Consider the following 57671-nt stretch of genomic DNA (forward strand, 5'->3'; position numbering starts at 1 on the left):
TCGATGGCGCTGGCGCGCGTGGTTGACGCGATCCGGAAAATGGGTCATGCGCCCGCGACAATCTGACGAGAAGGACCGGGGCTCATGCTCTACTGGCTGACTGGACTGAGTGACGGCGGCGATGTCTTCAACCTCTTCCGCTACATCACTTTCCGGGCGGGGGGCGCGTTCCTGACGGCGCTGATCTTCGGCTTCCTCTTCGGGCGCCCGCTGATCGACGTGCTGCGCAAGCGGCAGGGCAAGGGCCAGCCGATCCGCGCGGACGGGCCCGAGGGGCATTTCGTCAAGGCCGGCACGCCGACCATGGGCGGGCTGCTGATCGTCGGCGCGCTGCTGACCTCGACCCTGCTCTGGGCGCGGCTCGACAACGGCTTCGTCTGGATGGTGCTCTTCGTGACCATGGGCTACGCGGCGATCGGCTTTGCCGACGACTACGCCAAGGTGAAGAAGCAGAACACCGACGGCGTCTCGGGCAAGGTGCGGCTGCTGATCGGCTTCGCCATCGCCGGGCTTGCCGCCGGCTGGGCGGCCTGGCTGCACCCCGCCGACCTGACCGGGCAGCTGGCCTTCCCGGTGTTCAAGAACCTGCTGCTCGACCTCGGCTGGTTCTTCGTGCCCTTCGCGATGATCGTCATCGTCGGCGCGGCGAACGCGGTCAACCTGACCGACGGGCTCGACGGGCTTGCCATCATGCCGGTGATGATCGCCGGCGGTACGCTCGGGATCATCGCCTATGCCGTGGGCCGCACCGACTTCACCGAGTATCTCGACGTCCACTACGTGCCCGGCACCGGCGAGATCCTGATCTTCACCGCCGCGCTGATCGGCGGCGGGCTCGGCTTCCTGTGGTACAACGCGCCGCCCGCGGCGGTGTTCATGGGCGACACCGGCTCGCTGGCGCTCGGCGGCGCGCTCGGGGCGATCGCGGTCGCCACCAAGCACGAGATCGTGCTGGCCATCGTCGGCGGTCTTTTCGTGGTCGAGGCGCTCTCGGTGATCATCCAGGTGCTCTACTTCAAGCGCACCGGCAAGCGGGTGTTCCTGATGGCGCCGATCCACCACCACTACGAGAAGAAGGGCTGGGCCGAGCCGCAGATCGTCATCCGCTTCTGGATCATCTCGCTGATCCTCGCGCTGATCGGGCTTGCCACGCTGAAGCTGCGCTGAGGCGCTGGGGCAGGGGCAGCGTCCTTCGAAGGACGTTGCAACTCTCTTCGAAGAGAGTTCCCGCGGCCCTGATGCCGCGGCGACGGACGCGGGGGCGCTGCCCCCGCACCCCCGGGATATTTGTGACATATGGAAGAGGCGGGGCGCCCGCACTGGTGCAGGCACCGCCGATGCGCTAGCCGTGGGGCGAGGCGATTTGCAGGCATGGGGGCTTTGCCATGATTCCGGTTTCGGGCTTTGAGGAGCGCACCGTCGCGGTGCTGGGACTTGGCCGTTCGGGCCTTTCGGCGGCGCGGGCGCTGCGCGAGGGCGGCGCCTCGGTGCTGGTCTGGGACGACAACGCGGCGGCGCGCGAGGCGGCCGAGGCCGAGGGTTTCGAGAGCCGCGAGCTCGCGAAGCCGGGCGGTTTCGACGGGGTCGACTGGCTGGTCGTCTCGCCCGGCATCCCGCATCTCTACCCCGAGCCCAACCCGGTGATCGCCGCGGCCTGGATCGCGGGCGTGCCGGTCGACAACGACATCGGGCTGTTCTTCCGCTCGCTCGCCGGGGCGGGCTCGGGCTGGGACATGTTCGACGTGCCGCCGCGGGTGGTCGCGGTGACCGGCTCGAACGGCAAGTCCACCACCTCGGCGCTGATCCACCACATCCTGAAATCCTCGGGGCGCGAGAGCCAGCTGGCCGGCAATATCGGTCGCGGCGTGCTCGACATCGACCCTCCGGGCGATGGCGGCGTGGTGGTGCTGGAACTCTCGAGCTACCAGACCGACCTTGCCCGCGCGCTGACGCCGGATGTCGCGGTGTTCACCAACCTTTCGCCCGACCACCTCGACCGGCACGGCGGCATGGGCGGCTATTTCGCCGCCAAGCGCCGGCTCTTCGCCGAGGGCGGGCCGGACCGCTGCGTCATCGGCGTCGACGAGAAGGAGGGGCTCTACCTTGCCAACCAGCTCTCCGAGGGCGCGGCCGACGACCGGGTGATCCGCATCTCCTCGGGCACGAAGCTCGGCGGGCCGGGCTGGCTGGTCTACGCCCGCAAGGGGTTCCTGACCGAGTGGCGCAAGGGGCGGCAGGTCGCCTCGATCGACCTGCGCACCGTGCGCGGCCTGCCGGGGGCGCACAACCACCAGAACGCCTGCGCCGCCTATGCCGCCTGCCGCTCGCTCGGTGTCGCGCCGCGGCAGATCGAGGCGGCCTTCCACAGCTTCGAGGGGCTGCCGCACCGCAGCCAGATCGTCGCCGAGGCGGGGGGCGTGACCTACGTCAACGACAGCAAGGCGACCAACGTCGACGCCGCGGTCAAGGCGCTGCTGGCGTTCAGGAACATCCGCTGGATCTGCGGCGGGCTGATGAAGGAGGGCGGGCTTGCCGGGCTCGCGCCGGGTCTGCCCAACGTCACCAAGGCCTACGTGATCGGCCGCGAGGCCGCGACCTTCGCGCTGGGTCTGCCGGGGGTCGATGCCGAGATCTGCACCGACATGGCGACCGCCGTGGCCCGGGCCCGGGCCGAGGCGCAGCCGGGTGACGTGGTGCTGCTGGCCCCGGCGGCGGCCAGCTTCGACCAGTACAACAGCTTCGAGAAGCGCGGCGAGGACTTCGCCGAGAAGGTGCGCGCGGGGCTCTGAGCGCCCCGCGTCCCGCGCGCCGGGGCTCAGCCGCGCAGACTGCCCAGCAGGCCGCGGTAGAGCGCCTCGGGGTGCACCACGCCCAGCTGGGCGGGGATCTTCGGCAGGTTGAGGATGCGGGCGATGGCGAAGCGGTGCGCGCCGCCGCCGGCACGCATCAGCGCCCCGTCCCGCCCGACATGCAGCAGGATGCCGCCATGCTCGCGGCGGAAATACTCGGGCAGCTCGGCGCGGGTCAGCAGTCGGCCGCGCCGCCGGGTTTCCTCGAACACCGCGTCGAGCCGCTGGTAGCGCGCGACGAGATCCTCCTCGGTGGCGCACTCGTCGGGGATCTTGCCCTCGGCGATCTCGCCGAGCAGTTTCTGGAACAGCGGCGTGTCGCGCCAGGGCGTGCCGCCCTCGAAATGCATGCGGCAGCTCAGCAGCTTGCGGGTTTCCTCGACCGGACGGCATTCCAGGTCCCAGTCGCCGCCGAGCACCATGCCGCTCTGTTGCCGGCGCAGCGGCAGCTTGCCGACATAGGTGTGGTTCACCTCGCCCGCGTCGACCCGGATCAACTCGTCCGAGAGCGGCGCGCCCGGGCCGTAGCGCAGGCGGTTCCAGAGGTCGCGCACGGCCTTGCGCGGCACCTGCGCATGCAGGTCCCGGAGCCAGTTGCTGGGATGGAGAGTCGGGTGATCCGTAAAGGCCATGAGGCTGCCTGATGTGACAATCGCATGACAAAATGTAACGGAAGGGTGACAATTTCAAGGGGCGGGATCAGCCCGCGGCAAGGCTCCGCCCCGCCGCCGCGCCCGAGGCCCAGGCCCATTGGAAGTTGTAGCCGCCGAGCCAGCCGGTCACGTCCACCGCCTCGCCGATGACATGCAGCCCGGGCACGGTCTTCGACGCCATGGTGCGGCTGTCGAGCCCGTCGGTGTCGATGCCTCCCAGCGTGACCTCGGCGGTGCGCCAGCCCTCGGAGCCCGAGGGGCGCAGCACCCAGTTCCGCAGCGCCTCCGAGATCGCCTCGGCGCGCTTGTCCGAAAGATCGGCAAGGTTGCCCGAGAGGTCGAGCTGCTTTGCCAGATGCGCCACCAGCCGGGCGGGCAGGATCTGCGCCATCTCGGTGGTGAGGGCGCGCTTGCCCGCGCCCTTGCGCGCGGCGCGCAGGTGCGCGGCGGGGTCGAGGGCGGGCGAGAGGTTGACGCAGATCTCCTCGCCCTCGTGCCAGTAGCTCGAGGCCTGCAGGATCGACGGGCCCGAGAGGCCGCGGTGGGTGAAGAGCAGCGCCTCGTCGAAGCCGGTGCCATTCGCCGTCACCCGCGCCGGCAGCGAGACCCCGGCGAGATCGGCGAACCGCCCCTCGGGGAAGGTCAGCGGCACGAGGCCGGGGCGCGGTGCGATGACCGCGTGGCCGAACTGCTTGGCGATGTCGTAGGCGAGGCCGGTCGCACCCATCTTGGGGATCGAGCGGCCGCCGGTGGCGACGACGAGGTTCTGCGCGCGGATCACCGACTCGCGCCCCTCGCGCTCGACCCGCGCGGTGTAGAGGCCGTCCGCGTGGGTCACCTCGCGCAGCGAGGTGCTCAGCCACAGCTCGGCCCCCGCCGCCTCGATCTCGCGCAGCAGCATGGCGACGATCTGCGTCGCCTTGCCGTCGCAGAAGAGCTGGCCGAGGGTCTTTTCGTGCCAGGCGATGTTATGGCGCGAGACCAGCTCGATGAAATCCCACTGGCTGTAGCGCGCCAGCGCGGATTTGCAGAAATGCGGGTTCTGCGACAGGAAGCGCGCGGGCTCGGTGCCGAGGTTGGTGAAGTTGCAGCGCCCGCCGCCCGAGATGCGGATCTTCTCGCCCGGCGCGCGGGCATGGTCGATGACCAGCGTGCCCGCGCCCGCGTGGGCGGCGCACATGAGGCCGGCCGCGCCGGCGCCGAGGATGAGCGTCTTGATCTGCATCCGGCCCTGAAACACCGGATCGCGCCGCGCCGCAAGAGCGGGCGTAAGGCGACGGCGGCTCCCGGCGCGGGACCGGCGCTCTTCCCAAAGGGAACCGCAGGTGCTAGCCTTCGCCACAAGATCCGGGAAAACCCGGGCGATCAGGCAAATTGAGCGGTATTCCCATGACGGAAATGGTCTACGGCGCGGTCTCCGTGCGCGATGGCGAACCAGTCCTGCCCAAGTGGTGGCGGACGGTGGACAGATGGTCGCTGTCCTGCATCCTCATGCTCTTCGGGGTCGGCATCCTGCTCGGCCTCGCGGCCTCGCCGCCGCTGGCCGAGCGCAACGGCTTCGCGCCGTTCCACTACGTGCAGCGGCAGGCCTTCTTCGGCGGGCTGGCGCTGACGGCGATGTTCCTCACCTCGATGATGACCCCGGTGATGGTCCGCCGCGCCTCGGTGATCGGCTTTGCCTTCGCCTTCGCCTCGCTGCTGGCGCTGCCCTTCCTCGGCACGGATTTCGGCAAGGGCGCGGTGCGCTGGTACTCGCTCGGCTTCGCCTCGTTCCAGCCCTCGGAATTCCTCAAGCCGGTCTTCGCCGTGGTCGCCGCCTGGCTGATGGCCGCAAGCCAGGAGATCGGCGGCCCGCCGGGCAAGACCTGGTCCTTCGGGCTGACCTGCGCGATCGTCATCACCCTGGCATTGCAGCCGGATTTCGGCCAGGCCTGCCTCGTGCTCTTCGGCTGGGGCGTGATGTGGTTCGTCGGCGGCGCGCCGATGTTCCTGCTGCTGGGCCTCGCCGGGCTCGTGGTTCTGGGCGGGACCTTCGCCTATAACAACTCCGAGCACTTCGCCCGCCGCATCGACGGCTTCCTGACGCCGGACGTCGATCCCACCACCCAGCTCGGCTATGCCACCAACGCCATCCGCGAGGGCGGGTTCTTCGGCGTCGGCGTGGGCGAGGGGCAGGTGAAGTGGTCGCTCCCCGACGCGCATACCGACTTCATCATCGCCGTCGCGGCCGAGGAATACGGGCTGGTGCTGGTGCTGGTCATCCTCGCGCTCTACGCCACGGTCGTGGTGCGCTCGATGCTGCGGCTGATGCGCGAGCGCGATCCCTTCATCCGGCTTGCTGGCACCGGGCTTGCCGCCATGTTCGGCGTGCAGGCGATGATCAACATGGGCGTCGCCGTGCGCCTGCTGCCGGCCAAGGGCATGACGCTGCCCTTCGTCAGCTACGGCGGCTCGTCGCTGATCGCGGGCGGCGTGGCCGTGGGCATGCTCCTCGCCTTCACCCGCAGCCGGCCACAGGGCGAGATCGGCGAGATCCTGCGCGCCCGCATGCGCTGATGCAGGGTCCGGGACGCGGCGCTTTCGCGCCCCGTCCCGCTGCGATAGACGGGCGCGAAGGCAAGCCGCCGCGCCCGAGTCCGGTTGCGAGTCATGCGCGGTGGTGATTTGAGGCAGCGGGGCGTCAGACCCCGCGCAGGAACGAGGTCGAGCACATGGCGGTACAAGGCAGGGCGGAACAGGACGGACGCCCCCTCCTGGTCATCGCGGCCGGCGGCACGGGCGGGCACATGTTCCCGGCCCAGGCACTGGCCGAGATCATGCTGCGGCGCGGCTGGCGGGTGAAACTCTCCACCGATGCGCGCGGCGCGCGCTACACCGGCGGCTTCCCCCACACGGTCGAGATCGAGGAGGTCTCCTCGGCGACCTTCGCGCGCGGCGGCGTCTTCTCCAAGGCGCTGGTGCCGCTGCGGGTGGTGAAGGGCATCCTGTCGATGGCGCGTCGCTTCCGCCGCGACCGGCCGAACGTCGTCGTGGGCTTCGGCGGCTACCCGTCGATCCCGGCGCTCGGCGCGGCGCGGCTGCTGAAGCTGCCCTCGATGATCCACGAGCAGAACGGCGTGCTGGGCAAGGTGAACGAGAAGTTCGCCCGCAAGGTGAACGCCGTTGCCTGCGGCACCTGGCCGACGCGCCTGCCCGAGGGGGTCGAGGGCATCCCCGTCGGCAACCCGGTGCGCAACGCCGTGCGCGAGCGGGCAGGGGCGGGCTACATCCCGCCGGGCGACTACCCGATGTCGCTGCTGGTCATCGGCGGCTCGCAGGGCGCGCGCATCCTGTCGGACGTGGTGCCGCCCGCGATCGAGCGTCTGCCGATGGAAATCCTGCGCAACCTGCGCATCAGCCACCAGGCCCGCGACGAGGACGGCGAGCGGGTGGCCAAGTTCTACTACGAGCACGGCATCGACGCCGAGGTGCAGCCCTTCTTCAACGACGTGCCCGCGCGCATGTCCGAGGCGCAGCTGGTGATCTCGCGCTCCGGCGCCTCTTCGGTGGCCGACATCTCGGTGATCGGGCGGCCCTCGATCCTGATCCCCTACGCCGTGGCGGCGGGCGATCACCAGACGGTCAACGCGCAGGGGCTGGTCGACGCCGGCGCCGCGATCCGCATCCCGGAAAGCAAGCTTTCGGTCGAGGCGATGACCGAGGCGATCCTCGCGGTGCTCTGCAACCCACAGGGCGCGCTGCAGATGTCGCGCGCGGCGCTGTCGGTCTCGCATCCTGACGCAGCGCTCGGGCTGGCGCAGATGGTCGAGGAACTGGCAGGGTTCGCATCCGAGGATACATACGAAGAAGACCCGGTGGACTATTACCCGGGCGAAGAAGAACAGGCGTATGAGCAGGAGACGGGGCAGAGATGAAAGATGAGAAGTTCACGCAGGATACCGCGCGCATGAGCCCGGCGACCAAGCTTCCGGGCGATGTCGGCCCGATCCATTTCGTCGGCATCGGCGGCATCGGCATGTCCGGCATCGCCGAGGTGCTGCTGAACCACGGCTACGCCGTGCAGGGCTCGGATCTCAAGTGCTCGAAGATCACCGAGCGGCTGGTCTCGCTGGGCGCGCATGTCTTCGAGGGCCAGCGCGCCGAGAACCTCGAGAACGCGCAGGTGGTGGTGATCTCCTCTGCGATCAAGCCGGGCAACCCCGAGCTCGACGAGGCGCGGCGGCGTGGCCTGCCGGTGGTACGCCGGGCCGAGATGCTGGCCGAGCTGATGCGCCTCAAGTCCAACGTCGCCATCGCCGGCACCCATGGCAAGACGACGACGACCACGATGGTCGCAACGCTGCTCGACGCGGGCGGGATCGACCCCACCGTGGTCAACGGCGGCATCATCCACGCCTATGGCTCGAACGCGCGCGTGGGTCTCGGCGAGTGGATGGTGGTCGAGGCCGACGAGAGCGACGGCACCTTCAACCGCCTGCCGGCGACCATCGCCATCGTCACCAACATCGACCCCGAGCACATGGAGCACTGGGGCTCGATCGAGCGGCTGCGGGACGGCTTCTACCAGTTCGTGTCGAACATCCCCTTCTACGGCCTCGCCGTCTGCTGCACCGACCACCCCGAGGTGCAGGCGCCTGTGGGCCGGGTGACCGACCGCCGCGTCACCACCTACGGCTTCAACGCCCAGGCCGACGTGCGCGCGGTGAACCTGCGCTACGAGAAGGGCATCGCCCATTTCGACGTGCTGCTGCAGGCCGAGGGCGGCAAGATCGAGGGCTGCACCCTGCCGATGCCGGGGGACCACAACGTCTCGAACGCGCTGTCGGCCGTGGCCGTGGCGCGGCACCTCGGCATGACCGGCGACGAGATCCGCACTGCGCTGGCGAACTTCGGCGGGGTCAACCGCCGCTTCACCCGCGTCGGCGAGGTGAACGGGGTCACGATCATCGACGATTACGGCCACCACCCGGTCGAGATCGCCGCCGTGCTCAAGGCCGCGCGCCAGGCCTCGGAGGGCCGGGTCATCGCCGTGCACCAGCCGCACCGCTACTCGCGCCTGCACTCGCTCTTCGACGATTTCTGCACCTGCTTCAACGAGGCCGACGTGGTCGCCATCGCCGAGGTCTATGCGGCCGGCGAGGACCCGATCCCCGGTGCCTCGCGCGATGACCTCGTGGCCGGGCTGATCCGCCACGGCCACCGCCACGCCCGCGCGATCCTCTCCGAGGACGATCTCGAGCGGCTGGTGCGCGAGCAGGCGCGTCCGGGCGACATGGTGGTCTGCCTCGGCGCGGGCACGATCTCGGCCTGGGCCAACAACCTGCCCGCGCGGCTGGAAACGTGAGAAGGAGACGCCCGTGACCATGCTCTGGGCCATCGCGGGCGTCATCGTCCTTCTGTCGGCGGTGGCGGTGCTGGGGATCCTGCGCCGCCTCGTCTTCTTCTTCGTGCTGGCCTTCGGTGCGCTGCTGGCGCTGCAGATCCACCACGACCCGACCGGCAGCGCCGCGCTGCTGGCGAGCACCGGGGGCGGCCTGCTGGTGGCCTGGCCGGTGCGGCGCTTCCTGACCGGCCTGCTGATCTGAGCCCGGGCGGGCGCGGCGTCACCGCGCCGCTTGCAGCCTTGCCGCCCCTGCGTCACTCTGGCCCCGGTTGCCGGAGATGCCGCATGACCCTTTCGCTCTTTCTCGTCTGCGCCTGGCTGGTGATCGCCAACGTGCTCGGCATGCTGCCGTCGCGCGACGATCACTGGACGCGGGCCTACGTGCTGATCGCGTTCGGCCTGCCGCTGCTCGGCTGGGTCTGGTGGCAGAACGGCCCCTGGCTGGCGCTGCTGGTGCTGGCGGCCGGGGCGAGCGTGCTGCGCTGGCCGGTGATCCACCTCTTCCGCTGGCTGCGCGCCCGCGCGGGATGAGCCGCGCGCAGGGCCTTTACCCGCGTCGCGGAACGCGGCAGAACGCTGCGCATGACTGATCCGCTTCCCCCCGTCCTTCCGCCCGTGCGGGGCCGCCTGACCGAAGGCCGCCCGCTGTCCGAACTCACCTGGCTGCGCGTCGGCGGCCCGGCCGAACTGCTGTTCCAGCCGGCCGACCTGCAGGACCTGCAGGACTTCCTCGCGGCGCTGCCCGCCGGGGTGCCGGTCTTCCCGATGGGGGTCGGCTCGAACCTCATCGTGCGCGATGGCGGGATGCGCGGCGTGGTGATCCGGCTCGGGCGCGGCTTCAACGGCATCGAGGTCGAAGGAACGCGCGTCACGGCGGGGGCGGCGGCGCTCGATGCGCATGTGGCGAAGCGCGCGGCGCAGGCCGGGGTGGATCTGACCTTCCTGCGCACCATCCCGGGCTCGATCGGCGGGGCGGTGCGGATGAACGCGGGCTGCTACGGCACCTATGTCGCCGACCACCTCGTCGAGATTCGCGCGGTCACCCGCGACGGCGCGCTGGTGACGCTGCCCGCCGCGGCGCTGAACCTGCAATACCGCCAGTCCGAGCTTCCCGAGGGCGCGGTGGTGATCGAGGCGGTGTTCGAGGGACCGCAAGGCGAGCCGGAGGCGCTCGAGGCGCGGATGGAGGCGCAGCTGAAGAAGCGCGACGAGACCCAGCCCACCAAGGACCGCACCGCGGGCTCGACTTTCCGCAACCCGGCGGGGTTCAGCTCGACCGGGCGCGAGGACGACACGCATGAGCTGAAGGCTTGGAAGGTGATCGACGAGGCCGGGATGCGCGGCGCGACGCGGGGCGGGGCGCAGATGAGCCCCATGCATTCCAACTTCCTTGTGAACACCGGCGAGGCAACCGCGGCGGATCTCGAGGGTCTCGGCGAGGAAGTTCGAAAAAGGGTTTTCCAACACAGTGGTTTGCAGCTACAGTGGGAAATCATGCGGGTCGGCGATCCGCTTGAAAACTGAGGACGTTACGCGTCCCAATCATAAAAACGTACCCAAGGGCAGGGTACGGTGAACGAGGCGGCAGTTTTCCCCGAAGCGACTCAGGGTCTCATGCCGTGTGAATTGTTCCGCGCGCCGAATTGAGCGGCCCGCGGAAGGCTGACCGGGGTCAACCCCGGCGGCGGACATGACGGGGCAAAGCCCCGCACAACGAGGCGGTTTTGGGGATGTCGAGCAGGGCAGCTCCCAAAGTGGCGGTATTGATGGGCGGACCCTCGGCAGAGCGCGAGGTGTCGCTGAGTTCCGGTCGGGAATGTGCCGCCGCTTTGCGGAATGAGGGATTTGAGGTGATCGAACTGGACGCGGGGCCCGATCTGGCCGCGCGGCTTGCGGACCTGTCTCCCGACGTCGTTTTCAACGCACTTCACGGCCGCTGGGGCGAGGATGGCTGCGTGCAGGGCCTGCTCGAGTGGTCGCGCATTCCCTACACCCATTCCGGCGTGCTGGCCTCGGCGCTGGCCATGGACAAGGAACGCTCCAAGCAGGTCTACCGCGACGCGGGCCTGCCGGTGGTGGACAGCGTGCTCGCCTCCAAGGCCGAGGTTTCCTCGCGCCACGTGCTGCCGCCGCCCTACGTGGTGAAGCCCTACAACGAGGGCAGCTCGGTCGGCGTCTATCTCGTGATGGACGGGGCCAACACGCCGCCGCAGCTCTCCGAGGCGATGCCCGAGACGGTGATGGTCGAGACCTACGCCCCGGGCCGCGAGATGACCACGACGGTGCTCGGCGACCGCGCGCTGACGGTGACCGACATCCTCACCGACGGCTGGTACGACTACGACGCCAAGTACAAGGCCGGCGGCTCGCGCCACGTGGTGCCTGCCGAGATCCCGCAGGAGATCTTCGACGCCTGCCTCGACTACGCGCTGCGCGCCCACAAGGCGCTCGGCTGCCGCGGGCTCAGCCGCACCGATTTCCGCTGGGACGAGAGCCGCGGCCTCGAGGGGCTGGTGCTGCTCGAGACCAACACCCAGCCGGGCATGACGCCCACCTCGCTTGCCCCCGAGCAGGCGCAGGCCTGCGGCATGTCCTTCGGCGCGCTCTGCCGCTGGATGGTGGAGGATGCCTCATGCGACAGGTAGGAGCCGCGCCCGCCCGCGTGCAGCAGCGTCCGGCAGGCCGCGCGCAGGCCTATCGCTCCGACCCCGCGCCGTCGCGGCTGAAATACCGGCTCGAGCGGCTCATGCTGACGCCGCTCTTCCGCTTCTCGCTGCGCTTCGGCCTGCCGTTCCTCGTCGGGATCGGCGGCGCCTCCTGGTACTTCTCCTACGACAGCAACCGCGAGTCCTTCCTCGGCGCGATCCAGTCGGTGCGCGACCAGATCGAGAGCCGGCCGGAATTCCGCGTCGATCTCATGGCGATCGACGGTGCCAGCGACGGCGTCGCGGCGGACGTGCGCGAGATCCTCTCGCTCGATTTCCCGCTCAGCTCCTTCGACCTCGATCTCGACGAGATGCGCGGCATCGTCACCGGGCTCGACGCGGTGAAATCCGCGACGCTCCGGATCAAGCAGGGCGGGGTGCTCGAGGTCTCGATCGTCGAGCGGGTGCCGGTGGTGCTCTGGCGCGGCGTGCGCGGGCTCGAGCTGCTGGACGAGGAAGGCGTGCTCGTCGGTCCGGCGGGCCGGCGCGCCTCGCATGCGGACCTGCCGGTGATCGCCGGGGCCGGGGCCGAGGCCCGGGTGCCCGAGGCGCTGGAACTCTTCACCGCCGCCACGCCGCTGGCCGGAAGGCTGCGCGGGCTCGAGCGGATCGGCAATCGCCGCTGGGATCTCGTCCTCGACGAGGGGCAGCGCATCCTGCTGCCCGAGGAGGACGCCGTCCAGGCGCTCGAACGGGCCATGGCGATGGATGGCGCCGTGGACATGCTTTCGCGTGACATCGCGGCGGTGGACCTGCGGCTGGCACAGCGCCCGACGCTGCGGCTGAACCACGACGCGGCACAGGAATACTGGCGGATCAAGGCCATCGAGACCGGGGAAAAACGATAATGTTCGAGCTATACGAGTCCCAGCGTGCGATGCGCAACATGCGCAAGGCGGCGATGCAGCGCGGTGTCGTGGCCGTGCTGGATGTCGGCAGCTCGAAGATCGCCTGCCTCGTGCTGCGCTTCGACGGCACCGAGCGCGGCGCCGACAGCGGCGTCGGCTCGCTGGCAGGGCAGGCAGGCTTCCGGGTGATCGGCGCGGCCACCACCCGCTCGCGCGGGGTGCGCTTCGGCGAGATCGCCGCGATGAGCGAGACCGAGCGCGCGATCCGCACCGCGGTGCAGGCGGCGCAGAAGATGGCCGGCATCCGGGTCGACCACGTGATCGCCTGCTTCTCGGGCGCCGAGCCGCGCAGCTACGGTCTCGACGGCAAGGTCGGCATCGAGGGCAGCACGGTCACCGAGCAGGACGTGGCGCGGGTGCTCTCGGCCTGCGACGTGCCCGAGGTGGGCCATGGCCGCGAGGTGCTGCACGCGCAGCCGGTGAACTTCGCGCTCGACCACCGCTCGGGCCTCAGCGATCCGCGCGGCCAGATCGGCCGCGAGCTGACTTGCGACATGCACATGCTGACGGTGAACGCGCAGGCGATCCAGAACCTCGCCCATTGCGTCAAGCGCTGCGACCTCGAGCTCGCGGGCATCGCAAGCTCGGCCTACGTGTCGGGCGTGGCGGCGCTGGTCGAGGACGAGCAGGAGCTGGGCGCGGCCTGCATCGACATGGGTGGCGGCGCGACGGGCGTGTCGATCTTCATGAAGAAGCACATGATCTACGGCGACGCGGTGCCGATGGGCGGTGACCACGTCACCGGCGACATCTCGATGGGGCTGCAGATCCCCATGGCCATGGCCGAGCGGATCAAGACCTTCTACGGCGGCGTACACGCCACCGGCATGGACGACCGCGAGATGATCGAGATCTCGGGCGACACCGGCGACTGGCACCACGACCGGCGGCAGGTGAGCCGTGCCGAGCTGATCGGCATCATGCGCCCGAGGGTCGAGGAGATCCTCGAGGAGGTGCGCGCCTGCCTCGACGCGGCGGGCTTCGAGCACCTGCCGAGCCAGCAGATCGTGCTGACCGGCGCCGCGAGCCAGATCCCCGGCCTCGACGGGCTGGCGAGCCGCATCCTCGGCAGCCAGGTGCGCCTGGGCCGCCCGATGCGCGTGCACGGGCTGCCGCAGGCGGCGACGGGCCCGGGCTTTGCCTCGGCGGTCGGCATGTGCCTCTTCGCGGCGCATCCGCAGGACGAATGGTGGGACTTCGAGATCCCGATCGAGCGCTATTCCTCGCGGTCGATCATGAAGGCGGTCAAGTGGTTCCGCGACAACTGGTAAGCACTTCGCCCGGCAGCGGATTTGTCCCCGTTCACGAAGAGTTCGGGGTGACGGCCGCCGGGTGACTTGCTAGCGTGAAAGGAAACCCGCGCGGCAGACGCGGGCAGGGGCGTCGAGCAGGCTTCCCGAAAAGAGACAGATCAGAGATTCGGTCGCGGCTTCTGCGGAGCGGAAGGCGCCCCAAGGTCATGTTGTGCCGACCATGGCAGCAGCCGCAAGACTTGGTGTAACTTGGCGAAATCTCGCGCGGATAGTCAATCCGAAAGCCATATTTCGTGGTAGATCTGTGTTTTTTACGTGACCCAGCGCTAGGATCTCGGTAATAATTGTAACCAAGGCGCAGGACAGGCGCGAAACAAGTCATAAACGACAGGCGGAACATCACATGGCACTCAATCTCTCGATGCCCGGTCAGGAAGAGCTGAAGCCCCGGATCACCGTATTCGGCGTCGGCGGGGCCGGTGGCAACGCAGTCAACAACATGATCACCAAGCAACTCGAAGGCGTGGACTTCGTGGTTGCCAACACCGACGCGCAGGCGCTGCAGCAGAGCCTCGCAACCGCCAAGGTCCAGCTTGGCGTGAAGGTGACCGAGGGCCTCGGCGCGGGCGCCCGTCCCTCGGTGGGTTCGGCAGCCGCCGAAGAGAGCATCGAGCAGATCGTCGACCACCTCGCGGGCGCACACATGTGCTTCATCACCGCGGGCATGGGCGGCGGCACCGGCACCGGCGCGGCCCCGATCATCGCGCAGGCCGCGCGTGAGCTCGGCGTGCTGACCGTCGGCGTGGTGACCAAGCCCTTCCAGTTCGAAGGCGCCAAGCGCATGCGCCAGGCGGAAGAGGGCGTCGAGAACCTGCAGAAGGTCGTCGACACGCTGATCATCATCCCGAACCAGAACCTGTTCCGTCTGGCCAACGAGAAGACCACCTTCACCGAGGCCTTCAGCCTCGCCGACGACGTGCTCTACCAGGGCGTGAAGGGCGTGACCGACCTGATGGTCCGTCCGGGCCTCATCAACCTCGACTTCGCCGACGTGCGCGCCGTCATGGACGAGATGGGCAAGGCGATGATGGGCACCGGCGAGGCGGACGGCGAAGACCGCGCCATCCAGGCCGCCGAGAAGGCCATCGCCAACCCGCTGCTCGACGAGATCAGCCTCAAGGGCGCCAAGGGCGTGCTCATCAACATCACCGGTGGCCACGACCTCACCCTGTTCGAACTCGACGAGGCGGCCAACCGCATCCGCGAGGAAGTGGACGCGGACGCCAACATCATCGTCGGCTCGACCCTCGACGACACGATGGAAGGCCGGATGCGCGTCTCCGTCGTCGCGACCGGCATCGACGCCTCGACCTCGCACCTCGAAATCCCGGTGCCGCGCCGCCCGCTGTCGCAGCCGCTGACCCAGCCCGCCGAGCAGGTGGCCGTCGCCGCCCCGGCGCCGCAGCAGCCGCTCGCCCCGCAGCCGGTGGCCGCGCAGGTCGCACCGCAGCACGCCCCCATGGCCGCGCAGCAGCACCACGCCCACCCGTCGCACCAGCCGCAGTACGAGGAAGAAGAACCCTCGCTCTTCGGCGAGATGGGCGGCCGCCAGCAGGGCTACGAGGACGAGATCGTCGAGACCGAGGATGGTCTGCCGCCGCCGGCCTACCGTCCGCAGCCGGCTCCCGCCGCGCTCGAGGCCGCGCCCGACTCCTTCGTCGCGCCGCGCGCCCCGGTCGCGGGCCAGCCCTCGGCCGAGACCATGAAGCGCCTGCAGGCCGCGGCCGCGCGCAACAACCGCCCGGGCCAGCCCGCGTCGGCCCCGCGCCAGCAACCGCCGGCGCAGCGCGCGCCCGAGCCCGAGAAGCCGCGCTTCGGGATCAACTCGCTGATCAACCGGATGACCGGCCACAACCATGCGCAGGAACCGGCGAAGCCCGCCGCCCCGGCAGCCCCGCAGGCGCAGCCCCAGGCGCGCCGCCAGCCGCCGATGCAGGGCCAGCGCCCGGCCCCGGCACCGGCCCCGGAAGAGGCTCCCGAGCAGGACCGGATCGAGATCCCGGCCTTCCTGCGCCGCCAGGCGAACTGACACATACCGCCCGCGCAAGCCTGCGCGGGTGCACATTCCCGGGTCACCGGGTCGAAACGCCCTCTTTCAGAAGAGGGCGTTTTCCTTTGTAAATCAGGAATTTAGGCAAGTGGTACAAGAAGGTGGCACGCATCCGCCCATTAGGAAACCCGCATGTTTCACTTCGTTGCAATACTTGATTTGAGAACTTCCCCCCCTGTGAGTATCTCCCTCTCAACAGGGATGCGCGCCAGTGGGGAGGGGCGCTCCAACCAAAGGTGACCAAAGTGCAAACGACGATCCGCAGTGCAGTGAGCTTCCAGGGCGTGGGCCTTCATTCCGGCGCGCCTGTCCGGATGACCATTCGCCCGGCAGCCGCCGAGCACGGCATCTGGTTCAAGCGCACGGACATCGAGATCGGCGACGCCCTCGTCCCGGCCCGTTACGACGCGGTCGAGATCTCGCCGCTCTGCACCCTCATCAAGAACCGCGCGGGCGTTTCCGTCTCGACCATCGAGCACGTGATGGCGGCCCTTGCCGGCTGCGGCATCCACAACGCCCTGATCGAGATCGACGGTCCCGAGGTCCCGATCGTCGACGGCTCCGCCGCGCCCTTCGTGCGCGAGATCCTCGCCCGCGGCGTGCGGGTGCTGCGCGCGCCGGTCCGCGCCATCGAGGTGCTGAAGACCGTCGAGGTGCAGACCCCCGGCGGCTGGGCCCGGCTCTCGCCGGGGCAGGGCACCACGATGGAGTTCCACATCGACTTCGCCGACGCGGCGATCGGCACCCAGGACAAGGCGATCAACCTCGCCAACGGCAGCTTCGTGCGCGAGCTCTGCGACAGCCGCACCTTCTGCCGCCAGGCCGATGTCGACGCGATGCAGGCCAACGGTCTCGCGCTCGGCGGCACCTACGAGAACGCCGTGGTTGTGGATGGCGACAAGGTGCTCTCGCCCGGCGGGCTGCGCCATGCCGACGAGGCCGTGCGCCACAAGATGCTCGACGCGCTGGGGGACCTCTACACCGCCGGCGCCCCGATTCTCGGCCACTACACCGGCTTCAAGGCCGGCCACGCGATCACCAACAAGCTGCTGCATGCGCTCTTCACGACGCCGGGTGCCTACCGGCTGACGCTGTGCGATGCGCAGATGGCCGCGCGCCTGCCCGGCGCCGGTGTCGAGCGCGACGAGATCCCCGCGGTTGCCTGACAGCGGTGCTGCGCTCAAATCGCCGTTAAGGCGTTTTGCCCCGGAAATTTCTGTGCTAGGACCGAGCCAAGGCCCCGTAGGGGGCTTGGCAAGGAATGTGAGGTAGGTCGGGCATGGCAGGCGGCAGATCGCGTAATGCAGTGATCGGGGCGGCTTTCTCCGCGATTCTCCTGGTCGGATGCTCGGCCCAGGAACAGCCCGGTACGGGTCCCGGCGGGGTCCCGATCGAGAACTTTACCGCCGAACAGATCTTCGAGCGCGGCGAGTTCGAGATGGAGCGCAGCGACGCCGAGCGCGCGGCCTATTACTTCGGTGAGGTCGAGCGGCTCTATCCCTATTCGGACTGGGCCAAGCGCGCGCTGATCATGCAGGCGTACAGCTACCACCGGGCGAAGGATTACGAGAATTCCCGCTCGGCCGCGCAGCGCTACATCGATTTCTATCCCAGCGACGAGGATGCGGCCTACGCGCAGTACCTGCTCGCGCTCTCCTACTACGACCAGATCGAGGAAGTCGGCCGCGACCAGGGGCTGACCTTCCAGGCGCTGCAGGCGCTGCGCACGGTGATCGAGCGCTACCCCGACAGCGAATACGCGCGCAGCTCGATCCTGAAGTTCGACCTCGCCTTCGACCACCTCGCGGCGAAGGAGATGGAGATCGGGCGCTACTATCTCAAGCGCGAGAACTACGGCGCCGCGATCAGCCGCTTCCGCGTCGTGGTCGAGGATTTCCAGACCACCACCCATACCGCCGAGGCGCTGCACCGGCTGGTCGAGGCCTACCTGTCGCTGGGCCTCGAGCAGGAGGCGCAGACCGCCGGCGCGATCCTCGGCTACAACTACCGCGGCACGCAATGGTACGAGGACAGCTACAAGCTGCTCACCGGCCGCGGCCTCGAGCTGGAGGCCGCCGGGGACAACTGGCTCGCACAGGTGTACCGCCAGATGATCAAGGGCCAGTGGATCTGAGGGAGAGCGGCTCGCCCGCCTGAATGGATGCTCCGAGCGCTTGAAATCCGAGATCTGCTGATCATCGACCGGCTGGACCTGAACTTCCAGCCGGGCCTCAACGTCCTCACCGGCGAGACCGGCGCGGGCAAGTCCATCCTTCTCGACAGCCTCGGCTTCGTGCTCGGCTGGCGCGGCCGCGCCGAGCTGGTGCGCACCGGCGCGGAGCAGGGCGAGGTCACCGCCGTGTTCGAGCTCTCGCCCGGCCATGCCGCGCGCGCGGTGCTGGACGAGGCCGGGCTGCCGGTCTCGGACGAGCTGATCCTGCGCCGGGTGAACAGCGCCGACGGCCGCAAGACCGCCTGGATCAACGACCGCCGCGCCAGCGGCGAGGTGCTGCGCCGCCTGTCCGAGACGCTGGTGGAACTGCACGGCCAGCACGACGACCGCGGGTTGCTGAACCCCTCCGGGCACCGCGACATCCTCGACGCCTATGCCGCGCTCGGGGCCGAGCTCGCCGCGACCCGCGCCGCCTGGGCCGAGCAGCGCGCCGCCCGCAAGCGCCTCGCCGAGGCCGAGACCGCGCTCGAGGCGGTCCGTGCCGAGGAGGACTTCCTGCGCCACGCCGTCGCCGAGCTCGACAAGCTTGCCCCCGAGGCGGGCGAGGAGGCCGAGCTCGACGCGCGCCGCCGCATGATGCAGGCCGCCGAGCGCATCCGCGAGGACATCGCCCGCGCCGGCAACGCGCTTGGCAACGACGGGGCCGAGGGCGCCATGTCGGATGCGCTGCGCTGGCTCGAGGGCGCCTCGGACGGCGCCGAGGGACGGCTCGACGCGGCGATCTCGGCGCTGACCCGCGCCATGGCCGAGCTCGACGAGGCCGCGCGCGAGGTCGAGGACACGCTCGAGGCGCTCGATTTCGATCCCCGCGCGCTCGAGGACACCGAGGAGCGGCTCTTTGCCATCCGCGGCCTCGCGCGCAAGCACAACGTCCTTCCCGACGAGCTGGCGCCGCTGCGCGAGACGCTCTCGGCCCGGCTCTCGGCGCTCGACCATTCCGCCGAGGAGCTCGAGGCGCTGGGGGCCGAGCTGCGCCGCACCGAAATGGCCTATGACGCCGCCGCCGCCGCGCTGACCGCGGCCCGGAGCGCCGCCGCGACGCGGCTCGACGGCGCCGTCGCGGGCGAGCTTGCGCCGCTCAAGATGGAGCGCGCCGTCTTCCGCACCGAGATCGCCGAGGCGCCCGAGGGCCCCGAGGGGCGCGACGCGGTGGCCTTCACCGTCGCCACCAACCCCGGCGCGCCGGCGGGCCCGCTCAACAAGATCGCCTCGGGCGGCGAGCTCTCGCGCTTCCTGCTGGCGCTGAAGGTGTGCCTGTCGGAAGAGCAGGGCGGCGAGGTCACGATGATCTTCGACGAGATCGACCGCGGCGTGGGCGGCGCGACCGCCGCCGCCGTCGGCCGCCGCCTCGCGGCGCTGGCCGAGGGCGGTCAGGTGCTGGTCGTCACCCACTCGCCGCAGGTGGCCGCGCTCGGCGCGCATCACTGGCGCGTGGCGAAGCGGGTGGAGAACGACATCACCCTGTCGTCGGTCACCCCGCTCGGCGCCGACGAGCGCGAGGACGAGATCGCGCGGATGCTCGCGGGCGACACGGTCACCCCCGAGGCGCGGGCGGCGGCGCGGGCGCTTCTGGTCGGCTGAGGCGCGGGCGGCGACGCCGGTATTTTGCGTATTTTCAAAGAGAAGAAGGGGAGGGCGCGGCGCGCTCCTCCCCCTCTTGCGCTTCTGCGTGCTTCTTCTCTTTCCAAATACGCACTGCACCGCGCCTGCCATGGGCGCCGCGCCGGGGTGGTGGGACGCAAATGAAAAAGGCCCGCCCGGAGCATCCCGGGCGGGCCTTTCGTTTCTCGGGCCCTGAGGGTCAGCCCAGCTCGGCGAGGCGCGCCAGCGCTTCCTTGAGCTTCGACTCCTCCTCCTCGCGGGCGGCGAGGTTGTCGCGGGTTTCCTGCACCACCTCTTCCGGCGCGCTTTCGGCGAACTTGGGGTTCTTCAGCCGGCCGCGCAGGCCTCCGAGCTCCTTGGCCAGCTTCTGCAGCGCCTTCTCGAGGCGGGATTTCTCCTCCTCGACGTCGATGATCCCCGCCAGCGGCAGGCCGAAGGTGCCGCCGCTCAGCGCCAGCGCCGCGGTGCCCTTGGGCATCTCGGTGACCTCGGTCAGGTCCTCGATCCGGGCGTAGCGCTTAACGAAGGCCTCGTTGGTGGCATAGGCGGCGCGCGCCTCGGGGGTCATCTCCTTCACCACGCAGGGCACGTAGGCGCCGGCGGGCACGTGCATCTGCGCGCGGGCCGAGCGAATCGCCTCGATCATGCGGATCACCCAGTTGAGCTCGGCGTCGGCCGCGGGGTCGACCATCTCGGCGGCCGTATACTCGGGCCAGTCCGCGTGGATCAGCATCTTCGGCCGCGCGCGCTGGCCCCAGAGCTCCTCGGTGACGAAGGGCATGATCGGGTGCAGCAGGATGAGGCACTGGTCGAAGGCCCAGGCGTAGGTGGCGCGGGTCTCGGCCTTGGCGGCCTCGTCCTCGCCGTGGAACACCGGCTTGGTGAACTCGAGGTACCAGTCGCAGAAGGTGCCCCAGACGAAGGCATAGAGCGCCTGCGCCGCGTCGTTGAACCGGTAGTCGGCCAGCGCCGCGTCCACCGCCTCGCGGGTCTTGGCGACCTCGCCCTTGATCCAGCGGTTGAGCGGCAGGGTGGTCCCGGGCACCGCATCCGCATGCGCCAGCTCGAACACGCCGTTCATCTGCGCGTAGGAGGCGGCGTTCCAGAGCTTGGTACCGAAGTTGCGGTAGCCGGCGATGCGCTGCATGTCGAGCTTCAGCACGCCGCCGAGCGAGGCCATGGCGGCGTTGGTGAAGCGCAGTGCGTCGGCGCCGTACTCGTCGATGATCTCGAGCGGGTCGACGACGTTGCCGAGCGACTTCGACATCTTCTTGCCCTTGGAGTCGCGCACCAGCCCGTGCAGGTAGACATCCCTGAACGGGATCTCGTCCACCACGGCGAGCTGCATCATCATCATCCGGGCGACCCAGAAGAAGAGGATGTCCTGCCCGGTGACCAGCACCGAGGTCGGGAAGTATTTCTGCAGCTCCGGCGTCTGCTCGGGCCAGCCGAGCGTGCCGATCGGCCAGAGACCCGACGAGAACCAGGTGTCGAGCACGTCGGGGTCGCGGAACACCGGGATCGCCTGCGCGCGGTGGCGCTGGTCGACGCCGGTGAAGTCCGTGCCCTGCGACAAGAGGTCGGCAAGGTGGTCCTCGGCGGCGGCGGCATCCTCGACGATCAGGAACTCGGCATCCTCGCCGAAGACCGCCTTCATCTGCTCGATCGCCTCAGCCTCGGAGGCGGCGCAGAACGAGCGCCACTCGTCGCCCATGCCCGGGGTGTGCCAGACCGGGATCTGGTGGCCCCACCAGAGCTGGCGCGAGATGCACCAGGGCTCGATGTTCTCGAGCCAGTGGTAATAGGTCTTCTCGCCGCTCTCGGGCATGATCCGCACGCGGCCCGAGCGCACGGCGTCGAGCGCCGGGCCGACGATCTGCGCGGTGTCGACGAACCACTGGTCGGTCAGCATCGGCTCGATCACCACCTTCGAGCGGTCGCCGAAGGGCTGCATGATGGGCTTGGCTTCGACCAGCGGTACCCACTGCGCGGGCTCGTCCAGCGCCTCGCCGCCTTCCTCGGGCGCGAGCGGCGCCTTGGCCGCGGGCTTGCCGAGGCGCGGATCGGTCGCCTCGGTCATCACCGCGAGGCCCTCGGCGGTGATCTCGGCGATCACGGCTTCCCGCGCCTCGAACCGGTCGAGGCCGCGCAGGTGGTCGGGGACGAGGTTCAGCTTGTCGGCCTCGTGCTCGTCGAGCTTGAGCTCGCCGCGCGCGACCTTCTGGGCGATCGCGGCCGCCTCGGCATGGGGCAGGCCGTCGTCGCGCATGCGGGCGCGGGTGTCCATCAGGCGGTAGCAGGGGATGTTGCCGCGCTTCGCCACGCCATAGTCGTTGAAGTCATGCGCGCCGGTGATCTTCACCGCGCCCGAGCCGAAGGTCGGATCGGGGTATTCATCGACGATGATCGGGATCAGGCGGCGGTGCTCCTTCGGACCCACGGGGATCTCGCAGAGCTTGCCGACGATCGGGGCGTAGCGCTCGTCCGAGGGGTGCACCGCGACCGCGCCGTCGCCGAGCATGGTCTCGGGGCGGGTGGTGGCGATGGATATGTAATCGCGCTCCTCGGTGAAGAGCACGTTGCCGTCCGCGTCCTTCTCGACGTAGGTGTAGGTCTCGCCGCCGGCCAGCGGGTACTTGAAGTGCCACATGTGGCCCGGCACCTCGATGTTCTCGACCTCGAGGTCGGAGATCGCGGTCTCGAAATGCGGGTCCCAGTTCACCAGCCGCTTGCCGCGGTAGATGAGGCCCTTCTCGTGCATGTCGACAAAGACCTTGATCACCGCGTCGTGGAAGTTGCCTTCCTCACCGGCCGGGGCGCCCTCGGCGCCGGACATGGTGAAGGCGTTGCGCGACCAGTCGCAGGAGGCGCCGAGGCGCTTCAGCTGGTTGATGATCGTGCCGCCTGACTGCTGCTTCCATTCCCAGACCTTCTCGAGGAAGGCCTCGCGGCCCATCTCGCGGCGGGTGGCGTTGTTCTTGTCCTTGGCCAGTTCGCGCTCGACGACCATCTGCGTGGCGATGCCCGCGTGGTCCTGGCCCGGCTGCCAGAGCGTGTCGAAGCCGCGCATCCGGTGCCAGCGCACGAGGATGTCCTGCAGCGTGTTGTTAAACGCGTGGCCCATGTGCAGCGAGCCGGTCACGTTGGGCGGCGGGATCATGATGCAGAAGCTCTCGTCGCGCGAGGCGTTGGCCCCGGCCTTGAAGGCTCCGCTGTCTTCCCACGCCGCGTAGATGCGCGCCTCGGCCTCGGCCGCGTTGAAGGTCTTTTCCATCGCCATGGCTGCGTTCCCATGCCTGCTTGTGCTGTTGTCCGGACCCTCCTACCGAAAGGCTCGGCAAAGGGAAAGCACCCCGTGCTCGGCGGGCACGAGGTTCCGGTGCGGGCGGCTTTCGGGGCGGCGTCCGGCGGGGCGCGGGTCCGGCGTCGGGGGGCCGGTCAGGCGCCTGCGCGGGCGACCTCGGGGATGCGCCAGTCGTTGCCGCGGCGGCGCAGCCCATCGGGCAGGGCGGCCTCGGCGCCGCCGCCGAGGAAGGCCTCGAGCAGGGGATGCAGCAGGCCGCGCTGCTTGAGCGCGGCGGCGACATTGTGCTCGCGCGTCTCGACCATGAAGCGGCGGATGTTCGGCGCGTTCGGGAACAGCCCGGCGTGGCCGCGTTCCTCGGCAAAGTCGGGGAAGACCAGCTCGTAGCGGCATCCGGGTGCGAAGCAGTTCATCAGCGAGGGCTGGCGCCATGTCTCGATGGCATCGGTGTAGAGCGTCCAGCGGTCGTCGAAGCGCGCGATCTCCGGGTGCACCGAGTATTGCGGCGCCAGCGCGATGCAGAGCTCGGCCCCCAGCGGGCGCGACATCTGCACGGCGAGGAAGCCGCCCATGCTGAGCCCGAGCGTGGTGACCCTGCGGCCCTGCCGCCAAGGCGCGGTGATCTCGGCGAGGCGCTGCGGGTCGATCGCGTTGCCCCAGCTGCGGGTCTTGTCGAAGACGAAGAGCTGCGGCCCCCAGCCCCCCTGGGCGAGCTTGCGGAATTCCTCGGTCTGCTGGTCGATGCCGCCGAGACCGTGGCCGACGCCGACGAAGGTCACGAGGCACTGCTCTCCCTCGCCGTCGATGCCCGTGACCTTGAGGTGCTCGTCCTCGTGGATCACCGGGATGGCCGGATGATCGAGGATCGAGCCCGAGTCCGGCACCGCGTCGGGGTCTTCGGCCATCGCCGGACGCGGCGCCCGGTCGGCCCGCGCGTCCTGCTGCAACGCGTCGAACCACGCGCGGTCCTCCTCGTAGCCGAGCTGGAAGAGGATGTCGTGCAGGATCGGGAAGCGGGTGAACTGGTCGATGATCCGGTCGCGATGCTCGGGCGTCGCCCATTTGCGCTGCCGGGTCGTGTCGACCGCCCGCACCCCGTTGAGCGCGCGCTGCAGCCGCTCCGGGATCTCCGCCTTGTGGAAATCGCTGAACCGGCCCGAGAACTTCAGCCCGAAGTTCTCGGCGAGCAGGCGCTGCACCTCTTCGGGATCGCGCACCAGATCCTCGTATTTCAGGAAGAAGATGCCCTGCGGGAAGAGCCGGGACTCGGCGACATGCATGCTGGCCTGGTGGACGGGCAGGAAGCCGGGCGCGGTGAAGGTGGGCACGCGCCCCTCGGGAACGAAGTAGCACAGGTCCGCGGCGACGAAGTAATCGTCCGGAACCGAGCGGTGGCGGCTGGTCAGGATGTCGCGCGGGTCGCGGAGCATGCAGATCAGGTCGATGCGCTTGCGCAGGTGGTTGGCCTGAAACACCTTGGGAATGTCGAAGATGTCAAAGGGCCGCTTGGTGCACATGTTCCCCGGCAGGTGCATGACGCTCGCGGCGGGCAGCTCGGAGTCGAACATCCGGAAGTCCTGCAGCGTGTTGCGCAGCATGTTGTAGAAGAGGGTGCTGCCCGAGCGCCCCTGTCCTGCGATGACGATGTGCCTGTCCATCTGGGTTCCCGACCTCTTCGCGTCTGCAATGCTAGATTGGAAGCGCTGGTTAAAGGTTCGTTAACCCTGGCGGTCAAGCGCATTCGCGCGCGGCCCGATGCCCCTGGATCCTCTCGCCGGACATGAAAAAACGGCGGTGCCAGGGAGGAGGAGAGGCACCGCCGTTCCGTGTCACGAAAGCCCGAGGAGGAGGAGAAGGGGCTTCCGATCCGGCCGGACCCGCGTCGGGTCCTATGTAGGGTGCGGCGGTCTCAGGGAGGAGGAGAGAGACCGCCGCGGATCGTTGCCCCAGGGAGGAGGAGAGGGGCTCCGAAACTCTGGGGCGACCTTCGGCAGGCGGCCCCGGTAACTGGTGCGGCGGTCTCAGGGAGGAGGAGAGAGACCGCCGCGGATCGTTGCCCCAGGGAGGAGGAGAGGGGCTCCGAAACTTCGGGACGACCTTCGGCAGGCGGCCCCGGTATCTGGTGCGGCGGTCTCAGGGAGGAGGAGAGAGACCGCCGCGGATCGTTGCCCCAGGGAGGAGGAGAGGGGCTCCGAAACTTTGGGGCGACCTTTGGCAGGAAGCCCCGGTATCTGGTGCGGCGATCTCAGGGAGGAGGAGAGAGATCGCCGCTGGATCGATGCCCCAGGGAGGAGGAGAGGGGCCGTCGATGTCTGGACCCGCGGGTCCTTTGTTTTGTGGCGGCGACCTCAGGGAGGAGGAGAGAGGTCACCGCCGTAACGAACCGGCTCAGGGAGGAGGAGAGAGCCGGGACGTGTTCGAAATCTTACGCCTCGTAGGCGGCTTGGTAGGCGATCCGGCGGATCATCGAGCGGTGCAGCCCGAGGTCGCTCAGTTCGCGGTTGCTCAGCGAGGCCAGCTCGCTGAAGGTCTGCTTGTACAGGCGGCGGCGAGCGAGGGCGTTGCGGAGGCGCTCGACGATACCTTCGGAGCGGCCTGCGATGCGGGTGGTGTCGGTTGCGTATGCCATGTGCGTCTGTGCCCGTGTGGCTGGATGGTTGCGTCTGTCTTTCGTTGACCCATAGATGGGCCAGTTGCTGCGGTTGCACAATCCCGGGTCCGTTCAATGCCGCTATGCGCGAAATGCATGGGACAAAGCGCTTTGGATTGCGCATTTCCGCGGGACGATGCACAGGATCTGGGCGGAAGTGGCATGTGGTTTGCGCTCAGCGCAAGATGACGCAAGGGCAACATGCGCCCAGGGAAAGGAAGTGACCATGACCCAATTGTCGGACGCTATCACCAGGCTTCTCGAGAGCTTTGATCTGCCCGGTGGCGGCACCCTCGTCTCGCGCGACATGATTCGAGCGCTGTCGGTCGAGAACGGTGCGGTGCGCTTCGTGATCGAGGCGCCGAGCCCCGAGATCGCCCGGCAGATGGAGGGATTCCGCGCCGTGGTCGAGGCGCGCATCGCCGAGCTGCCGGGGGTGAGCTCGGTCTCGGCCGTGCTCTCCGCCCCGACCCAGGCGCCGAAGGCCCCCTCGCTGAAGATCGGCGGCCACGCGCAGCCGCAGCAGGGGCGGATGATCCCGCCGGGGGTGAAGAAGCTCATTGCCATCGGCTCGGGCAAGGGCGGGGTCGGCAAGTCGACGGTCTCGTCGAACCTCGCCGTTGCGCTGGCGCGCGCGGGTCTCAAGGTGGGCCTCCTCGACGCCGACATCCACGGCCCGTCGCAGCCGCGCATGTTCGGGATCTCGAAACGCCCTGCCAGCCCCGACGGCAAGACCATCATCCCGCTTCAGGCACATGGCGTCACGCTCATGTCGATCGGCTTCATGCTGCCCGAGGACAAGGCGGTGGTCTGGCGCGGCCCGATGCTGATGGGCGCGCTGCAGCAGATGCTGATGCAGGTGGAATGGGGCGAGCTCGACGTGCTGCTCATCGACCTGCCGCCGGGCACCGGCGACGTGCAGCTCTCGCTCGGCCAGAAATCCGAGCTCGACGGCGCGATCGTCGTCTCGACCCCGCAGGACGTGGCGCTGATCGACGCCAAGAAGGCGCTCGACGCCTTCGCCACGCTGCACGTGCCGGTGCTGGGGATGATCGAGAACATGTCGGTCTTCGTCTGCCCGGGCTGCGGGCTCGAGAGCCACATCTTCGGCCATGGCGGCGTCGCGGCCGAGGCGCAGAGGCTGAACCTTCCGGTGCTGGCGCAGCTGCCGATCGACCTCGACACCCGCCTCGCCGGTGACAGCGGCGCTCCCGTTGCCCTCGGTGACGGTGTCATGGCGCAGGCTTACGCGAAACTGGCCCGTGATCTGATCGACCGCGGCGCCGTCTGATCGCGGCGCCTTGGGCGGAATGGGGGAGGGCGCCGCCCTCCCTTCTTCTCTTTCCAAATACGCCGGGGGAGTCCGCGTCAGCGGACGGGGGCGGAGCCCCCATTTGCATGCCACGCGCCCGTGGCTCGCTGGGGCGGAGCCCCCGCTCTTCCGCGGTCTCAGCCCGCCTTGCGCATCTGCAGCATGAGGTCGAGCACCAGCGCCGCCGGGTCGACGTTCACCGCGCGGGCGTGGCGGGCGCGCTCGCCCGCGTCCTGCGCCAGCTGCGCCCAGGCCCGGCCGGCGGCGGGGTGGGGCGCAAGGCGCATCAGCACCTCGGCCTCGCGCGGGGCGGCCTCGGCGCGGGGCGGCAGGCCGGTGACCCCGGCGCGGGCGAGGCGCGACATCAGCCGGTCGGTCAGCGTGAGCACGAGGTCGAGCCGCGCCTCCTGCCCGCGCCCGGCGGCGCTTTCGCCAAGCGCGATGGCGCGCGGCCGGTCGAGCCGGGGCAGGGTGCCCGCCAGCGAGACCAGCTCGGCATAGAGTTTCAACCCGTCGAGGTTCAGCAGCCGCAGCGCCTCGCCCACCGATCCCGCCGAGAGCTCGGCCAGCGCGGCGGCCTCGTCCGGCGCGACCTGCGCCCCGGCCTGGTCGAGCGCCCGCGCCATGTCCTCGGGCCCGAGCGGCGAGAGCCGCAGCTCGCGGCAGCGCGAGCGGATCGTCGGCAGCAGGCGCGAGGGCTGGTGGCTGACCAGCAGCAGCACGGTATTGACCGGCGGCTCCTCGAGCAGCTTGAGGATCGCGTTGGCCGCGTTGGGGTTCATCTCGTCGGCGCTGTCGACGATCACCACCCGGCGCCCGCCATCGGCCGCGGAGAGCGAGAAGAAGCGCTTCAGCGCCCGCACTTCCTCGACGGTGATGACACTGCGCAGTTTCTTGGTCTTGTCGTCCCAGCTCCGGCGCAGCAGGTGCAGCCGCGGCTCGGAGAGCGCGTGGACGCGGTGCGCAATCGGGTGCTCTGGATCGATCCGCAGGTCGGTCGGCGGCGGCGGCGCGCCGAAGAGCCCGCCGTCATCCTCGGGCGTCGCCAGCAGGAAACGGGCGATGGTCCAGGCCAGCGTCGCCTTGCCGAGCCCGCGCGGCCCGGTGATCAGCCAGCCGTGGTGCAGCCGGCCCGAGGTGAAGGCGGTGAGGAAATCCTCCTGCGCGCGGTCCTGCCCGTAAAGGGTGAAGGTCTCGCGCGGGTGCGGCGCGCCCTCGATGCGGTCGGCCTCGGGGATCTCCTCGTCGGCGCTCATGCCGGGCACCGCTCGTCGAGCCGGGCGCGGATGTCGGCGGCGACCTCGTCCTGCGGACGGTTGCCGTCGATCACCACGAAGCGCTCGGGGAACTCCTCGGCCAGCGCGAGGTAGCCCGCGCGCATCCGTTCCTGCAGCGCGAGGCCGAAATCCTCGAAACGCTCCTCCTCGGTGGCGCGGGCCTTGGCGCGGGCGAGCCCCGCCGCCGGATCCATGTCGATGAGGAAGGTGAGGTCGGGCTCGGTGCCGATCATCAGCTCGTGCAGCGCGTCCACCTTGGCGCGCAGGTCACCCCGCGAGAGGCCCTGGTACATGCGGCTGCTGTCGGCGAAGCGGTCGCAGATCACCATCTTGCCCGCCGCGAGGGCGGGGCGGATCAGCCGCTCGAGGTGGTCGCGCCGCGCGGCGGTGAAGAGCAGCAGCTCGGTCTCGGCGGACCAGCGGTCGGGGTCACCCTGCAGCACCAGCGCGCGGATCTCCTCGGCGCCCGGCGAGCCGCCGGGCTCGCGGGTGAGCACCGCCTGCCGACCCTCCGCGAGAAGGTCGGCATGCAGCCGCCGGGCCTGCGTGGACTTGCCCGAGCCGTCGATGCCCTCGAAGCTGACGAAGAGGCCCTGCGCCGCTGGCTGGCTCACATGGCCTCCGTCGAGGCGGCCGGGGCCTGCAGGCGACCGATCAGGTTCGAGCTGACGACCATCATGCGCTTGACGAAGCCGCTCGAGTGCACGTCCTCGGCCGCGAAGAGCGGCACGCGGTGCTCGGGCAGGCCCTCGGGGGTGATGATCAGCTCGGCGATCTGCTGGCCGGCGGTGATCGGGGCCTTGAGCGGGCCGGTGTAGACCACCTCGGCGCCAAGCTCGGTGCCCGGGGTCACCGGGATCAGCAGGTCAACGTCCTCGCGGGCGACGAGCCCGACGCTTTCCTGATCGCCGAGGAAGACATCGGCGCGGGCCACTTCCTTGCCCTTCTCGATCAGCTTGCGCTCGGCGAACTGCCGGAAGGCCCAGTTGACGATGGACTCGCTCTCCTCGGCGCGGGCGCGGTCGCTGTCGAGCCCGGCGATGGCGAAGATCACCCGGCGGTCGCCCTGCTTGGCCGAGCCGACGAGCCCGTAGCCGGCCTCGGCGGTGTGGCCGGTCTTCAGCCCGTCGGCGCCGATGTCGAGGCGCAGCAGCGGGTTGCGGTTGTGCACGTTCTGCGGCGCGCGGCCGTCGAACTCGAAGCGGCGCTCCGAGAAGATCGGGTAGAACTCGGGGAAGTCCTCGATGATGTGCCGCGCCAGCAGCGTCAGGTCGCGCATCGACATGACATGGCCCGGCGCCGGCCAGCCCGAGGCGTTGGCGAAGCTCGAGCTGGTCATGCCGAGCTGCTGCGCCCGGCGGGTCATCAGGTCGGCAAAGCCCGCCTCGGTGCCGTTGGGCGAGAGCGCCTCGGCGATCACCGCGCAGGCGTCGTTGCCCGAGAGCACGATGATGCCGCGCAGCAGGTCCTCGACCTTCACCCGGTCGGTGGTGTCGAGGAACATGGTCGAGCCGCCGTAGGACATGGCGTGCTCGGAGACCGGCAGGGTCTCGTCGAGCTTGAGCCGGCCGTCACGGACCGCCTCGAAGGCCATGTAGAGCGTCATCAGCTTCGACATGGAGGCCGGCGGCACGGCCTTGTCGGCATCCTTGGCCAGCAGCACCGTTCCGGTGGTGTAGTCCAGCACGAAGGCCGTGCGGGCGCTGGTGTCGAAGGCCTGCGCCGCGCTGGCGAGCAGCGCCGCGGTGGCCGCGCCGGCCAGCAGGCGGCGCAGGGACAGGCTCGAAAGGTTGCTCTTCGGGCGGCGCATGGGCGGCTCCTCTCTAATGGATCCGGATAGGCTCCGGTCAGTTCTTCACGGCATAGGCGTCGGTGAAGCCGGCGCCCTTGATCTTGGTGAGCAGCGCGTCGAGCTCGGCCTTGTCGGCGGCCGGACCCACCAGCACGCGCCAGAAGGTCTTGCCCGAGCTGCTCTGTTTCTTGACGGTCGGCACCATGCCGGCCTGACGCATCGCGGTGGCGGTGTTCTCGGCGTTCTGCTCGACGCTGAAGATGCCGATCTGCACGTAGGGGCGCGACAGCGACGAGGTCTGCGTCGGCGCGGGGGCAGGGGCCGCGGGTTTCGGTGCGGCGGCGGCAGGGGCAGCGGCTGGGGTCGCGGGCGCGGCCTCGATCGCCGCGGCGGCCCCGGCGGTCACCGGATCGAGCGTGCTTTCCTCGACCGCGGGCGCATCCGAGAGCGTCGCCGCCTCGACCCCGGCGGGGCCGGTGTTCGCCTCGGGCTTGGCCGGGCCCTCCTCGCGGCGCAGGGCGACCACGTTGAGGTTCACCGGCTCGCCGGCCAGCATGCCGATGGCGGCGGCGGCGTCGGAGGAGACCTGCAGGCGCGGGCCGGGGCTCATGCGCTCGCGGCGGAACAGCGCGCCGATGACGAACTGGCCGGTCTTCTCGTTGCGGATGATGACGCGCTCGGGCTCGGTGACGTCGGGATGGGCGACCCAGACGCCGCCCAGCGAGGGGCGGCCGTCCCAGAGACCGGCCTCGGTGGTCTGGAAGACCTCGGGCGCCTCGATGTCGCGCTCGACCGTCGCGGCCCCGCGCGAGGCCTGCGTTCCGCTGCTGCCCTTGCTCTTCATGAAGCCCGGCATCTGCGCCTCGCTGCAGGCGCCAAGCGCGAGCGCGCCCAGCATCGCCACGATTGCGCCACGTGCGGCCCTGGGCCGCGGTCCCTTCGCTCTGGTCATGTATGCCCCCTGTATTCCCGCCTGCCGGTGGCGTCTGTCGCGCCTTGCCGGATGTCCCTTCTGCCGGTGTCCGAAATCCGTGCCGTTGCCGTGCCGGGTGTCTGGTCCGCTGCCGTGGCGGGCCCGCCGGGCCGGCCTCGATCTGCCAGCCCCGGCCAGCCGGGGCGGATCGCGCGGATCGGCCAGCTGCGCTGGCGTCGCTGCGGTCGCGGACCGGAACGTCCCGGTTTTTCGCGGATCGTAACGGGTGGCGCAGATCAAGAAAAGCCATCAAAGCCGTGATCGGCGGATTTTCCCTGAAATGCCTGTTCTAGAATCGCGGGAAGCAGGCTAGGTCCCTCGGACCGGAGGTTTGGCAGAGTGGTCGAATGCGGCGGTCTTGAAAACCGTTGGGCGTGTGAGCGTCCCGTGGGTTCGAATCCCACAGCCTCCGCCATTTATTCAGCTTATATTACTGATATTCGGTGAGCTTTCCGCCACTCTTGATGGTCAGCCCACACTCGGCCCCACTCGGCAAAAGCACGAAAAGGTCGCTTTCGGATCAAACGCATCCTGATGCATTCGGAAACATATGGAGAACGCCTGCGAAGGGCGTAGGTGTTCCATCCGAATACTCCGTAGCCGCGGGTGCAGGATGTTTCCGAGCGACCCTTTGACAAGGTTGGTCGTGTGGCGGATCAAGTCCGCCGGACGTCGGAAGAACGCAAGGCATGTCGCTCAAGCTCGGTCATGGCTCCGAAGTGGTCACCTTAAGGTACTATGGGAAGATGAGCGGCGAGCGGCGAGGAGACATCTTCGAAGCCGTCTAAGACGATGTTCGCTCGACGGCTGACGAGACCGAATTGATGCTTGCCTGCCATGAACACCGGCTCGCGCCCGGCACGCCCGAATTCGAGCGCGCCGAACAGATGGTCTATGCACGTGATTAGCCTTCCGGCAGCCAGATCGTCTATTTCGGTGACAGTCTCACAGATTTCGGTGTCGTGTTCGAAGCCCCGGTCCAGTCATTGACCGTGCAGATTCTCCCCGGGTTCATTGCCGCGCTGGGTCCGGACCCGGCGCCGGAAGAAGTCGCCTTCGCCGAGCTGCAAGCGCGGCAACTGGCCACTCAGCAGGCACTCTTCGAAACGCAGGCCCTCGGGTTCGGACCAGAAAATGCCGTTACGAACGAGGTCACCCACGCCAGCTATAGCGGCGAAATCAGCGGCGACACGGTCCTGAATTTGGCCAATGCCGGCGCGCGGGCGCTGGGAACGCAAGAGCCCTTCGGGCCCGGCACGCGCTATGACTCCAATCTGGGCGCGCAGCTGGCACGCTTCGCCGATCTGCAGGCAGGGACGGTGGCGCCCGACGCCAGCGCCGTGCTCTTCATCGGGGCGAATGACCTTTCCGATGCCGTCGGGGATGCCCTGGATCAGCCGCGCGGCTGCGCGTGAGCTGCATTCGGCGGGTGTCGCGACGGTCCATTTCGGCACGCTTCCAGTCGGTTCGTTCTTTCCGGTCAGCGACGCGCTCGACGATATGACGTCGGGCCTGTCTGGTCTGGCGGTCGACCTTTACAACGAGCTATTGGCCGCGCGTGCCTCGGGTTTGCGGGGCGAGGGGATTGGGGTCGAGATGATCGACTATGGCGCCGTGGCCAGCGCCATCACCGAGGACCCAGGCGGGTTCGGCATCATTGCCGGGCGCTCCGAGTTTCTCATCGACGGTGCGCCCTTCGACAGCGATCAGGTGGGGTTCTGGGACCCGATCCACCCGGCCGAAGCCGTGCACCAGGCTTGGGGGGCCTACGCCGCCTTCGTGATGGAGAGGGCGGCAGCACCTCGGCGCTGAGCAACGTCAGCACGCTCAACTTCCAGACAAGTGACGACAATGCGGTCTTTGCGATGGGCGGCAATGACACGGTTCTTGCGCTGGCGGGCGATGACGTCTTCATCTTTGTCCAGGACACGCTCGAGGGGAGGCGACCCCGTCGCAGGACCTGTTCAAGGGCGGATCGGGCAGGGACGCGCTCTACGTGGTCCTCGATGAAGCGACCTTCGACGCCTTCGTGACGCGCGGGGCGACGTCGGTCCTTTCGAGCCTGGGCATATCCATCTCGAGCATTGAATCCGTGGTCGCAATCGATGGGCGTGGCCAGGTTGAAGCGGCGCTGAGCGCCTTCGCGTGGTTCCAGTTCGGCGACTATTGGGGGCTCATTCCCGCACCTTCGTCCGCCGATCTTCTGGTATGACCTGCCACGGCTCCTGCCGAGAAGGAAAGCACCGGGAAGGTAGTATCCGCTCGAAATGAGCAGACGGAGCTTGTTCCTTTCACCTTGTTCCTTTGGAGAGCGCTCTCGACCAGAAGCAACATCTGGAACGTCAAGAGGCCGATTGCGCAATATCTTGACCAAATGCGCCAAGGAACTGCAACATTCCATAGTCCGAGTCGCAATCCGAGGGAAACATGGCCACGATCGAGCGCGTCGAGATATTCATGGCGAACCTGCTTCCGAAGGTGAAGCGCACCGACGCGATCCAGAGCTTCGTGAGCCAGGAAACGCCTTTCGTGCGGATCACGGATGCCGACGGCGCAAGCGGGCTCGGCTATTCCTACACGATCGGGCAGGGCGGTCCTGCGATCATGTCGCTCCTGCGCGAGACGCTGGTGCCCCGGCTGATCGGGCAGGAGGCCGAGGCGATCGAGCGCATCTGGCGCGACCTGCTGTTCTCGACCCATGCAACCAGCGTCGGGCCGATCACCTCGCTTGCACTGGCGGCGGTGGACACGGCGCTTTGGGACCTGCGCTGCAAGCGGGCGGGGCTGCCGCTTTGGCGCATGCTGGGTGGGGCGAAAGACAGCGTTCCGATGTACACGACCGAAGGCGGCTGGCTGCACATCGAGACCGGCGATCTTGTCGCCGATGCGCTTTCGGCGCAGGCCGCCGGGTTCGCGGGCAGCAAGGTCAAGATCGGGCGCCCGCACCTGAGCGAAGACCGGGAGCGGCTCACCGCTGTCCGCGAGGCCGTGGGTCCCGGGTTCGAGATCATGGTGGACGCCAACCAGTCCTTCAATCTCGCCGAGGCGACCCGCCGCGCGAAGGTGCTCGAGCCGCTCGACATCGCCTGGTTCGAGGAGCCGATGCCGGCGGACGACGTGGCCTCTCACGCGGTGCTGTCGGCGCGGACCTCGGTGCCGGTGGCCGTTGGCGAGAGCATGTATTCGCTCAGCCAGTTCAAGGACTACCTCGTCGGAAACGCGGCAAGCATCGTGCAAGTGGACGTCGCGCGCATCGGAGGGATCACGCCCTGGATGAAGGTCGCCCACATGGCGGAGGCGCACAATGTGCCGGTCTGTCCGCACTTCCTGATGGAGCTGCACGTGAGCCTCGTCTGCGCGATCCCGAATGCGCCGTGGCTGGAATACATCCCGCAGCTCGATGATCTGACGAAGGCGCCGATGCGGATGGAGAACGGCCGGGCCTACCCGAGCGACAGCCCCGGCCTCGGGATCGATTGGGACGAGGACAGACTTGCCGCGTCCCGGGTCGAGGGGCTGGATTTCACCACCGGCTAGACGAGGATCGGACCGCTTCACCGCGCTGGGGTCATTTGCCAGCGTCAGTCGGGTGAGCGATGCCTTGTCCAAGGGGGACCGGATTGCTGACGACGGCGTGATGCCCAAGACGTTCCGGAACGACCACCCGCGCTGCACTTTGCCTGACCGGCAGGTTTGGGCTGGCCCCGGTCGAAGGCGGAACTTGGCTCGTTCGTCAACAAGTCCCAGCCAGGGATCCCCTCCGGAGAATTCCAAGCTGGAACGGGGACGTTTTCGGGGATCACATCACCTTCGCTGCATCCGCGCGGTCTGGGGCCGACCAAGAGCTGCGTCACTCGGCCCCCTTGCGATCATAGGCACCGAAAAGTTCGGGATCGAGGCCCTTGCGGTCGAACACCCCCTTCAGCGCGATGTTGGCGATCTCGGGTCCATGCTCCGTCATCGTCACCCACATGACGTGGTCGACGTTTCCGGGCCCCTCGTGGTGGAAGGACGCTCCGGCAGGTCCCATCGTGATGTGCTCATAGCCGTCGATGTTGTCGTGGTCGTAGAAGTGCAGATGGCCGGCGATGATGGTGTGATCCCGTCCCTTGAGCATGTCCTCGATCGCCATGTAGCTGTCCGAAGGGTTCTCCCAGGCAGGCTCATGGAGGAACAGGAATGTCCAGCGCACGTCCGGGTTCTGCGCCAGGGCATTCCGGACGAAGCTGGTCTGCGCCTCGCTGAACTCTGCCTTCATCGCAAGCCCTGCAACGACGGACTCGTCCGACATGAACTCGGCCAGCATGCTCCTGGCGCGCTCCGGGTCTTCTGTCTGGAGCCGGTTGTAGAGCGCGATCTTGTCTTTCATCCCTGCCGGCGCCTCGCGGGGCGGGTCCTCGCTGTCGAGCACGAGGAACAGGGTGTCGCCGTAGACGAAGCTGTAATAGGTCGCGCCGAACCTTTCGCGCCAGACCTTTTGCGCGACCGAATTTGCGATGTCGTGATTGCCGGGCGTCCGGAAGAACGGCGTCTCCATCTTCGCCAGCTTGGCGTCGACCTCGTCCCATTCGGCGTTCAGTTCCGCCGGATCATCACTGTAGCCTTCGATCAGGTCTCCGACGTTGATCACGAACTCGGGCTGCAGCAGCCGGACCTGCTCCGCCGCCAGGTCGAACGTACCTTCGACGTTGGCGCCCCCCGTCCGGTCGCCGATGACGATGAACTGAAAGTCGTTGGGGTTGTCGTTGAAATCTTCGGACGTCCACGGTTTCGCGCCCGGGAGCGCAGCCGCGTCGTAGCTGAAATCCGCCGCAGTGCCGCTGGTTCCTGCAAGACTCAACAAGATCGCGAGGATCGCTCTCGGTCGCATGGCCAGTCCTCCCTCTACTCGGCGAAGCAGCAGTACCATGGTGCCGAGGCTGGCATCATTGACGACGAACAATCCTCTCGTTGACGAGCGGCCACGAAGGCTCGCGGACCTGCCGACAAAAGCCAGGTCAGCGCCAGCGTGACGTGCCTCTCGAGGTGCCCGATCCGGCGAAGCGCGCCTTCCCCCGAGAGCATGCGGCGACCAAGTCGCGCACCTTCCGGCCTGTCGCCCTTCGAGAGTGGTGCGCCCCAACCGATCCTTGACGACGGTCAATGCGTCCACCCAGATCGCACTCATTACTTGCAGGCATTCACATCATGGGAGTGCGGCAAGTGAAGAGCGTCATCATCGATCGTCGTACCTTGCTGGCAATCGGCGCGGTTGGCGCTGCGATGGCGAAGTTCTGCACTCCGGGGGTCGCGCAGGTGTCCGTGCCGGAGGCGACGACCCTGTTCACCAACGTCGATATCTTCGACGGCAGGAGCGAGACACGCGCAGAAAGCATGAGCCTGCTGGTCGAAGGCAACAGGGTCGCGAAGATCGCGACCTCGATCAGCGCCCCTCCAGATGCGACTGTCATCGACGGAAAGGGCCACACGCTGATGCCCGGGATCATCGGTGCGCATGAGCACGTCATGCTGCAACTCTCCTATGCCGAGTTCTACTCGGTCGATGACAGGTATTTTGCCATCGTCGCCACCCAAACGGCCAAGACCTATCTGATGAACGGATGGACCTCGATCCGCGATGCGGGCGGCAACACCTTCTCCCTGAAAAAGGCCATCGACAACGGCGTCATCCCGGGGCCGCGCATCTTTCCCTCGGGCACCATGATCTCCCAGACCGGCGGTCATTGCGATCACAGCCTCGACAACGAGCCCTCACGGCTCATCGGGGGTGAGCCTGATCCCGCCGTTCGCTTCGGCGACTGTGCGGTTGTCGACGGCGTCCCCGAAGTCCTTGAAGCGGCGCGCGACAATCTGAGGCGCGGCGCCACGCAGATCAAGATCGCGGTCGGCGGCGGCTTCGGTTCATTCGCCGACCCACTCGAGGTGGTCCAGTTCACTCCCGAGGAAATCCGCGCCGCCGTGCAGGCCGCCGAAGACTACAAGACCTATGTCATGGCGCACATCTACAACAACGACGGTATCAAGCGTGCCATCGAAAATGGCGTCAAGTGCATCGAGCACGGCAACCTCGTCGATGAACCCACCCTGAGGCTGATGAAGGAAAAAGGCATCTGGCTGTCGCCGCAGGTGATCACCTTCGCCACCGAACCGATCGGCCTGAATGCCGAGCAGAAAAGGAAACATGCCGAGGCCTTCGCCGGCATCGACAACATGTTCACGCTCACCAAGAAGATCGGCTTCGACAAGATCGCGTTCGGGTCAGACATCATCACCGACCCCAACCTGATCGCGCGCATGAACGAAGAATTCACGTTCCGCTCGAAATGGTTCTCGCCTGTCGAGATCCTGCGTCAGGCGACCTCCCTGAGCGGTGAGATGCTCGGCCTGTCCAAGCGTTTCAATCCCGGGAAACTGGGTGTGATCGAGGAAGGCGCCCTGGCTGACATACTGCTCGTCAACGGCAATCCGTTGACGGACCTCTCGCTCCTGACCAAGCCCGAAGAGAATCTGGCGCTCATCATGAAGGACGGGCGGATCTACAAGAACATGATCTCATGATAGCCGAGAAGAGGGCCGGTCGCCGAACGGCGCCGATGAGCCCGTGGCGATTGGCCCCTCAATGCTGCCGCAGCGAGATCGGACGTGATCGACTTATCCGGTTTGGGCGCGGAGCGGGCTTGTGGCGGCGCAGCATCAGCTTCTGAAGTGTTTCAGGAAGGAGAGCGGACGTGTCGGTCATTTGCTCCGATGACCGGGCGTCTCCCGCAGCGGCGCAAGCGCCCGGTTCTCGACACTGATGCGCCAGGTCAGCATCGCGGCATTGAGCAGCGTGAACAGCGCAGCGATCCAGGTCAGTCCGAGCACCATTGGCGCGACGATTATCTCCGCCGCGACGAGCATGTAATTCGGGTGGGAGACATACCGGAACGGCCCCCGCTCGATCAGCGGCTCTTCGATCACGATGATGCGCGTGGTCCACCGCGCCCCGAGGCTGGCGAGGATCCAGACCCGAAGGGCCTGAAGGACGACGAAGATGCAGAGCCAGCCGTAAGACAGGCTCCGGTCATGGCCGAAGACGACAAGGCAGAGCAGCCAGGCCGCGTGCATGAGCACCATCACCGGGTAATGCTCCCCGCCGACCTCACGCGCGCCGCGGGCCAGGAGGCGCGCGGTGTTCCGGCGCGCGAGCGCCAGCTCGCCAAGCCGCTGCAGCACGATGAAGCCGAGGAAGAGCGCCGTTCCGGTCTCCATCACGCGGCCATGGCCTCGACGGTGAACGGCAGGAAGGAGGCGGTGAAGCCGGGCCCTAGGGCGCAGGCCATCATCTGCCCCGTCCGGCCCGAGCCCAGCACCGATTGCAGCACGAACATGACCGTCGGAGCCGACATGTTGCCGGCACGGCGCAGGGTCTCGCGCTCGGCGTCGAGCGAGCCCTGGTTGAGATGCAGCGCGCCTTCGAGCGCCTCGACGACCTTGGCGCCTCCGGGGTGGCAGACGAAGCGGTCGATCCGCGTGTCGTCGAGCTCTGCTGCCCGCAGCGCCCCCTGCGCCGCGGCGCCGAATTCCTGCGTGACGAAATCCGGGATGGATCGATCGAAGACGACCCCGAAGCCGGTCTCGTCCACGTCCCAGCCCATGATCCCGAGCGTGTCCGGCCAGGTCTTCTGGTGTCCGGAGCCGAGCGTGACTTTCTGCTCCGACCGGGGCACCCCGGTCGAAAGGCAGGCTGCCGCGGCGCCATCGCCGAAAAGCACCGCCGCGATGATGTCCGCCTTCTGCAGGCGGTCGGCGCGGAAGGCGAGCGAGCAGGTCTCGACCACGACGAGCAGCACCCTCGATCCGGGCCGGCCCGCCGCCAGCAGTTCGGCCGTTGCCATCCCCGACACGCCCCCGGCGCAACCAAGACCGAAGACCGGCACCCGCAGGACGTTTTCGGGAAAGCCCATCTCGGCGAGCGCCTGCGCCTCGAGCGACGGCGTCGCGATGCCGGTCGAGCAGACGGTCACGACGACATCGACCTCCGAGCTTTCCCAGCCCGCATCCGCCAGCGCTGCGCGGGCCGCATCGACGAAGAGCGCCCTGGCGCCGGTCGCGAAGGCCTCTGCGCGGTCGGACCAGCCATGCGGGTCCGAGAACCAGGAGAGAGGCACCACCGAGTGGCGCGTGTCGATCCCGGCGGTGTCGAAGCTTTTCGAAAGGCGCTGGAAATCCGGATACTTCCGCCCGAAGATGAAGGCTGCGCGATCCCTCACCTCGTCCTGGCGCAGGCAATGTTGGGGAAGGGCCGTGGACAGCCCATGCAAATATACGCTCATCGCGGCACTTTCGCTGAGAGCCGCCTCCTCCCGGGCCCGGCACGCCGCCGGCCTTCCATGCGACCCATCACCGACAACGCGCGATGGCGGGCTCTGTTCCGCATGCCTGTCCGGAGGAAGCCCCGGCGGATGCGGAGGCAGTGCCGGACCCGGAGCATCATGCGGGGGCGAAGGGAGAGCCTGGGCGCAGGTGGAGCCAACCCATCGCCGCTCACGGCCCGTTCTTGAGGTTCGCCCTACCGTCACCCGCGGCGGCGCAGCGTCCCAAGGGCGAACTCGCTTTTTGCGAGCCGTCCGGACGATTGCCGCACATGCGAAGCCCGGCGCTGCACGGGGAGCGCCGGGCTTCAAGTTCGGTCGCTTCGGTCCCGCTCATGCCGCTCGGGCGTTGCAGCGCCCGACACCCTCGTCCAGCGCAGAACCGCTTTCGGCATCCTCGAACCACCAGCGGAATTCACCCTTTCCAAGCTCGAGGCGGAGCAATCCTAGATGACCGAAAATTGCCGCCGCGGTTGTGTCGAGCGTGGGCATCTCCGGCGACTTCTCGTCGCCCGTGCCAACGGTGAAGGCCATCGTCCCGTGCTCGGGGTCCGGCGCGCCGTCGGTCCCGAGAGGCAGCGTCCGCTCGTAGATATGGTTGTGCCCGTTCAGCACCAGCGTCGTGCCAGCTCTTTGAAGCTGCTCGAAGAGCGCAATGGCATTGCCGTTGCCGCTCCGATGCTGAAGCGAATGGGCGGGCTGATGGTAGAAGGCCAGGACACAGGCTTCGGGGGATGCGGCCAGGGCCTTGTTCAGCCACAGTGCCTGCGCCGAGCCGGGGCTCGCATCAACTTCGCTGTTGAGGGACAGGATCAGCCAATTGCCGGCATGCACCGCGTAGTATCCCCGGCTGCCCGGTCCGGCGCGCTCGCCCCAATATTGATAGTAACCAAAAGCGTCGGGCGTCTTGTACTCGTGGTTGCCGGGCGTGGGCAGGGTTCTGCCGCGATCCGCTTTCCACAGCGGATCAAAGCAGTCGGAAAATTCCACCGGCTTGCCAGAGCTGTAGACAAGGTCGCCAAGCGCGAGGATGGGAGCATCGGGCCAGCGCCGGGCAAGCCGGACCGTCGCTACCGCCGGCGCGCGCGACGGCTCGAATGCGGAGGGAAGGCCAAGCAGGTCGGCGGCAACCGGAAATGCGCTGGCAAAGCCGGGCCTCTCCGGGCAGTTGGCGATGTCGCCGACCGCGAGCAGGGTCAGGTTGCCGCCATCGCGGCTCATGGCATCGCTGATGGTCTGCTGCGGTGGGCCCTCGCTTTCCGAACCAGCCGCTTTCGCCGAGCCGACGAGGCTGTAGGCGGCATAGCCAATCCATTGGGATTCGAGCGCGGCGAGGACAAGGAGCGGCACGAGAACTGCTGCGATGACGGTTGTTATTTTCATTGGATCTGCCTGGAGTTGTAGCTTGGAAGCACGTCGGCTGCGGTAGCGGTGTGTGGCCGGGGGACGGGCGCTTGGGGTCAGCGCCGCCGCAGGCCGAGGCTCATGGCTGCGACGGTGGCGATGATGACCGCGAGGAAGCCGAGGCTGGTGGTCACCGTGCCGAAGCCGAGCCCGCCGTAGTCCACCGGCTGCGAGAGCAGGTCTCCGAAGGAGGCGCCGAGCGGCCGGGTCAGGATGTAGACCAGCCAGAAGGCGAGGATGCCGTCGAGGCCAAGGGCGAAGTAGCCGAAGGCAAGGCTCGCGATGACCGATCCGAAGAGGATGCCCGAGGCGAGGTAGCCAAGTCCGAACTGCTCGGCGACAAGGTCCCCCGCGGCGGTGCCGAGCGCGAAGGTGAAGAGGATCGCGACCCAGTAGAAGGCCTCGCGCACCGGGTTGTCGACGTCATGGATCGACAGCGTGCCTTCCTCGCCGTACCAGAGCGCGAAACAGGCGGCGAGCGCGACGCTGAAGACCGCCGTACAGGTCACGAGGCTGACGCCGAGATTGTCCACGAGGTTGTCGGTGATCAGCGTGCCGACGACGGAAATCAGCACCACGTTCAGCCAGTAGGTCCAGGGCACGTAGCGGTCGCGCGAGAACTGCAGGGCCAGCGTTCCGACCAGCAGCACCGTCATCATCAGCGAGGTGGTGGTCAGCCCCATCCCGAGATTGACGCTGAGATAATCCGCGGCGGTCTCGCCCATGGTGACCGCCATCAGCTTGATGAGCCAGAAGGCGGCTGTCACGTCGGGCACCTTGTTGCGGGGGTTGGTCTGGCGGCCGTCGAGAAGCTCGATGCCTGTGTCGAGAGCGGTCATTTTGTCACCTGCGTGGGCGTGAGAAGGGCAAGGGCCTGTGCCGAGAAGGCATCCGCCCGGCGGTCATCGTCGGCGTTGCAGCGCTCGGTGGCCTTGGACTGGAGATCGGTGATCTGCGGTCTGGCCGTGTCGGATGCGCGCCCGCCGGACAGCGCGTCGCGGAGATCGGACAGCATCACCTCGCAGGGCAGGGGATGCCCCGCGGCGTCGGTCACGGCGATGCCGTTCAGGGTCTGGGCCACGCCCCCGGCGGCGTCGGACGGCGTCGGATCGGCCAGCGTGGCCTGAAGAACGCTCAGCGCCGCCTCGACCCGTGCCGGGTCCGGGGACTTTGCGCGCAGGGCCGAAAACGCCGCGTCGGCGCTGGCATCGACAGTGCCCCAGGCCTCCGGGGCCTTCGCCCGCAGCTGCTCCTCGTCGTCATCCCAGGCGGTTTCGAGGTCGGTGATCCGCGTCTCGGCGGCGACAAGATCGCCGGTCGCCGCGATTTTCTGCGTGTCGCTCACGATCGCGGCGAATTTCGACAGATCGCCAAGCGACGGTATCGCGCCCTGCTGCGCCGGAGCGGCGGCGGCGCCGATGACGAAATGCTCCACGCCGGAAAAGACCGCCACGGGGAGGGCAATCAGCGCCGTGGCGAGCAGGAGTTGTTTCATGGCGAAGTCCTCACCGAAATGGTCGATCGGGTCGTTCTGGGGCCCGGGGTCTGCGCCCGTCTGACGGAAAGGTTGGGAAACCGTAATGTGACGGCGTTCGGCATTACGGATTATCAATCCCGTCGTCATGCGCCGCCAGAGGCCGCCGTCCATCTCTCTGTCACGAGGTCATGGCACGCCGCCGGACCGAAAGAGGAGAAAGACCCATGAAACGCATCATCCCCCTGAGCCTGATCCCCGTGACCCTTGCCGCCGGCGTGGCCGGTGCCGCTTGGGCGGGCACCGAGACGACCGCGGAGATGACGGACGCCGAGGAAATCCAGGCGGTCAAGGCGAGCGGCATGACCCTGACGCAGGCGGTGGATGCCGCGCAGAACGAGACCGGCGGCATCGCGATCTCGGCGGGCTGGGAGGACAATGACCAGGGCAGCTGGGGCTACGAGGTCGAGATCGCCGACGCCTCCAGCGCGATGCAGACCTGGTTCGTCGATCCCTCCAGCGGCGCGGTGACCAAGGTGACCGAAACCGATGACGACGAGGATCACGAGCAGGGCGAGGACGGCGAGGACAACGACTGACAGGCGCAGTCCCGTCCGTTACAACCGCTCGGGCGGCAGGGTTTCCCTGCCGCCCCTATCTTTCGGAGACCCAATGCATATCCTCGTCATCGAAGACGATCCCACGACTGGAGACTACGTCGCCACCGGCCTGCGCGCCGAGGGCCATGTGGTCGATCTGCTGGACAATGGCCGCGACGGGCTGATGCAGGCGATGACGGGCAGTTACGACGTGATGGTGCTCGACCGGATGGTGCCGGACGTCGACGGCATGTCGATCCTGCGCACCCTGCGCGCGTCGAGGAACCCGGTGCCCGTGCTGCTGCTGACCGCGCTCGGCGGCATCGAGGACCGTATCGACGGGCTGAACGCCGGGGCCGACGACTACCTGACAAAGCCCTTCGCCTTCGGCGAGCTCTCCGCCCGCCTTGCAGCGCTGGCGCGCCGTCCGCCGCCCTCGGACGAGCCGACGGTGCTGCGGGCGCGCGATCTCGAGATGAACCTCCTGACCCGCAAGGTCACCCGGGGCGGCCAGCCGATCGACCTGCAGCCGCGCGAGTTTGCGCTGCTCGAACACCTGCTGCGCCGCAAGGGCCGGGTGCAGACGCGGACCATGCTGCTCGAGGGCGTCTGGGACATCCATTTCGATCCGCAGACCAACGTCGTCGAAAGCCACATGAGCCGGCTTAGGACCAAGGTCGACAAGCCTTTCGAGGTGACGCTGATCGAAACCGTGCGCGGCTCGGGCTACCGGATCGCGGAATGACACGGTTCCGCTCGACGCCGCTGCGCCTCTCGGTGGTGCTCATCGCGGTCTTCACCGTCTTCATGTCCGTCGGGCTCGGCATTGCCTACGTGCTGATGCACCGGGCGCTCGGTGCCGAGATCGACCTGCGTGCAGAGCAGACCATCGAGGAGATCCGGGCGATCCCCGAGCCGGAAGAGCGGCTGGAGCGTGCGGCCGAAATCGCCGCCGCAGCCGACCGGCGCGCCTTGCTGATCCGGCTCGAGCAGGATGGGCAGACGGTGGCCAATATCGCGTCGGACCTGCCCGAAGGCATCGTCGGAGACGACGACATTGCCCTGCCCGAGCCGGTCGCCGACAGCTATCTTGTGCGGCATGCCGATCTTGAACCCGGCGCACTGACCGTGGCGGTGGGGCGCGACAGCATGTCCGAGCTGCAGGAGACCTTCATTGCGATCCTCGGCTTCGCGCTGCTGCCGGCGCTGCTGCTGACCTCGGCCATCGGCATCGTCGTGGTGCGCCGGACCACGGCGCGGGTGGAGGCGATCCGCAGCACGCTGCACGCCCTCAGCGAGGGTGACCTCGTCGCCCGTGTGGGGGCACCGCATCCCGACACGGACCTTGGCGACATTTCGCGTGATCTCGACCGCATGGCCGAAGCCCAGGAAGCCGCTGTCGGCGCGCTGCGCCAGATCGGCGCCGACATTGCCCATGATCTCAAGACCCCGATCCAGCGCGTCGCGGTGCGGCTGGAGCAACTTGCCGAAATCGACCTTCCCGATCCGGCACGCGGGCAGCTCGAACAGGCAAGTGCCGAGACCGAGCAGATCATCGCGACCTTCCAGTCCCTGTTGCAGATCGCGCAGCTCGAGGGCGGCCAGGGGCGCGAGAATTTCACCAGCGTGGATCTCGGAGCGCTTCTGGAAGACATGGCGGAGATCTACGCCCCCTCTGCCGAGGATGCGGGCTCTGCGCTGACCTGCTCGGTGTCGGGGCCGCTCCCGGTGAGCGGTGATCGCCACCTGCTGTCGCGTCTGGTCGCGAACCTCATCGAGAACGCCCTGCGCCATGCGCCGGGCACCGAAATTACACTCTCCCTGACAGGTCGGATTCTCACCGTCGCAGATGGCGGTCCCGGCATCCCCGCAGGCAAGCGCGATCATGTCCTGCGCCGCCTCGCGCGGCTCGAGGCCAGCCGGTCGACCCCCGGCTCGGGACTGGGGCTGTCGCTGGTCAAGGCCATCGCCGACCTGCATGGCGCGGAGTTGACGCTCGGCGACGCGCGGCCGGGGCTGCTGGTCACCGTGACCTTCCCGGGCTGACAAGAAAGGCCCGGCGGGAGGGACACCGCCGGGCCAGTTGGGACGCCGGAACAAGGGGGTCGGTACGCGCGGCGTCCTGGCAGTTTCAGACGGGCGCGGCCTCGGCATTGACGGGATGCGCGGCCTCCGCCCTCAGGTCGGTGGCGCGGCGCTCGGCCTCGGCGAGGATCTGCGGACCTGCGAGCCGGACGGCGAGCGTGATGCCAAGGCCGACGACCATGGCGACCCCCATCACCAGAAGCCCGAGCCCCATGCCCACGGCCACCAAGACGGCGACCAGCGCCCGCGCGATCCATGCCTTCATCCGTTCCATGCCGAAGTCTCCTTTACGTCCGGGTTTCCTGAAATCTGGGCATGGGATCTTGCCCGCGCATGATGCCTGCATTGTGGATCGGTAATCTTTGCCGGTTGGACTGACGATTGCGAAATCCCAATCTTTCGGACAGCTTGCGAAAATCCGCCTTGGCCATTCCCGGCCGGAAAGACATCGGGGACAGACCATGACAGACGCCAGCACCGCCCGCCTCACGCCTTGGCAGCGGGTGAAACCGCTGCTGCCCTACATCGTGACGGCGGCGCTCTTCGGGGCGGGTGCCTTTGCGCTCTACCGCCTGCTTGCCCCGGTCGACCTGCGCAGCGTGCTGACGCAGGCAAGGGCGACGCCGTGGCATATCCTCGCGCTGGCGGTGCTCACGACCTTTGCCAGCTACGCCGCGCTCATCGGCTACGACCGCTCGGCGCTGCGCTACATCGAGAAGGACCTGCCGGGCCCGGTGGTCGCCTTGGGCAGCTTCCTTGGCTACGCCTTCGGCAACACCATCGGCGCGGGGCCGATCACCGGCGGGGCGGTGCGCTACCGGGTGTATTCCGCGCTTGGGCTTTCCACGCAGGACATCGCCGCGATTGCCGCCTTTGCCTCGGTCGCCTTCGGCTTCGGCGCGACGATCATCGGCTTCGGCGCGCTGGCCATTCATCCGCTGGCGCTTGGGCACCTGCTGCCGTTCGGGCCGGGGCCGATCCGCCATGTCTCGCTGGCCGTGGTCATCGTCGTCACCGGGCTGCTGTTCTGGACCGCCTTTCGCAGGACCGAGATCACTCTGCGCGGCGTCACCCTGCGCGCGCCGTCGCCGGGGCTGATGGCGGCGCAGTTCGTCTTCACCGCGATCGACATGCTGCTGGCCGCCACGACGCTCTACCTGTTGCTGCCGCCCTCCGAGCTGGGTTTCGCGACCTTCCTCGCCGTCTATGCCGCGGCGGTGATGGCGGGCGTTCTCAGCCACGTGCCCGGCGGCGTCGGCGTGCTGGAGACGGTGGTCATCGCCGCGCTGCCCGCCTCGGTCCCGGTCGAACAGGCCGCCACCGGGCTGCTGCTCTACCGCATGATCTACTACCTTCTGCCCTTCGCCGTCGCGCTGGTGCTGCTGGCCCTGACCGAGGCACGCATGGCCTCGAGCCGCGCCGCCGGGCCGCTGATGCAGAGCCTTGCGCCGCTCGCCCGCTCGGTCAGTGCGCTGGTGCCGCTGGCGATGGCCACCATGATGCTCGGCTCGGGTCTGCTGCTCATGGTCTCGAGCCTGCTGCCGCCGACCTCCGATCTCGCCGAGGAACTCGAGCTGCTGACGCCGCTGGCCATCGCCGAGGGCGGGGCGCTGCTGGCCAGCATCTTCGGGGCGATGATGCTGGTGATCGCGCACGGCCTGCTGCGCCGCGTGCAGGGGGCGTGGTGGCTGGCGGTGCTGGCGCTTGCGGGGGGCATCGCCGCCAGCTTCGCCAATGCGCTGGACATCGAGCGCGCGGTGTTTCTCGGCGCGGCGCTGCTCATCCTCTGGCCGACGCGGCGCGAGTTCTTCCGCACCACACGCCTGACCCGCCAGGCCTTCAGCCTGCGCTGGCTGCTGCTGATCGCGGCGATTGGCGCCTCGGTCGTCGCGGTGCTGTTCTTTGCCCACAAGGCAACGCCCTACGCGCATGAGCTGTGGTGGCAGTTCGCCACCGATGCGAGTGCCCCGCGCGCCTTGCGCGCCGCGCTTGTCGGCATGGTCGTGCTGGTCCTGTCGCTCCTCGTCTTCGCCCTGCGACCGGGGCGGCTGACCCACGCGCTGCCGACGGCCGAGGAGCTTGCGCAGGTGCGGGCCATCGTCGCCGCCCAACCGGACCCCGAGGCGAATATCGCGCTGACCGGCGACAAGTGCCTGATGGTCTCGGAAAGCGGCCGCGCTGCGCTCATGTACCGCATCCGGGGGCGCAGCTGGATCGCCCTGCACGAGCCCTTCGGAGAGCCCTCGGAGCTTGCCCCTCTCGCCTGGGATTTCCACGATGCCGCCTACGCCGCCAATGCCCGCCCGGTGTTCTATTCCGTGGGGGCCGACCTGATCCCGCTCTGGCTCGAGATGGGGCTGGGGCTGGTGAAGATGGGCGAAGAGGCGGTGGTGGCCCTGCGGGGCTTTTCGTTGCAGGGTCCGGAGCGCAAGCGCCTGCGCACCACGCACAACCGCGCCCTGCGCGACGGCCTCGCTTTCGAGGTGCTGGAGCCGCCTTTCGCTGATGGCTTCATGGAGGAGCTGCGCGCGATCTCGGACAGCTGGCTCGCCACCAAGGCAGGCGCGGAGAAAGGCTTCTCGGTCGGCGCTTTCGATCCCGATGTCCTGTCGCGGGCCCCGATCGCCGTCGTGCGCCACGAGGGCCGCATCGTGGCCTTTGCAAACCTCTGGCTGACCGACACGAAGGCCCGCGCCACCATCGATCTCATGCGCCATGTCGAGAATGCCCCGGCCGGGCTGATGGAGTTCCTCTTCACCGAGCTGCTGCTGCATTTCGCCGCCGAGGGCTACGAGGAGTTCTCGCTGGGCAATGCGCCCCTCTCCGGGCTCGAGGCCCGTCGCGGCGCGGCGCTCTCGACCCGGCTCGGAGCGCTGGTCTACCGTCATGGACAGCAGTTCTACAACTTCGAGGGCCTGCGCGCGTTCAAGGAGAAATTCGATCCCGACTGGCGCCCGATCTACGTCGCGGTGCCGCCGCGGGCCAATCTTCTGAGCATCGCGGCGGACGTCGTGGCACTGATCGGCGGTGGCGCTCGGAAGGGAGAGGATGCCCGGCCCGCAGGTGCTTCCGGATAAGAGGGGCTGCCTCCAGCGATGACGCCCTCCAAAGCCGCGACATCCTGTCGAACGGTTCCCGCGAAGCGCCGCAGTCGCGAAAAGACCGGCCGGTAGAGACTGCGTGAAGGTCGTAACAGGGCTCGAAGCGGGCTTGCGGCAGAGCAGCGAGCCGTACACCCGGCGGGCAGAGCCGCGCCGGAGGCCCCTGTCTGCCCTGCCGATGAGGGGAAATGATGCGTGACGGACAGGATTGTTGCGCCAGGCGGGATATCCGCCGGGCATTCACGGGTGGTTGTCCCGGGGTCATCGGCAAGATGCTGAGAAATGGCCTCTATTTCGCCAAGATCGTCGAAATAACATTGCGCGATCTATGTAGGTGACGGTATTGCGTTTTTGCGGAAACGCCGGGTTTTCAACCATGTCAAGAGGCTCGTCGCTGAAGGCGCCTCCAAGAAAAGTCAAAAATCGACGGGACAGGCAACATGCAGCTGAACAGCGCCGAAATCATCGACATCTACCGGAAAAGCCTCAGCAGGGGCGAAAACGGTGTCGGCTGGGATGCGCAGCTTTATGCCGACGCCGCGACCGGTGATGCCCAGACGGCGGCGAATTCCATCGTCGCCTCGGCGCTGCTGCTGGCCACCGATTTCACCGCGCAGGGCGATCTTGGCATTTCCGCCGGCTCGCTCACCCAGATCGTGCAGACCCTGCGCGCCAATGCCGCCCAGATCTCGGTCTTCGAGAACCTCACCGACACGCAGCTCGCGGCCAATGCCGACGATTTTGCCCGCGTCATGGTGGCGGAGTTCGACCGGCTGGCGGTGGAAAACCCCGCGAGCTTCGGCCATCTCGCCGGCTTCGACGCGGAGGTCTGGACCGCGCGCTACCAGGAGCTGTTTACCCAGTACAAGGCCGACATGGGCGACTACAAGGCGCTCTTCACCGGCGCCGCCACCGAGGCCGAGGCGGTACGCGCCGGCATCGGCATCGCCTCGACCGCGATTTCGGCCATCGGCTTCTTCGCACCGCCCCCGGCCAGCATCGCGCTCTCGGTGGCCAATGCCGGCCTGACCATCGCCGGCGCCATCTATGCCGCCCAGGATCCCAACGTCAGCGATGAGGCCATCGCGCTTCTGGTGGGTCGCGCGGCGATGTCGGTGATCTCCTTCGGGATGACCGACTTCATGATCGACACGATGTTCCCGGCCGTGAACATCCTGTTTGCCGAAGCGCAGCGCACCGCCGATCCCTTCGATTGGTCGACGCTCGGGATCAGCAACCTGATCGACCTGTTCACCACCGACGACAGCGAGCGCTGGGACGACCGCTACGCCGTCTTCCAGCAGCAAATGCCGGATGTGGTGGCCAGCGTTCAGGCCTCGATGAACCGCATCGCCAGCAGCGTGGTCAGCAATTTCGTGCATCCGGGCAATTCGGCGGTCTTCGTCGAGATGGACATGACGCTGTTCCCGGACCTGTCCTTCGACCAGCAGACGAAACGCCTCGGCTTCGTGATGGACGATCAGGTCGGCATCTTCGGCCTCAGCGTCTCGACCGCGCCGATCGTCGGCTGGCGGGCCCCCACCAACGGCCAGCAGCTTGACGATTTCCGCCCCTACCTGACTTTCACCTCGCCGCAATGGCACGACCTCGGCACCTCCGAGATGGCCGACACCCTGCGCACCCAGGGCGGCACCTATCTGATGCTGACCGACGGGGTCGAGGACTGGCTGAACAAGCAGGACCTCTACAAGTCGGGGCAGGGCATCCACCCCACCATCATCGGCGGCGGCGACACCTCCGACACCATCGTCACCACCGCCACCCGCCACGTGCGCGCCGAGGGCGGCGATGACTACGTCGCGATCACCCAGCTGGTCGACGCCGCCTACTACGACAGCGCCTCGCACGACCGCGGCACGCCGCTGGTCTTTGACGGGGGCAGCGGCCATGACGTGCTCGACCTCTCCGGGGTGACGCCCTACACGGAGACCGGCACCGCCTACAACGGGCTGCGCCAGATCAAGGGCAAGCTCACTGTCACGCATGACAGCATCACCGCCACCGATGCCTGGTACAGCTACGACGGCGCCGGCAATATCAACGGCACCGTGATCCACACCTGGCAGGCGGCCACCTACAGCAATTTCGAGGAGCTGGTCCTCGGCAAGGTGATCTCCTACGACGCGCGCGGCTACACCGGCTCCGACGGCGTCAAGGTGACCTTCCGCGACGCCACCGATACCGAGCTGCGCGCCACCGTCGACGGCTCTGCCGGGGGCGATACCTTCGTGGTCGACAGCGACCGCAACTACACCGTGGCCTTAAGCGCCATGCAGTTCCTTGACGAGCCGATCACGGTGCGCGGGCACAACGGTGATGACTACATCGCCGGCGAACTGGTCGCGAGCGCGATTTATGACGGCGGATCCGGGCTCGATACATTCCAGGTCCTTGGACCGTCGGATGCCATCGCCGGCTGGAGCTTTTCCTTCTCGCTCGACCTCGAGGCGCAGACCGGCAGCGCCACTGCGACCTTTACCGCCAACGGCGTCACCCAGTCGCATACCGAGACCGGCATCAGCGTCACGGGGTTCGAATGGGCCGGCGGCAGCGCCTACAACGATACATTGAAGGCGCTGTCGACCGGTTCGATGCTGGCCGGCAATGGCGGCAACGACCTGCTGGTCGGGCGCGGCGGCAATGACCAGCTGTTCGGCGGCACCGGCAATGACACGCTGGAAGGCGGCGCGGGCCACGACAAGCTCGACGGCGGCGCCGGCAACGACAGGCTCATCGGGGGTGCGGGCCGCAACGTGCTGGCCGGCGGCGCGGGCGATGACACGCTGATTGCGGGCGACGAGGGCGACTACCTCGAGGGCGGCGAGGGGCAGGACAGCCTCCTCGGCGGCGCCGGCGACGACGAGATCGCCGGCGGGGCGGGCAATGACACGCTCCTGGGCGGGGGCGGCAACGACACGCTGGACGGGGGCGAAGGCGACAACCGCATCGAGGGCGGCAGCGGCAACAGCACGGTCACCGCCGGCAGCGGCAACAACACCGTGGTCCTGACCGAGGGCGACAATGTGGTCTCGCTCGGCTGGGGCGCCAACAGCGTCAGCGATGGCGGCGGCGCCAGCCGCATCAGCCTCGGTCGCGGCAGCGTCAGCGCCGGCGACGGCAACGACACCATCACCGGCGGCACCACGGTCGATGCCGGGGCCGGCGATGACGAGATCGCCTTCCAGGCATCCGTCATTCCGATGTCCTTCGCAGGCGGCAGCGGCACCGACCATGTCACCGTCACCGGCTGGTCGCTGAGCACCTACGCCACCGTCTACGTGGATCTGCGCTACATCCAGGAGCTGGATTTCACCTCTGGCAATTTCGAGGAAATCTCGACGCTCCGCGGCACGCTGAACGACGTCAATCGCCGTGCAGATGGCACCTACTACATCCGCGACGACGACTTCGGTACGATCACCGGCGTCGAGCATTTCACCTTCACCGACCTCAATGAGCGGATCGAGCTGTTCGGCGACGCCCATGCCGACCACATGGGCTATATCACCGGGCGGGGGATCTCGCTCGACAACTGGGTCGATGCGGGCGGCGGCGATGACAACGTCAACGCCGGCTGGGGCGATGACACGATCATCGGCGGGCTTGGCAATGATACCATCGACGGCTCGGACGGGGTCGATGTGGTGGATTACTCGCACCTCGGGTCCGAGTATTTCATCTCCGACGCGATCCGTGGCGATTTTGGCCGCTATACCGTGGTGGTCTCCAATGCGAGCGGCGTGGTCTTCACCGATACGCTCTACAATGTCGAAAGCGTGCTCGACGTGGGCGGGTCCGAGCTGGACTTCAACCGTGGCGACGATCTGCTCAACGACATCACCATCTACAACTCGACCGAGCGTCTCTCGGGCGGGTTTGGCAATGACACCCTGAATTCCAAATGGGGCAACGACACGCTCGACGGCGGTGCGGGCGATGACGTGCTCAACGCGCAGGAATACCTGCGCGGCGACGCGGTTCTGATCGGCGGCGAGGGCAATGACACGCTCACGGCGGGGGGCGGCAACAGCTGGCACCGCGGCGGGCTTGGCAATGACGTCATCTGGGACGGCGGCGGGCAGAACACAGTCGAGGGCGGCGAGGGCGACGACAGCATCGCCACCGGCGGCGGAAACGATCTGATCGACGGCGGCACGGGCAATGACACCATCAGCGCCGGGGCGGGCAATGACACCGTCGACGGCGGTGCGGGTGCTGATGTCATCGACGGCTGGGAAGGCGACGACCTGATCCGCGGCGGCGCCGGGGCCGATACGCTGAACGGCGGGGACGGCGGTGATACACTCGACGGCGGCAGCGAGGCGGATCTGATCGACGGCGGTACCGGCGATGACGTGCTCATCGGCGGCGCGGGGGACGACACGCTCACCGGCGGCACCGGCCGCGACAGCTTCCGCTTCGGCACAGCCGATGGCACCACCAGCATCACCGATCTCGAATGGTCGGAAACGCTGGTCTTTGTGACCCCGGACGCCTCGGTGACCGGCAACCCGTTGATCAGCCAGGTCAATGGCGTGGCCACCGTCACCTTTGGCAGCACCACCGTAACGGCATCCCTGCCGGGGGCGACGGTCTTTACCGTCGTGCAGGTGAATGACGCCACGGGCACCACCTTCACCATCACCGCGCATGAGGCGGGCACCCGCATCATGGCCGACACCGGCTATGCCTATGACGGCTACAGCACCACTGTCGACGTGCTGGCCAATGACTATGCCGAGCCGGGCGTGACCCTGACCCTCGTCGGCTTCGACAGCGCCACGGCCAAGGGCGGCACCGTCACCCTGAACCCGGATGGCACGCTGGAATATGACACCGGCAGCGTCTTCAACCGGCTCGGCGGTGGCATCTATGACACCGACACCTTCACCTATCAGGTCAGCAACGGCACCGAGACCTTCACCGAGACGGTGACGGTGACCATCCGCGGCACCAACCAGACACCCACTGCGGTCGAAGATGCGGTGACGCTGGACGAGGATACGTCGCTCAGCATCGACGTGCTGGCCAACGACATCGACCCCGACAGCAGCGACAGCCTCAGCATCACCGCGCTCACCGACGCGGCGCATGGTTCGGTGGCGGTGGTCGACGGGCGGATCACCTACACGCCGGACGCCAACTGGTTCGGCGACGACACATTCACGTACACGATGACCGACGGCAATTCGACGGAGCAGACGGCGACCGTCAACGTCACCGTTGCAGCCGTCGGCGATGTACCGATGGCGGGCGACGACACGCTACACGTCAGGTCGAGCGAGGCCGGCCAGACGCTGAGCATCGACGTGCTGGCCAATGACATCAATGTCGATCTCGATGCGCTCGCCATCACCGGCGTCACCCAGGGCAGCTACGGCTCGGTTGCCATCGTCGATGGCCGGGTCACCTACACCGCGCAGGACGTGACGGCGGGTGGCAGCGACAGCTTCACCTATACCGTGACCAATGCCGCCGGTCTCAGCGATACCGCCACGGTCAGCGTGACGCTCGACCCCTGGCTGGCACCGACCGTGGCCGACGATGCGATCACCGTGACCAAGTTCATGGGCTACGGGGCGCTGGTCCTCGACCTCCTGGGCAATGACACCGACCCGGACGGCCAGAGCCTGACCATCACTGCGATCACCCAGCCGGACAGCGGCGTGGTGACGCTCAATGCCGATGGCAGCGTCAGCTTCGACCCGGTGGACGATCTGGTGACGCAGGTGAGCTTCAGCTACACCGTCACCAACCAGATCGGCCTCAGCTCCACCGCCAATGTGACCGTCGACGTGCAGGGCAACAACGCCCCAACGGCCGCACTCTCGGCCATCGCGGGTGTCGAGGACACCGTTCTGCTGCTCTCGGTCAACGCCATCGCGCGGGACGTGGACGGCGATCTTCTGCGGCTGCTCGGCGTCGATGCCGCAGGCACCGAGGGCACCGTGGTCGAGATGGTCGACGACCAGACCCTGCGCCTGACGCCGGGGGCGAATTTCAACGGCAGCGAGAGCTTCGGCTTTTCCGTGACCGACGGGCTGGAGACGGTCAATCTCAGCTTCGATGTCATCTGGGCCTCGGTCTGGGATGCGCCGGTGCCGGTCAACACGGTGGTCTACATCACCCCGGACAGCGCGGGCGTGACGTTCAACCCGCTGCTGGATGACATCTATATCGACGATCCGCGCCCCGCATCGAGCAGCAACACAGTCTACATGCTCGGGCATGAGATCAGCCAGCCGGGCAATGGCAGCGTGGTCTGGCCCAACTATCACAGCACGACCCTGGACTGGTACAACGGCGATCCCGAAGCTTCCAACTCCGTCACCTATACGCCGAATGCCGGCTTCCGCGGGGTCGACAGCTTCACCTATACCTCGGTGATCCGCAACGACTTCGCGCTGCCCTACCTGCTGCAGACCCAGACCGTCTATGTGGTGGTGGACGAGAACCTGCCGGTGCTGGTCGATGACGCGCTCAGCATTGTCGAGGACCTCTCCGGCAGCATCGACCTGCTCGCCAACGACAGCGACATCGACGGCGACCCGCTGGTGCTGACCCATATCAACGGCATTGCCGTGAGCGAGGGGTCGGTGGTCGACCTCGGCGCGGCGGGCAGGCTGACGGTGGGGGCGGGCGGCACCGTCACCTATCAGGGCGGCGCCGATTTCAACGGCACCACCGATGTCACCTATACCGTCAACAACGTGTTCGAGGCGACCCTGGCCCTGACCGCGACCGTCGGCAACGACGCACCGCTGGCGCTGGCCGATCTTGCCACCACCGCCGAGGATACGCCCGTCACCCTCGACGTGCTGGCCAATGACAGCGATCCCGAGAGCGACGTGCTGAGTGTCACCGACGTGGGTCAGGGCAGCAACGGCAGCGTGGTGCTCAATGCCGACGGCACGGTTACCTACACGCCGGACGCCAACTTCTTCGGCACCGACAGCTTCACCTATACGATCAGCGATGGCGCGTTCACCGATACCGCCACCGCAACGGTCACGGTGACGCCGGTCAATGACGGCATCACCTGGGCCATCAACCGCTGGGGCCCGAATACCGAAGAGGGCAATTCGGTCTCCATCGACCTTTCGACGCTGGCGACCGACATCGACGGCGATGTGCTGACCTTCGAGAAGGTGCGGGAAATCTGGTACGTCGAGAACGATGTCGCCATCCCGCAGCTGGAGCAATATTCCTCGATCGAGGGCAACCTGCTCACCATCACCGCGCCCTCGCTCTGGAGCGGGTCTTTCTACACCCTGGTCCGGGCCACCGACGGCAATGGCGCGACGTCCGAGAACTGGGTGTCGATCGCGGTCTACGACTACGAGGACGTGCCGGTGGCCGTGGACGATGTGGCCGAAGTCCTCGCCGGTCAGAGCGTCGACATCGACGTGATCGCCAATGACAGCGACCGCGATCTCTCGGCGGAGATCATCGCCCGGCTGCCCTTCGCCATCGGCGTGCAGTCGCTGACCGCGCCGGACATGGGCAGCGCCAGCAAGGTGGTGAACCCCGACGGCTCCAGCTTCATCCGCTTTGACGCCAATGATCCGGCCTTCGCGGCGCTGAAGCCGGGGGAGACGATGCAGGTGAGCTTCACCTATGTCACCCGCTCCGACAACACGCGCGAGAAGACCTGGCTCGACAGCTATTCCAACTCGGCGACGGTGACGGTGACGGTCGTGGGGATCGACGATCCGCTGACCGCGACAGCCGGGCATTTCGCCCTGGGCGAGGGGGACGCGGCCGCCACTTTCACGCTGGATGCCCTTGATCCCGACAATGCGCTGAGCTTCAGCTTCGACCTCGCCGGCCTGCGCGGCACCGTCGTCAACAATGGCGACGGCAGCTTCAGCTACGATCCCGGCACCGCCTTCGAGAGCCTCAAGGCCGGCGAACAGGCGGTCGACACCTTCCTCTATACCGTCACCAACGGCACCGAGACGCTGACGCGCACCGTCGATATCACCGTGACCGGCATCAACGACGCCCCGGTGACGGTGGAGGTCAGCTCGCAAGGGGAGGAAGATCAGCCGCTGTTGATCGACATCCTCGGTACGGCCAGCGATATCGACGGCGACGCGCTGGCGCTGGTCTCGCTCGACGGGCAGGCGCTCCGTCCGGGGCAGACGGTGGAGACGGCGGCCGGCAGCTTCACGCTTGCGCCGGGGGGGCATCTCTATCTGGTGCCGGCGGCCAATGTCTCCGGCAGCTTCAGCTTTGCCTACGGTCTCAGCGATGGCACGGTGACGGTGACGAACACGCTGCAGGTGACGCTGGCGCCCGTGAACGATCCAGCCGTGGTCAGCGGCGACCTCGTGGCGCGGATGAGCGAGGACGACACCGGCGTCTCGGGTCAGATCCATGTGGCGGATATCGACAGCCCGGCGGCGCTGAACGCCGGCACCCTGACCGGCCAATACGGCAGCCTCGATCTGGGCGCGGACGGGCAGTGGAGCTACATCCGGAGCGTGGCGCTCGATTATCTGGCAGAGGGCGAGAGCCTTACCGAGCGCTTTGCCCTCAGCACCGCCGACGGCACCGCCGTGGTGCTGGAGATCGAGATCCTCGGCGCGGTCGAGCACCTCGATCTGGTCGGCACCGCGGCGGACGAGACGCTGATCGGCGGGCCGGGCAATGACACGCTGACCGGGCTCGGCGGCGATGACACGCTGGTCGGCGGCGAGGGGAGCGATCTTGTGCGCTATCTCGGCGCCAGCGACGGGTTCGAGTTCCGCTTCGCCCCTGACGGCAGCGGGCTCATCGTCACCGACATCGATCCGCTCGACGGGATGGACGAAGGCCGCGATCTGATCGCGGTCGGCACCGAGGCGCTGATTTTCGGCGACGGTGTGACGGGCGAAATCGACTGGGCGCCGGGGCGGGCGCCGCGACTGGTGCTGAGCCTTGATGGCGAGATCCGGGAGGTGATCGTCGACCGGCCCAGCGGCCTCGACGTCACGCGCACCTTCGAGAACGGGGTGCTGGTGGGCGAGACCGTGAGCGACACTGGCAGCGCGCCATGGGCCAATCTCGAGCGGCTCTTCACTGCAGACGGGCAGGTGGCGCAGGTCGCAATCGTCATGGACGACGGCAGCACCCTGCTGAAGGAAAACAGCTTTACCGACGGGGTGCTGACCGGGCAGCTGCAGACCGATGGCAGCGGCGCAACCTCGGGCAAGGCGTGGAGCACGCGCGAGCTGAGCTTTGATGCCGAGGGCCATATGGTGAGCATGGCCATGACTTTCGACGATGGCACCACGCGGTTGCATGAGAACACCTTCAGCAACGGTGTCCGGGTGGCCACACTCATCACCGATGGCGAGGGCACGGCCGGTTCTCTCCCCTGGAGCAGCCGCAGCATGACCTTCGATGCCGACGGCCACTGGACCGGTCTCGAGACCGTTTTCGATGACGGCACCACCATGCAGATCTCTCGCACTTACGTCGACGGCCAGCTGGCGAGAGAGCTGCAAGTCGATGGTATCGGCAACCAGAGCAGCAAGGCCTGGAGCACGCGCGAGTTCTTCTATGATGGCACCGGCGTGATGACGCAGAGCATCATCCTGCGCGACGATGGCGACCAGGTGACGCAGGTCTTCGAGAACGGGCTG

General features: G+C 68.0%; 43 protein-coding genes and 1 tRNA gene (2 of these 44 running past the window's edge). 28 read left to right on the forward strand and 16 right to left on the reverse strand.

Going from position 1 to position 57671, the window contains the following annotated elements; all coding sequences use genetic code 11:
- From murF to murD, 3 genes are all read left to right on the forward strand, one after another.
- On the forward strand, positions 1-66 hold the 3' portion of the coding sequence (murF, locus tag PVT71_RS09975; protein WP_353471634.1) for a UDP-N-acetylmuramoyl-tripeptide--D-alanyl-D-alanine ligase. 1365 nt of this gene lie to the left of the window's left edge; 66 of the gene's 1431 nt are visible here — the last part of the coding sequence; its start codon lies beyond the left edge, outside the window; its stop codon occupies positions 64-66.
- An 18-nt stretch (positions 67-84) separates the two neighbouring features.
- Positions 85-1167 carry a phospho-N-acetylmuramoyl-pentapeptide-transferase gene (mraY, locus tag PVT71_RS09980; protein ID WP_353471635.1) on the forward strand — a complete coding sequence of 361 codons (1083 nt, stop codon included), beginning with the start codon at positions 85-87 and terminating at the stop codon, positions 1165-1167.
- A gap of 218 nt (positions 1168-1385) precedes the next feature.
- Positions 1386-2789 carry a UDP-N-acetylmuramoyl-L-alanine--D-glutamate ligase gene (murD, locus tag PVT71_RS09985; protein WP_353471636.1) on the forward strand — a complete coding sequence of 468 codons (1404 nt, stop codon included), beginning with the start codon at positions 1386-1388 and terminating at the stop codon, positions 2787-2789.
- Between the two features lie 26 nt (positions 2790-2815).
- On the opposite strand, the gene PVT71_RS09990 is transcribed toward murD, so the two are convergent.
- Together PVT71_RS09990 and PVT71_RS09995 are read right to left on the reverse strand one after the other, a co-directional pair.
- Positions 2816-3481 carry a hypothetical protein gene (locus tag PVT71_RS09990; protein ID WP_353471637.1) on the reverse strand — a complete coding sequence of 222 codons (666 nt, stop codon included), beginning with the start codon at positions 3479-3481 and terminating at the stop codon, positions 2816-2818.
- A gap of 67 nt (positions 3482-3548) precedes the next feature.
- Positions 3549-4727, reverse strand: coding sequence for an NAD(P)/FAD-dependent oxidoreductase (locus PVT71_RS09995; RefSeq protein ID WP_353471638.1), 1179 nt, complete (start codon positions 4725-4727; stop codon positions 3549-3551).
- A 164-nt stretch (positions 4728-4891) separates the two neighbouring features.
- Here PVT71_RS09995 and PVT71_RS10000 point away from each other — a divergent pair, with 164 nt between their 5' ends.
- The 13 genes from PVT71_RS10000 to recN all read left to right on the forward strand — a co-directional run bounded on the left by PVT71_RS10000 (position 4892) and on the right by recN (position 19675).
- Positions 4892-6058, forward strand: coding sequence for a putative peptidoglycan glycosyltransferase FtsW (locus PVT71_RS10000; RefSeq protein ID WP_353471639.1), 1167 nt, complete (start codon positions 4892-4894; stop codon positions 6056-6058).
- 230 nt (positions 6059-6288) lie between these two features.
- Complete coding sequence (locus PVT71_RS10005; RefSeq protein ID WP_353471640.1) at positions 6289-7416, forward strand: UDP-N-acetylglucosamine--N-acetylmuramyl-(pentapeptide) pyrophosphoryl-undecaprenol N-acetylglucosamine transferase; 1128 nt, start codon at positions 6289-6291, stop codon at positions 7414-7416.
- Positions 7417-7448: 32 nt separating this feature from the next.
- The gene (gene murC, locus PVT71_RS10010; RefSeq protein ID WP_353473865.1) at positions 7449-8846 is read left to right on the forward strand and encodes a UDP-N-acetylmuramate--L-alanine ligase; all 1398 of its coding nucleotides are present in this window, start codon (positions 7449-7451) and stop codon (positions 8844-8846) included.
- Positions 8847-8859: 13 nt separating this feature from the next.
- Entirely contained in the window at positions 8860-9087 is a 228-nt protein-coding gene (locus tag PVT71_RS10015; protein ID WP_353471641.1) for a hypothetical protein, read from the forward strand.
- Between the two features lie 83 nt (positions 9088-9170).
- Entirely contained in the window at positions 9171-9416 is a 246-nt protein-coding gene (locus tag PVT71_RS10020) for a DUF2484 family protein (RefSeq protein WP_353471642.1), read from the forward strand.
- A 51-nt stretch (positions 9417-9467) separates the two neighbouring features.
- Entirely contained in the window at positions 9468-10409 is a 942-nt protein-coding gene (murB, locus tag PVT71_RS10025) for a UDP-N-acetylmuramate dehydrogenase (protein ID WP_353471643.1), read from the forward strand.
- Between the two features lie 206 nt (positions 10410-10615).
- Positions 10616-11530, forward strand: a complete 915-nt coding sequence (locus PVT71_RS10030; protein ID WP_353471644.1) for a D-alanine--D-alanine ligase — start codon at positions 10616-10618, stop codon at positions 11528-11530.
- On the forward strand, positions 11518-12438 hold the full coding sequence (locus PVT71_RS10035; RefSeq protein ID WP_353471645.1) for a cell division protein FtsQ/DivIB: 921 nt from the start codon (positions 11518-11520) through the stop codon (positions 12436-12438). The genes PVT71_RS10030 and PVT71_RS10035 overlap by 13 nt, the downstream gene beginning before the upstream one ends.
- Positions 12438-13769 (forward strand): cell division protein FtsA, encoded by a 1332-nt coding sequence (gene ftsA, locus PVT71_RS10040; protein ID WP_353471646.1) that lies wholly within the window; start codon positions 12438-12440, stop codon positions 13767-13769. Before PVT71_RS10035 ends, ftsA begins: the two co-directional genes overlap by 1 nt.
- 385 nt (positions 13770-14154) lie before the next feature.
- A complete protein-coding gene (ftsZ, locus tag PVT71_RS10045; protein WP_353471647.1) occupies positions 14155-15840 on the forward strand; it encodes a cell division protein FtsZ in 1686 nt (561 codons plus the stop codon).
- A 266-nt stretch (positions 15841-16106) separates the two neighbouring features.
- Positions 16107-17027: a UDP-3-O-acyl-N-acetylglucosamine deacetylase gene (gene lpxC, locus PVT71_RS10050; RefSeq protein WP_353471648.1), complete on the forward strand. Its 921-nt coding sequence runs from the start codon at positions 16107-16109 to the stop codon at positions 17025-17027.
- A 113-nt stretch (positions 17028-17140) separates the two neighbouring features.
- Positions 17141-17995, forward strand: coding sequence for an outer membrane protein assembly factor BamD (locus tag PVT71_RS10055; RefSeq protein WP_353471649.1), 855 nt, complete (start codon positions 17141-17143; stop codon positions 17993-17995).
- A gap of 27 nt (positions 17996-18022) precedes the next feature.
- On the forward strand, positions 18023-19675 hold the full coding sequence (gene recN / locus PVT71_RS10060; protein WP_353471650.1) for a DNA repair protein RecN: 1653 nt from the start codon (positions 18023-18025) through the stop codon (positions 19673-19675).
- A 220-nt stretch (positions 19676-19895) separates the two neighbouring features.
- Here the strand turns inward: recN and PVT71_RS10065 are convergent, their stop codons facing one another.
- From PVT71_RS10065 to PVT71_RS10075, 3 genes are all read right to left on the reverse strand, one after another.
- Positions 19896-22976 (reverse strand): valine--tRNA ligase, encoded by a 3081-nt coding sequence (locus PVT71_RS10065; RefSeq protein WP_353471651.1) that lies wholly within the window; start codon positions 22974-22976, stop codon positions 19896-19898.
- Positions 22977-23134: 158 nt separating this feature from the next.
- Positions 23135-24658: a sulfotransferase domain-containing protein gene (locus PVT71_RS10070; RefSeq protein WP_353471652.1), complete on the reverse strand. Its 1524-nt coding sequence runs from the start codon at positions 24656-24658 to the stop codon at positions 23135-23137.
- Between the two features lie 767 nt (positions 24659-25425).
- Positions 25426-25629, reverse strand: a complete 204-nt coding sequence (locus PVT71_RS10075; RefSeq protein ID WP_224844648.1) for a DUF1127 domain-containing protein — start codon at positions 25627-25629, stop codon at positions 25426-25428.
- A gap of 247 nt (positions 25630-25876) precedes the next feature.
- On the opposite strand from PVT71_RS10075, the gene PVT71_RS10080 reads away from it, so the two are divergent.
- The gene (locus PVT71_RS10080) at positions 25877-26941 is read left to right on the forward strand and encodes an Mrp/NBP35 family ATP-binding protein (protein ID WP_353471653.1); all 1065 of its coding nucleotides are present in this window, start codon (positions 25877-25879) and stop codon (positions 26939-26941) included.
- A 158-nt stretch (positions 26942-27099) separates the two neighbouring features.
- On the opposite strand, the gene PVT71_RS10085 is transcribed toward PVT71_RS10080, so the two are convergent.
- The 4 genes from PVT71_RS10085 to PVT71_RS10100 are packed head-to-tail and all read right to left on the reverse strand — an operon-like array spanning position 27100 to position 30983.
- Positions 27100-28218: a DNA polymerase III subunit delta' gene (locus tag PVT71_RS10085; protein ID WP_353471654.1), complete on the reverse strand. Its 1119-nt coding sequence runs from the start codon at positions 28216-28218 to the stop codon at positions 27100-27102.
- The gene (gene tmk / locus PVT71_RS10090) at positions 28215-28853 is read right to left on the reverse strand and encodes a dTMP kinase (protein ID WP_353471655.1); all 639 of its coding nucleotides are present in this window, start codon (positions 28851-28853) and stop codon (positions 28215-28217) included. Before tmk ends, PVT71_RS10085 begins: the two co-directional genes overlap by 4 nt.
- Positions 28850-30049, reverse strand: a complete 1200-nt coding sequence (locus tag PVT71_RS10095; protein WP_353471656.1) for a D-alanyl-D-alanine carboxypeptidase family protein — start codon at positions 30047-30049, stop codon at positions 28850-28852. Before PVT71_RS10095 ends, tmk begins: the two co-directional genes overlap by 4 nt.
- A gap of 37 nt (positions 30050-30086) precedes the next feature.
- A complete protein-coding gene (locus tag PVT71_RS10100; protein ID WP_353471657.1) occupies positions 30087-30983 on the reverse strand; it encodes an SPOR domain-containing protein in 897 nt (298 codons plus the stop codon).
- 346 nt (positions 30984-31329) lie between these two features.
- Between PVT71_RS10100 and PVT71_RS10105 the strand changes: the two genes are divergently transcribed.
- The 5 genes from PVT71_RS10105 to PVT71_RS10125 all read left to right on the forward strand — a co-directional run bounded on the left by PVT71_RS10105 (position 31330) and on the right by PVT71_RS10125 (position 34541).
- Positions 31330-31419: transfer RNA gene (locus tag PVT71_RS10105), tRNA-Ser, on the forward strand.
- Positions 31420-31966: 547 nt separating this feature from the next.
- Entirely contained in the window at positions 31967-32419 is a 453-nt protein-coding gene (locus PVT71_RS10110; RefSeq protein ID WP_353471658.1) for a hypothetical protein, read from the forward strand.
- On the forward strand, positions 32388-32816 hold the full coding sequence (locus tag PVT71_RS10115) for a hypothetical protein (RefSeq protein WP_353471659.1): 429 nt from the start codon (positions 32388-32390) through the stop codon (positions 32814-32816). The genes PVT71_RS10110 and PVT71_RS10115 overlap by 32 nt, the downstream gene beginning before the upstream one ends.
- Before the next feature lie 184 nt (positions 32817-33000).
- Positions 33001-33216, forward strand: coding sequence for a hypothetical protein (locus PVT71_RS10120; RefSeq protein ID WP_353471660.1), 216 nt, complete (start codon positions 33001-33003; stop codon positions 33214-33216).
- Between the two features lie 215 nt (positions 33217-33431).
- Positions 33432-34541, forward strand: coding sequence for a mandelate racemase/muconate lactonizing enzyme family protein (locus PVT71_RS10125; RefSeq protein ID WP_353471661.1), 1110 nt, complete (start codon positions 33432-33434; stop codon positions 34539-34541).
- A gap of 313 nt (positions 34542-34854) precedes the next feature.
- Here PVT71_RS10125 and PVT71_RS10130 read toward each other — a convergent pair whose 3' ends face one another.
- Positions 34855-35946, reverse strand: coding sequence for a metallophosphoesterase (locus tag PVT71_RS10130; protein WP_353471662.1), 1092 nt, complete (start codon positions 35944-35946; stop codon positions 34855-34857).
- 260 nt (positions 35947-36206) lie between these two features.
- Here PVT71_RS10130 and PVT71_RS10135 point away from each other — a divergent pair, with 260 nt between their 5' ends.
- The gene (locus tag PVT71_RS10135) at positions 36207-37562 is read left to right on the forward strand and encodes an amidohydrolase family protein (RefSeq protein WP_353471663.1); all 1356 of its coding nucleotides are present in this window, start codon (positions 36207-36209) and stop codon (positions 37560-37562) included.
- A 177-nt stretch (positions 37563-37739) separates the two neighbouring features.
- Here the strand turns inward: PVT71_RS10135 and PVT71_RS10140 are convergent, their stop codons facing one another.
- The 5 genes from PVT71_RS10140 to PVT71_RS10160 all read right to left on the reverse strand — a co-directional run bounded on the left by PVT71_RS10140 (position 37740) and on the right by PVT71_RS10160 (position 42410).
- The gene (locus PVT71_RS10140) at positions 37740-38255 is read right to left on the reverse strand and encodes an isoprenylcysteine carboxylmethyltransferase family protein (protein WP_353473866.1); all 516 of its coding nucleotides are present in this window, start codon (positions 38253-38255) and stop codon (positions 37740-37742) included.
- The gene (locus PVT71_RS10145) at positions 38255-39256 is read right to left on the reverse strand and encodes a type III polyketide synthase (RefSeq protein ID WP_353471664.1); all 1002 of its coding nucleotides are present in this window, start codon (positions 39254-39256) and stop codon (positions 38255-38257) included. The genes PVT71_RS10140 and PVT71_RS10145 overlap by 1 nt, the downstream gene beginning before the upstream one ends.
- A gap of 435 nt (positions 39257-39691) precedes the next feature.
- On the reverse strand, positions 39692-40741 hold the full coding sequence (locus tag PVT71_RS10150) for a metallophosphoesterase (RefSeq protein WP_353471665.1): 1050 nt from the start codon (positions 40739-40741) through the stop codon (positions 39692-39694).
- Between the two features lie 77 nt (positions 40742-40818).
- Positions 40819-41601: a hypothetical protein gene (locus tag PVT71_RS10155; protein WP_353471666.1), complete on the reverse strand. Its 783-nt coding sequence runs from the start codon at positions 41599-41601 to the stop codon at positions 40819-40821.
- The gene (locus PVT71_RS10160; RefSeq protein ID WP_353471667.1) at positions 41598-42410 is read right to left on the reverse strand and encodes a hypothetical protein; all 813 of its coding nucleotides are present in this window, start codon (positions 42408-42410) and stop codon (positions 41598-41600) included. The genes PVT71_RS10155 and PVT71_RS10160 overlap by 4 nt, the downstream gene beginning before the upstream one ends.
- A 53-nt stretch (positions 42411-42463) precedes the next feature.
- Here PVT71_RS10160 and PVT71_RS10165 point away from each other — a divergent pair, with 53 nt between their 5' ends.
- From PVT71_RS10165 to PVT71_RS10175, 3 genes are all read left to right on the forward strand, one after another.
- Entirely contained in the window at positions 42464-42835 is a 372-nt protein-coding gene (locus tag PVT71_RS10165) for a PepSY domain-containing protein (protein WP_353471668.1), read from the forward strand.
- Between the two features lie 73 nt (positions 42836-42908).
- Positions 42909-43580 carry a response regulator transcription factor gene (locus PVT71_RS10170; RefSeq protein ID WP_353471669.1) on the forward strand — a complete coding sequence of 224 codons (672 nt, stop codon included), beginning with the start codon at positions 42909-42911 and terminating at the stop codon, positions 43578-43580.
- Positions 43577-44881 (forward strand): HAMP domain-containing sensor histidine kinase, encoded by a 1305-nt coding sequence (locus PVT71_RS10175; RefSeq protein WP_353471670.1) that lies wholly within the window; start codon positions 43577-43579, stop codon positions 44879-44881. Before PVT71_RS10170 ends, PVT71_RS10175 begins: the two co-directional genes overlap by 4 nt.
- Before the next feature lie 85 nt (positions 44882-44966).
- Here the strand turns inward: PVT71_RS10175 and PVT71_RS10180 are convergent, their stop codons facing one another.
- Positions 44967-45194, reverse strand: coding sequence for a hypothetical protein (locus PVT71_RS10180; protein WP_353471671.1), 228 nt, complete (start codon positions 45192-45194; stop codon positions 44967-44969).
- A 187-nt stretch (positions 45195-45381) separates the two neighbouring features.
- On the opposite strand from PVT71_RS10180, the gene mprF reads away from it, so the two are divergent.
- Both mprF and PVT71_RS10190 read left to right on the forward strand, forming a co-directional pair.
- Positions 45382-47997 carry a bifunctional lysylphosphatidylglycerol flippase/synthetase MprF gene (gene mprF / locus PVT71_RS10185; RefSeq protein ID WP_353471672.1) on the forward strand — a complete coding sequence of 872 codons (2616 nt, stop codon included), beginning with the start codon at positions 45382-45384 and terminating at the stop codon, positions 47995-47997.
- A 464-nt stretch (positions 47998-48461) separates the two neighbouring features.
- On the forward strand, positions 48462-57671 hold the 5' portion of the coding sequence (locus PVT71_RS10190; RefSeq protein ID WP_353471673.1) for an Ig-like domain-containing protein. 120 nt of this gene lie beyond the right edge of the window; the window shows 9210 of its 9330 coding nt (coding positions 1-9210); it begins with the start codon at positions 48462-48464; the stop codon falls past the right edge of the window.

Origin of the sequence: Salipiger sp. H15 (assembly GCF_040409955.1) — a bacterium.
Lineage (GTDB): Bacteria > Pseudomonadota > Alphaproteobacteria > Rhodobacterales > Rhodobacteraceae > Salipiger.

Excerpts from the sequence above, each read along its gene's own strand:
- PVT71_RS10180 (WP_353471671.1), bottom strand. The coding sequence starts at position 45,194 with ATGGAACGGATGAAGGCATGGATCGCGCGGGCGCTGGTCGCCGTCTTG.
- mprF (WP_353471672.1), top strand. The coding sequence starts at position 45,382 with ATGACAGACGCCAGCACCGCCCGCCTCACGCCTTGGCAGCGGGTGAAA.
- PVT71_RS10065 (WP_353471651.1), bottom strand. The coding sequence starts at position 22,976 with ATGGCGATGGAAAAGACCTTCAACGCGGCCGAGGCCGAGGCGCGCATC.
- PVT71_RS10100 (WP_353471657.1), bottom strand. The coding sequence starts at position 30,983 with ATGACCAGAGCGAAGGGACCGCGGCCCAGGGCCGCACGTGGCGCAATC.
- PVT71_RS09995 (WP_353471638.1), bottom strand. The coding sequence starts at position 4,727 with ATGCAGATCAAGACGCTCATCCTCGGCGCCGGCGCGGCCGGCCTCATG.
- PVT71_RS10150 (WP_353471665.1), bottom strand. The coding sequence starts at position 40,741 with ATGAAAATAACAACCGTCATCGCAGCAGTTCTCGTGCCGCTCCTTGTC.
- PVT71_RS10005 (WP_353471640.1), top strand. The coding sequence starts at position 6,289 with ATGTTCCCGGCCCAGGCACTGGCCGAGATCATGCTGCGGCGCGGCTGG.
- PVT71_RS10115 (WP_353471659.1), top strand. The coding sequence starts at position 32,388 with ATGCCCTGGATCAGCCGCGCGGCTGCGCGTGAGCTGCATTCGGCGGGT.
- PVT71_RS10075 (WP_224844648.1), bottom strand. The coding sequence starts at position 25,629 with ATGGCATACGCAACCGACACCACCCGCATCGCAGGCCGCTCCGAAGGT.
- PVT71_RS09990 (WP_353471637.1), bottom strand. The coding sequence starts at position 3,481 with ATGGCCTTTACGGATCACCCGACTCTCCATCCCAGCAACTGGCTCCGG.
- PVT71_RS10175 (WP_353471670.1), top strand. The coding sequence starts at position 43,577 with ATGACACGGTTCCGCTCGACGCCGCTGCGCCTCTCGGTGGTGCTCATC.
- PVT71_RS10080 (WP_353471653.1), top strand. The coding sequence starts at position 25,877 with ATGACCCAATTGTCGGACGCTATCACCAGGCTTCTCGAGAGCTTTGAT.
- murD (WP_353471636.1), top strand. The coding sequence starts at position 1,386 with ATGATTCCGGTTTCGGGCTTTGAGGAGCGCACCGTCGCGGTGCTGGGA.
- PVT71_RS10030 (WP_353471644.1), top strand. The coding sequence starts at position 10,616 with ATGTCGAGCAGGGCAGCTCCCAAAGTGGCGGTATTGATGGGCGGACCC.
- murC (WP_353473865.1), top strand. The coding sequence starts at position 7,449 with ATGAGCCCGGCGACCAAGCTTCCGGGCGATGTCGGCCCGATCCATTTC.
- recN (WP_353471650.1), top strand. The coding sequence starts at position 18,023 with ATGCTCCGAGCGCTTGAAATCCGAGATCTGCTGATCATCGACCGGCTG.
- murB (WP_353471643.1), top strand. The coding sequence starts at position 9,468 with ATGACTGATCCGCTTCCCCCCGTCCTTCCGCCCGTGCGGGGCCGCCTG.
- PVT71_RS10055 (WP_353471649.1), top strand. The coding sequence starts at position 17,141 with ATGGCAGGCGGCAGATCGCGTAATGCAGTGATCGGGGCGGCTTTCTCC.
- ftsZ (WP_353471647.1), top strand. The coding sequence starts at position 14,155 with ATGGCACTCAATCTCTCGATGCCCGGTCAGGAAGAGCTGAAGCCCCGG.
- PVT71_RS10095 (WP_353471656.1), bottom strand. The coding sequence starts at position 30,049 with ATGCGCCGCCCGAAGAGCAACCTTTCGAGCCTGTCCCTGCGCCGCCTG.
- PVT71_RS10000 (WP_353471639.1), top strand. The coding sequence starts at position 4,892 with ATGACGGAAATGGTCTACGGCGCGGTCTCCGTGCGCGATGGCGAACCA.
- PVT71_RS10020 (WP_353471642.1), top strand. The coding sequence starts at position 9,171 with ATGACCCTTTCGCTCTTTCTCGTCTGCGCCTGGCTGGTGATCGCCAAC.
- PVT71_RS10165 (WP_353471668.1), top strand. The coding sequence starts at position 42,464 with ATGAAACGCATCATCCCCCTGAGCCTGATCCCCGTGACCCTTGCCGCC.
- PVT71_RS10140 (WP_353473866.1), bottom strand. The coding sequence starts at position 38,255 with ATGGAGACCGGAACGGCGCTCTTCCTCGGCTTCATCGTGCTGCAGCGG.
- PVT71_RS10035 (WP_353471645.1), top strand. The coding sequence starts at position 11,518 with ATGCGACAGGTAGGAGCCGCGCCCGCCCGCGTGCAGCAGCGTCCGGCA.
- PVT71_RS10125 (WP_353471661.1), top strand. The coding sequence starts at position 33,432 with ATGGCCACGATCGAGCGCGTCGAGATATTCATGGCGAACCTGCTTCCG.
- mraY (WP_353471635.1), top strand. The coding sequence starts at position 85 with ATGCTCTACTGGCTGACTGGACTGAGTGACGGCGGCGATGTCTTCAAC.
- PVT71_RS10170 (WP_353471669.1), top strand. The coding sequence starts at position 42,909 with ATGCATATCCTCGTCATCGAAGACGATCCCACGACTGGAGACTACGTC.
- PVT71_RS10070 (WP_353471652.1), bottom strand. The coding sequence starts at position 24,658 with ATGGACAGGCACATCGTCATCGCAGGACAGGGGCGCTCGGGCAGCACC.
- ftsA (WP_353471646.1), top strand. The coding sequence starts at position 12,438 with ATGTTCGAGCTATACGAGTCCCAGCGTGCGATGCGCAACATGCGCAAG.
- PVT71_RS10155 (WP_353471666.1), bottom strand. The coding sequence starts at position 41,601 with ATGACCGCTCTCGACACAGGCATCGAGCTTCTCGACGGCCGCCAGACC.
- PVT71_RS10085 (WP_353471654.1), bottom strand. The coding sequence starts at position 28,218 with ATGAGCGCCGACGAGGAGATCCCCGAGGCCGACCGCATCGAGGGCGCG.
- PVT71_RS10160 (WP_353471667.1), bottom strand. The coding sequence starts at position 42,410 with ATGGACGGCGGCCTCTGGCGGCGCATGACGACGGGATTGATAATCCGT.